The 56,089-nt window shown below is 63.8% G+C and carries 56 protein-coding genes (1 of these 56 running past the window's edge); 31 read left to right on the top strand and 25 right to left on the bottom strand.

Translation table 11 applies throughout. From position 1 onward, the window contains the following. A protein-coding gene (locus U4Y88_RS26495) for a helix-turn-helix transcriptional regulator (RefSeq protein ID WP_321787461.1) crosses the window boundary here: on the top strand, positions 1-623 show its 3' portion. Its footprint begins 202 nt before the window's first position; 623 of the gene's 825 nt are visible here — the last part of the coding sequence; the start codon falls outside the window, past its left edge; it ends in the stop codon at positions 621-623. 178 nt (positions 624-801) lie between these two features. On the opposite strand, the gene U4Y88_RS26490 is transcribed toward U4Y88_RS26495, so the two are convergent. The 8 genes from U4Y88_RS26490 to U4Y88_RS26455 form a co-directional block, all read right to left on the bottom strand. Then, positions 802-1,107 (bottom strand): putative quinol monooxygenase, encoded by a 306-nt coding sequence (locus U4Y88_RS26490; RefSeq protein WP_065057435.1) that lies wholly within the window; start codon positions 1,105-1,107, stop codon positions 802-804. A 41-nt stretch (positions 1,108-1,148) separates the two neighbouring features. After that, the gene (locus U4Y88_RS26485; protein ID WP_321787459.1) at positions 1,149-1,898 is read right to left on the bottom strand and encodes an SDR family NAD(P)-dependent oxidoreductase; all 750 of its coding nucleotides are present in this window, start codon (positions 1,896-1,898) and stop codon (positions 1,149-1,151) included. Between the two features lie 42 nt (positions 1,899-1,940). Further along, entirely contained in the window at positions 1,941-2,624 is a 684-nt protein-coding gene (locus tag U4Y88_RS26480) for a hypothetical protein (protein ID WP_321787458.1), read from the bottom strand. Between the two features lie 81 nt (positions 2,625-2,705). Further along, positions 2,706-4,094, bottom strand: a complete 1,389-nt coding sequence (locus tag U4Y88_RS26475) for a cytochrome c (RefSeq protein ID WP_321787456.1) — start codon at positions 4,092-4,094, stop codon at positions 2,706-2,708. 5 nt (positions 4,095-4,099) lie between these two features. After that, complete coding sequence (locus tag U4Y88_RS26470) at positions 4,100-5,887, bottom strand: GMC family oxidoreductase (protein ID WP_231957393.1); 1,788 nt, start codon at positions 5,885-5,887, stop codon at positions 4,100-4,102. 98 nt (positions 5,888-5,985) lie between these two features. Next, positions 5,986-6,687: a gluconate 2-dehydrogenase subunit 3 family protein gene (locus U4Y88_RS26465; protein WP_224015070.1), complete on the bottom strand. Its 702-nt coding sequence runs from the start codon at positions 6,685-6,687 to the stop codon at positions 5,986-5,988. Between the two features lie 7 nt (positions 6,688-6,694). Next, positions 6,695-7,153: a porin gene (locus tag U4Y88_RS26460; protein WP_321787542.1), complete on the bottom strand. Its 459-nt coding sequence runs from the start codon at positions 7,151-7,153 to the stop codon at positions 6,695-6,697. Then, positions 7,113-7,679 carry a porin gene (locus tag U4Y88_RS26455; RefSeq protein WP_321787454.1) on the bottom strand — a complete coding sequence of 189 codons (567 nt, stop codon included), beginning with the start codon at positions 7,677-7,679 and terminating at the stop codon, positions 7,113-7,115. Before U4Y88_RS26455 ends, U4Y88_RS26460 begins: the two co-directional genes overlap by 41 nt. Before the next feature lie 613 nt (positions 7,680-8,292). Here U4Y88_RS26455 and U4Y88_RS26450 point away from each other — a divergent pair. Then, complete coding sequence (locus U4Y88_RS26450) at positions 8,293-8,814, top strand: heme-binding protein (protein WP_321787452.1); 522 nt, start codon at positions 8,293-8,295, stop codon at positions 8,812-8,814. A gap of 109 nt (positions 8,815-8,923) precedes the next feature. On the opposite strand, the gene U4Y88_RS26445 is transcribed toward U4Y88_RS26450, so the two are convergent. Further along, on the bottom strand, positions 8,924-9,844 hold the full coding sequence (locus U4Y88_RS26445) for a LysR family transcriptional regulator (protein WP_065057441.1): 921 nt from the start codon (positions 9,842-9,844) through the stop codon (positions 8,924-8,926). A 255-nt stretch (positions 9,845-10,099) separates the two neighbouring features. Here U4Y88_RS26445 and U4Y88_RS26440 point away from each other — a divergent pair, with 255 nt between their 5' ends. Further along, positions 10,100-11,416, top strand: coding sequence for an MFS transporter (locus U4Y88_RS26440; protein ID WP_224015076.1), 1,317 nt, complete (start codon positions 10,100-10,102; stop codon positions 11,414-11,416). A gap of 91 nt (positions 11,417-11,507) precedes the next feature. Here the strand turns inward: U4Y88_RS26440 and U4Y88_RS26435 are convergent, their stop codons facing one another. The 3 genes from U4Y88_RS26435 to U4Y88_RS26425 all read right to left on the bottom strand — a co-directional run bounded on the left by U4Y88_RS26435 (position 11,508) and on the right by U4Y88_RS26425 (position 13,349). Continuing rightward, the gene (locus U4Y88_RS26435; protein WP_321787450.1) at positions 11,508-12,281 is read right to left on the bottom strand and encodes an alpha/beta hydrolase; all 774 of its coding nucleotides are present in this window, start codon (positions 12,279-12,281) and stop codon (positions 11,508-11,510) included. Between the two features lie 70 nt (positions 12,282-12,351). Further along, positions 12,352-13,044, bottom strand: a complete 693-nt coding sequence (locus tag U4Y88_RS26430) for a hypothetical protein (RefSeq protein ID WP_321787448.1) — start codon at positions 13,042-13,044, stop codon at positions 12,352-12,354. Then, positions 13,041-13,349, bottom strand: coding sequence for a helix-turn-helix transcriptional regulator (locus tag U4Y88_RS26425; RefSeq protein ID WP_321787446.1), 309 nt, complete (start codon positions 13,347-13,349; stop codon positions 13,041-13,043). Before U4Y88_RS26425 ends, U4Y88_RS26430 begins: the two co-directional genes overlap by 4 nt. A 295-nt stretch (positions 13,350-13,644) precedes the next feature. On the opposite strand from U4Y88_RS26425, the gene U4Y88_RS26420 reads away from it, so the two are divergent. From U4Y88_RS26420 to ttdB, 5 genes are all read left to right on the top strand, one after another. Then, the gene (locus U4Y88_RS26420) at positions 13,645-14,844 is read left to right on the top strand and encodes a cytochrome c (protein ID WP_321787540.1); all 1,200 of its coding nucleotides are present in this window, start codon (positions 13,645-13,647) and stop codon (positions 14,842-14,844) included. Continuing rightward, entirely contained in the window at positions 14,841-15,314 is a 474-nt protein-coding gene (locus U4Y88_RS26415) for a (2Fe-2S)-binding protein (protein WP_321787444.1), read from the top strand. Before U4Y88_RS26420 ends, U4Y88_RS26415 begins: the two co-directional genes overlap by 4 nt. After that, positions 15,315-17,597 carry a xanthine dehydrogenase family protein molybdopterin-binding subunit gene (locus tag U4Y88_RS26410; protein WP_321787442.1) on the top strand — a complete coding sequence of 761 codons (2,283 nt, stop codon included), beginning with the start codon at positions 15,315-15,317 and terminating at the stop codon, positions 17,595-17,597. A gap of 305 nt (positions 17,598-17,902) precedes the next feature. Then, entirely contained in the window at positions 17,903-18,763 is an 861-nt protein-coding gene (gene ttdA, locus U4Y88_RS26405) for a L(+)-tartrate dehydratase subunit alpha (protein ID WP_415774505.1), read from the top strand. Then, the gene (gene ttdB / locus U4Y88_RS26400; RefSeq protein WP_027818402.1) at positions 18,760-19,368 is read left to right on the top strand and encodes a L(+)-tartrate dehydratase subunit beta; all 609 of its coding nucleotides are present in this window, start codon (positions 18,760-18,762) and stop codon (positions 19,366-19,368) included. The genes ttdA and ttdB overlap by 4 nt, the downstream gene beginning before the upstream one ends. Positions 19,369-19,421: 53 nt before the next feature. Here ttdB and U4Y88_RS26395 read toward each other — a convergent pair whose 3' ends face one another. From U4Y88_RS26395 to U4Y88_RS26385, 3 genes are read right to left on the bottom strand one after another with little or no spacing between them, the layout of a single operon-like run. Next, positions 19,422-20,678: a ferritin-like domain-containing protein gene (locus U4Y88_RS26395; RefSeq protein WP_321787439.1), complete on the bottom strand. Its 1,257-nt coding sequence runs from the start codon at positions 20,676-20,678 to the stop codon at positions 19,422-19,424. Beyond that, complete coding sequence (locus tag U4Y88_RS26390) at positions 20,635-21,501, bottom strand: phosphate/phosphite/phosphonate ABC transporter substrate-binding protein (RefSeq protein WP_321787437.1); 867 nt, start codon at positions 21,499-21,501, stop codon at positions 20,635-20,637. The genes U4Y88_RS26395 and U4Y88_RS26390 overlap by 44 nt, the downstream gene beginning before the upstream one ends. A 15-nt stretch (positions 21,502-21,516) precedes the next feature. Further along, the gene (locus tag U4Y88_RS26385) at positions 21,517-22,632 is read right to left on the bottom strand and encodes an acyl-CoA dehydrogenase family protein (protein ID WP_321787435.1); all 1,116 of its coding nucleotides are present in this window, start codon (positions 22,630-22,632) and stop codon (positions 21,517-21,519) included. A gap of 451 nt (positions 22,633-23,083) precedes the next feature. Here U4Y88_RS26385 and U4Y88_RS26380 point away from each other — a divergent pair, with 451 nt between their 5' ends. Then, positions 23,084-23,356 carry a hypothetical protein gene (locus U4Y88_RS26380; protein ID WP_224015092.1) on the top strand — a complete coding sequence of 91 codons (273 nt, stop codon included), beginning with the start codon at positions 23,084-23,086 and terminating at the stop codon, positions 23,354-23,356. A 107-nt stretch (positions 23,357-23,463) separates the two neighbouring features. Here U4Y88_RS26380 and U4Y88_RS26375 read toward each other — a convergent pair whose 3' ends face one another. Continuing rightward, positions 23,464-24,213 (bottom strand): NUDIX hydrolase, encoded by a 750-nt coding sequence (locus U4Y88_RS26375; RefSeq protein ID WP_321787433.1) that lies wholly within the window; start codon positions 24,211-24,213, stop codon positions 23,464-23,466. Between the two features lie 105 nt (positions 24,214-24,318). Here U4Y88_RS26375 and U4Y88_RS26370 point away from each other — a divergent pair, with 105 nt between their 5' ends. The 5 genes from U4Y88_RS26370 to U4Y88_RS26350 all read left to right on the top strand — a co-directional run bounded on the left by U4Y88_RS26370 (position 24,319) and on the right by U4Y88_RS26350 (position 28,094). Next, positions 24,319-25,347 (top strand): SPFH domain-containing protein, encoded by a 1,029-nt coding sequence (locus U4Y88_RS26370; protein WP_224015096.1) that lies wholly within the window; start codon positions 24,319-24,321, stop codon positions 25,345-25,347. Then, positions 25,344-26,276: a sugar kinase gene (locus U4Y88_RS26365; RefSeq protein WP_321787431.1), complete on the top strand. Its 933-nt coding sequence runs from the start codon at positions 25,344-25,346 to the stop codon at positions 26,274-26,276. Before U4Y88_RS26370 ends, U4Y88_RS26365 begins: the two co-directional genes overlap by 4 nt. Positions 26,277-26,351: 75 nt before the next feature. After that, positions 26,352-26,570: a DUF2945 domain-containing protein gene (locus tag U4Y88_RS26360; protein WP_310634102.1), complete on the top strand. Its 219-nt coding sequence runs from the start codon at positions 26,352-26,354 to the stop codon at positions 26,568-26,570. 230 nt (positions 26,571-26,800) lie between these two features. After that, positions 26,801-27,625, top strand: coding sequence for an AraC family transcriptional regulator (locus U4Y88_RS26355; protein WP_321787429.1), 825 nt, complete (start codon positions 26,801-26,803; stop codon positions 27,623-27,625). Positions 27,626-27,710: 85 nt separating this feature from the next. Beyond that, complete coding sequence (locus U4Y88_RS26350) at positions 27,711-28,094, top strand: cupin domain-containing protein (protein ID WP_310634093.1); 384 nt, start codon at positions 27,711-27,713, stop codon at positions 28,092-28,094. An 81-nt stretch (positions 28,095-28,175) separates the two neighbouring features. Here the strand turns inward: U4Y88_RS26350 and U4Y88_RS26345 are convergent, their stop codons facing one another. The 4 genes from U4Y88_RS26345 to U4Y88_RS26330 all read right to left on the bottom strand — a co-directional run bounded on the left by U4Y88_RS26345 (position 28,176) and on the right by U4Y88_RS26330 (position 31,819). Then, on the bottom strand, positions 28,176-28,760 hold the full coding sequence (locus tag U4Y88_RS26345; protein WP_321787538.1) for a hypothetical protein: 585 nt from the start codon (positions 28,758-28,760) through the stop codon (positions 28,176-28,178). Positions 28,761-29,025: 265 nt separating this feature from the next. After that, positions 29,026-30,396: an MFS transporter gene (locus U4Y88_RS26340; RefSeq protein ID WP_321787427.1), complete on the bottom strand. Its 1,371-nt coding sequence runs from the start codon at positions 30,394-30,396 to the stop codon at positions 29,026-29,028. Positions 30,397-30,470: 74 nt separating this feature from the next. Beyond that, positions 30,471-30,950 carry a cupin domain-containing protein gene (locus tag U4Y88_RS26335; protein ID WP_321787425.1) on the bottom strand — a complete coding sequence of 160 codons (480 nt, stop codon included), beginning with the start codon at positions 30,948-30,950 and terminating at the stop codon, positions 30,471-30,473. Between the two features lie 89 nt (positions 30,951-31,039). Then, positions 31,040-31,819, bottom strand: a complete 780-nt coding sequence (locus U4Y88_RS26330) for an SDR family NAD(P)-dependent oxidoreductase (protein WP_310634089.1) — start codon at positions 31,817-31,819, stop codon at positions 31,040-31,042. 509 nt (positions 31,820-32,328) lie between these two features. On the opposite strand from U4Y88_RS26330, the gene U4Y88_RS26325 reads away from it, so the two are divergent. After that, positions 32,329-33,927 (top strand): FAD-binding oxidoreductase, encoded by a 1,599-nt coding sequence (locus U4Y88_RS26325; protein WP_321787423.1) that lies wholly within the window; start codon positions 32,329-32,331, stop codon positions 33,925-33,927. A gap of 145 nt (positions 33,928-34,072) precedes the next feature. Further along, positions 34,073-34,822: a TetR/AcrR family transcriptional regulator gene (locus U4Y88_RS26320; protein WP_321787421.1), complete on the top strand. Its 750-nt coding sequence runs from the start codon at positions 34,073-34,075 to the stop codon at positions 34,820-34,822. Between the two features lie 8 nt (positions 34,823-34,830). Here the strand turns inward: U4Y88_RS26320 and U4Y88_RS26315 are convergent, their stop codons facing one another. Next, entirely contained in the window at positions 34,831-35,499 is a 669-nt protein-coding gene (locus U4Y88_RS26315; protein WP_321787419.1) for a FadR/GntR family transcriptional regulator, read from the bottom strand. 317 nt (positions 35,500-35,816) lie between these two features. Here U4Y88_RS26315 and U4Y88_RS26310 point away from each other — a divergent pair, with 317 nt between their 5' ends. The 4 genes from U4Y88_RS26310 (at position 35,817) to U4Y88_RS26295 (ending at position 40,434) form a co-directional block, all read left to right on the top strand. Further along, on the top strand, positions 35,817-36,848 hold the full coding sequence (locus U4Y88_RS26310; RefSeq protein WP_321787417.1) for an ornithine cyclodeaminase family protein: 1,032 nt from the start codon (positions 35,817-35,819) through the stop codon (positions 36,846-36,848). 15 nt (positions 36,849-36,863) lie between these two features. Next, complete coding sequence (locus tag U4Y88_RS26305; protein ID WP_224015126.1) at positions 36,864-37,874, top strand: dihydrodipicolinate synthase family protein; 1,011 nt, start codon at positions 36,864-36,866, stop codon at positions 37,872-37,874. Between the two features lie 65 nt (positions 37,875-37,939). Next, positions 37,940-39,355, top strand: coding sequence for an NAD-dependent succinate-semialdehyde dehydrogenase (locus tag U4Y88_RS26300; RefSeq protein ID WP_321787415.1), 1,416 nt, complete (start codon positions 37,940-37,942; stop codon positions 39,353-39,355). Positions 39,356-39,441: 86 nt separating this feature from the next. Further along, positions 39,442-40,434 (top strand): zinc-binding alcohol dehydrogenase, encoded by a 993-nt coding sequence (locus tag U4Y88_RS26295; RefSeq protein ID WP_321787413.1) that lies wholly within the window; start codon positions 39,442-39,444, stop codon positions 40,432-40,434. Positions 40,435-40,584: 150 nt separating this feature from the next. On the opposite strand, the gene U4Y88_RS26290 is transcribed toward U4Y88_RS26295, so the two are convergent. Further along, a complete protein-coding gene (locus tag U4Y88_RS26290) occupies positions 40,585-41,811 on the bottom strand; it encodes an MFS transporter (RefSeq protein ID WP_321787411.1) in 1,227 nt (408 codons plus the stop codon). A 177-nt stretch (positions 41,812-41,988) separates the two neighbouring features. Further along, positions 41,989-42,930, bottom strand: a complete 942-nt coding sequence (locus U4Y88_RS26285) for a LysR substrate-binding domain-containing protein (protein ID WP_321787409.1) — start codon at positions 42,928-42,930, stop codon at positions 41,989-41,991. A gap of 156 nt (positions 42,931-43,086) precedes the next feature. On the opposite strand from U4Y88_RS26285, the gene U4Y88_RS26280 reads away from it, so the two are divergent. From U4Y88_RS26280 to U4Y88_RS26230, 11 genes are all read left to right on the top strand, one after another. Continuing rightward, positions 43,087-43,575: a VOC family protein gene (locus U4Y88_RS26280; protein ID WP_310632727.1), complete on the top strand. Its 489-nt coding sequence runs from the start codon at positions 43,087-43,089 to the stop codon at positions 43,573-43,575. A gap of 75 nt (positions 43,576-43,650) precedes the next feature. Next, entirely contained in the window at positions 43,651-44,700 is a 1,050-nt protein-coding gene (locus tag U4Y88_RS26275) for an SMP-30/gluconolactonase/LRE family protein (RefSeq protein ID WP_321787407.1), read from the top strand. Between the two features lie 8 nt (positions 44,701-44,708). Next, positions 44,709-45,479 carry an SDR family NAD(P)-dependent oxidoreductase gene (locus U4Y88_RS26270; RefSeq protein ID WP_224015137.1) on the top strand — a complete coding sequence of 257 codons (771 nt, stop codon included), beginning with the start codon at positions 44,709-44,711 and terminating at the stop codon, positions 45,477-45,479. A 40-nt stretch (positions 45,480-45,519) separates the two neighbouring features. Then, the gene (locus U4Y88_RS26265; RefSeq protein ID WP_321787405.1) at positions 45,520-46,545 is read left to right on the top strand and encodes a fumarylacetoacetate hydrolase family protein; all 1,026 of its coding nucleotides are present in this window, start codon (positions 45,520-45,522) and stop codon (positions 46,543-46,545) included. Beyond that, positions 46,542-48,416, top strand: coding sequence for an NAD(P)/FAD-dependent oxidoreductase (locus U4Y88_RS26260; RefSeq protein WP_321787404.1), 1,875 nt, complete (start codon positions 46,542-46,544; stop codon positions 48,414-48,416). The genes U4Y88_RS26265 and U4Y88_RS26260 overlap by 4 nt, the downstream gene beginning before the upstream one ends. Further along, complete coding sequence (locus U4Y88_RS26255; RefSeq protein WP_321787402.1) at positions 48,413-49,357, top strand: NAD-dependent epimerase/dehydratase family protein; 945 nt, start codon at positions 48,413-48,415, stop codon at positions 49,355-49,357. Before U4Y88_RS26260 ends, U4Y88_RS26255 begins: the two co-directional genes overlap by 4 nt. Before the next feature lie 59 nt (positions 49,358-49,416). Then, positions 49,417-50,349, top strand: coding sequence for a VOC family protein (locus tag U4Y88_RS26250; RefSeq protein ID WP_321787400.1), 933 nt, complete (start codon positions 49,417-49,419; stop codon positions 50,347-50,349). A gap of 24 nt (positions 50,350-50,373) precedes the next feature. Further along, on the top strand, positions 50,374-50,736 hold the full coding sequence (locus U4Y88_RS26245; RefSeq protein WP_321787398.1) for a Rieske (2Fe-2S) protein: 363 nt from the start codon (positions 50,374-50,376) through the stop codon (positions 50,734-50,736). A 37-nt stretch (positions 50,737-50,773) separates the two neighbouring features. After that, positions 50,774-51,937, top strand: a complete 1,164-nt coding sequence (locus U4Y88_RS26240; RefSeq protein ID WP_321787396.1) for an alpha/beta hydrolase family protein — start codon at positions 50,774-50,776, stop codon at positions 51,935-51,937. Between the two features lie 60 nt (positions 51,938-51,997). Further along, positions 51,998-53,131 carry an FAD-dependent oxidoreductase gene (locus U4Y88_RS26235; protein ID WP_321787394.1) on the top strand — a complete coding sequence of 378 codons (1,134 nt, stop codon included), beginning with the start codon at positions 51,998-52,000 and terminating at the stop codon, positions 53,129-53,131. 32 nt (positions 53,132-53,163) lie between these two features. Then, complete coding sequence (locus tag U4Y88_RS26230) at positions 53,164-53,916, top strand: SDR family oxidoreductase (protein ID WP_321787392.1); 753 nt, start codon at positions 53,164-53,166, stop codon at positions 53,914-53,916. A gap of 152 nt (positions 53,917-54,068) precedes the next feature. On the opposite strand, the gene U4Y88_RS26225 is transcribed toward U4Y88_RS26230, so the two are convergent. Together U4Y88_RS26225 and U4Y88_RS26220 are read right to left on the bottom strand one after the other, a co-directional pair. Continuing rightward, entirely contained in the window at positions 54,069-54,809 is a 741-nt protein-coding gene (locus U4Y88_RS26225; RefSeq protein ID WP_321787390.1) for an SDR family NAD(P)-dependent oxidoreductase, read from the bottom strand. Between the two features lie 112 nt (positions 54,810-54,921). Continuing rightward, positions 54,922-55,992, bottom strand: coding sequence for a porin (locus U4Y88_RS26220; RefSeq protein ID WP_224015162.1), 1,071 nt, complete (start codon positions 55,990-55,992; stop codon positions 54,922-54,924). Between the last annotated feature and the right edge of the window lie 97 nt (positions 55,993-56,089).

The following is a 56,089-nucleotide window of genomic DNA, read 5'->3' as shown; positions in this document are numbered from 1 at the left end:
CGCCCGACTGCGAGCACGAGGTGCACTTCAAGACGGCCACCTCGGTCAGAACGTTCTATATCGCGCCCGATGCGATTCCCGCGAATGCGCCCCCCGTGCCCTGCACGATCGAAGTTTCCACGCTGCTGAAGGAACTCATTCTGAGGGCCGTGGAGATGCCCGTGGAGTACAACGTCGACGGCCGCGACGGACAGATCACCGCGCTCGCCCTGGCGGAAATCGAATGGTCGCGCGCGCGGCCGTTGAAAGTCCCCGCGTTCACCGACCAGCGGCTTCAGCCGCTCCATGCCGCGCTCGCGGCCACGCCCGCCGACGCGCGGACGCTCGATCAATGGGCCAGCGCATTGAACATGTCGGCGCGCACGTTGGCGCGGCTATTTCAGGCGCAGGTCGGCATGTCGTTTACGCAATGGCGTCAGCATATGCGCGTGCTCGCGGCGCTGCCGCGCCTCGCCAGCGGCGAGCCGGTCACGTCGATTGCATTCGATCTGGGCTACGATTCCGCGAGCGCGTTTTCAGCGGTCTTTCGACGGATCATGGGCGTGGTGCCCAGCCAATATTATCGGTCACCTACCGTCGGCGCGGAATTCGATCAGGATTCCGATCCATTCGACGTCGAATAAACACGCGACTCATCGACCTGCATGATCGCGGTGTGCGCATTGCGCGCGCGATTCACAATTTGATTGCGAAAAAAAAGAAGCCTTGGCCGGGTTCCGGCGGCCAAGGCCCTTAAAAATACGAGGCTGGTCGTCCTCGCATATTCACACCTGGGTCAGTGTGAAATCCTGTGCTCGCGCGTCAGGCGTGACGCTGAAAGAAGCGCACCGTGCGCTCGCCGTCGAGCAGCGGCGCGGCGGCGGCTTTGAAGGTCGCGAAATGCGGCGTGCGCGTATGCCACTCATAGGCGGAACGATCCGCATAGACTTCGTGGAAAACCACCAGGTTTTCATCGCCTTCGGTCAACAGCACGTCGAACGCACTGCAACCGGATTCGTTCGCCATGGAATCGCGCGCGTCGGCGTGGGCCGCTTCGAGGAACGCCTCGCGCTTGCCCGGCAGCAAGCGGAATTCGGCCATCACCACATACTTTCTGGATTCGCTCACGTTATTGCTCCGTTAAAAAGAGGTTCGTGCCTATCAGGCGCTTAACCGCGCCGCTTGACCGCAAGCGGACCAGGCGCCTGGCAGGTCGGCATCATTTCGATGGCGTTGATATTGACGTGCTCGGGCAGCGAGATCAGCCAGCGAATAGTGTTCGCCAGATCGTCGGCGGTGATCGGATCGGTGCCTTCGTAGACCTTGTCGGCTTGCGCGCTATCGCCCTTGAAACGCGTCGTCGAAAATTCGGTGCCGCCGCACAAGCCCGGTTCGATCGAGCACACGCGCACGTTCTTGCCGACCAGATCCGCACGCAGATTCAGGCTGAATTGATGCACGAATGCTTTCGTCGCGCCGTACACATTGCCGCCCGGATACGGATAGGTGCCCGCCGTCGAGCCGAGATTCACGATCCAGCCGCGATCGCGCGCAACCATGCCCTTGAGCACCGCATGCGTGCAATAGACGAGCCCCTTGATATTCGTGTCGATCATGTCGTCCCAATCGTCGAGCGACGCCTTGTCGGCCGAATCGAGACCCAGCGCGAGACCCGCGTTATTGACGAGCCCATCGATCGGGCCGACCTCTTCCTCGATTTCTGCGAACACGTTTTGCACAGCGCCGCGCTGCGTCACGTCGAGTTCGCGCCCGATGAAACGCGGACCGAGTTCAGCGGCGATCTGCGCGAGACGCTCGGCGCGGCGCCCCGTGCCCGTCACCGTATGTCCATCCGCCACGAGCGCTTTCGCGATCGCGAGGCCGAATCCGGCAGTCGCGCCGGTCACGAGAATATGCATGGCTTACCTCACAATTTGAAATGGAATGACGGCGCGTTTCAATCAAAGCACGCAGGCCTGATTGTCGTAATGCTTGCCGGGCTTCTTCTTGAGCGTGATGATGACGCGCACGTCCGGCGCATCGCCGACCTGGCGCGCCGTGTGGCCGACGGGATCGCCCGCCTTTTCGGCAAACGCACCCTGATCGGAATTAAATTGAATCTGTCCGGGGCCCTGACGCAGCGTCGTGCCGTCGGCGGTTTTGATTTCCCATTCGCCCGACAAATCGATCACCCATTGCGGACCCGGCGCGTGATGCCAATCGCCATACCAGCCGACCGGCAAGACCGAATACACGATGCTTTGAATGTCCTCGGGCGCGACGCCCATGTAATACGGCGCGGCGGGCGGCGCGAAGCCGTGCAGCTTCAAACCTTTGAGCACGCAATGGCTCACGTGCGTGCGGCCGTGATCGTCGGCCCAGACGTTCTGGAACGGAATCAGGTTCTCTGCGATCAGCACGTCATCGGTCGTATTCGGCGGGGCGGGCTCGGTCGAGAGCAGGATCGGGGCCGCATGCGCGGGCTTCACTGCGGTTTGGTTTGCAGCATTTGAAGCTGCGTTGACTGCAGCAACCGGCGCGCTCGCATCGAGTTCAGGCATCGCCGCCTGCGCCGCCGCGCCATTGAGCAGCACAAAGCTGCACACGGCGCTGGCCGCGGCCCATTTCGTCATGAACTGGTTCATGCGATTTCTCCGTTAATTCGATCGCCGGAATCATCGGCGACCGGAGTTCTCAATCTCATTCGACGCGTATCCAAACGTCGCTCAACCGCCGCTCAATCCCGCACTCGCGCCCGATGCCGGCGCGCGCGGCGCAGCGTGATGCAATTGCGGCTGCGCGGGCACGACGCTTTGCGCTTCCACCGGCACTGCGTTTTCACGAATGCGCTTGACGTCGTTCGCCGAAGCAGTGCCGCCTTTATTGCCCCACGCTGTTTCAATGAACGTGACGACCGACGCCACCTGTTCGTCGTTCAGCACGTCGCCGAGCGGCCCCATCGTGAATGCAGAAGGCGCGTTTTGCGTCGAGGGCTGACGCCCGCCTGAGAGCACGATATGAATCGCCGAAGTCGGGTCTTGCGTCTGCAAAACCGGATTGCCCGCGAGCGCCGGAAACGCCACGCCCGCACCCGAGCCATCGGCGCGATGACACGCCGCGCAGCGATCGAGATAGATTTGCGCGCCTTCGTTCGGCACTTGCTGATCGCGCATTTGCAGCGCGACGCGATCGTCCTTCACGTAAGGCGCGCGATTATGCGCGGGCGCTAGCGAACGCAAATACAGCGCGATGCTCTTGAGATCGGTATCGTTCATATGCTGCGTCGAATTCACGATCACGTCGTTCATCGCGCCGAACGACACGGTCTGCGTCGTGCGGCCCGTCTTGAGGAACGCGACGATATCGGCTTCGCTCCATCCGCCGAGACCGCCACGGTTATCGCCGCGCAACGACGGGGCGACCCAACCGTCGATCACTGAACCGCCTTCGAGATAATCGAGGCCGTCCGCATCGGTCAGCGCCTTCTCCTCCAGCGCCACGCCGCGCGCCGTATGGCAACTGCCGCAATGGCCGAGACCTTCCACCAGATAGCGGCCGAGCGAGACCGAAGGGCTATCGAGCGTCGTCGGCGTGAACGGTTGCGGACGCGGCGCGAATGCCCACGCCCAGAGCCTGAGCGGCCAGCGCATCGACAACGGCCACGGAATCTCATTGGCGCGATTGGGCTGATCCACGGGCGCAACGCCTTCGTGGAAATACGCGTAAAGCGCGTGCATATCCGCATCGTTGACGCGCGAATACGAGGGATACGGCATGGCCGGATAAACCGTGTAACCCTCGCGCGTCTGGCCCGTGCGCATCAGGCGCGCGAAATCGTCATAGGTCCAGTCGCCAATACCGGTTTGACGATCCGGCGTGATATTGGTCGCGTAAATGCGGCCCATCGGCGTGGCGAGCGGCAAACCGCCCGCAAAAGGCTTGCCGTTCTTCGCGGTGTGACAGGCCATGCAATCGCCCGCGTGCGCGAGGTATTCGCCGCGCGCAATCAAGGCGGCATCGGCGTCGTTCGACGTCGCGGATGCCGCCGCGTGTGCCGTGCCCATCGCCGCCGCGCCGCACGCGACCAGCATGAGCCAATACTTGATAAGCTTCATCGTCTTCATGCCGTCATCAGGTGGCCGGGATTCTTCAGGTATTGCTCGCGAATCGCGCGCGCCGTCCAGTAGGCGAGCGCGCAAACGAGCCCCGTCGGGTTGTAGCCAATGCCATTTGCAAACACGCCCGAACCCGCCGCGAATACATTCGGCACATCCCAGCTCTGGCAATAGCGATTGAGCGCGCTCGTGCGCGGGTCGGTGCCCATCGGCACGCCGCCCGACCAGTGCGTGGTCTGATACGGACGCAAATCGAACGCCTGCCCGAATTGCATGACATCCGAGTGCATGGCGCGCGGATTCATTTCCCGCGCGATACGCTCCGCCTGCTTCGTCACGTACTGGCTCATGCGGATATCGTTGTCCTGCCAGTTGAACGTGAAGCGCAGCAGCGGCTGACCGAATGCGTCGCGATAGGTCGGATCGAGATCGAGGTAATTCGCGCGATAGACCATATTCGAGCCGTGGCAAATAATCTCGACATAATGGTTGTAGCTGTCCACCACGGCCTGTTTCCAGCGTGCGCCCCACTTCGGCGTGCCCGGTGGCAACGGTACGTTCGCAATCGGCTTCACGCCGGCCGGATTGCACCAGATCGGCGAGCCGCCCACGAAGCCGAGCCCCGCATGATCGAAGTTGTCGGCGTTGTATTCATCGCAGGCCATGGCATTGCCGCCCGAGCCGATAAAGTTATTCGTCTCGGTTTGCTTGTCGAAATAGACCTGCACGGTCGACACGGTTTGATAGGACACGTTGCGCCCCACGACGCCCTCGCCCGTTTGCGGATCGAACGGCTTGCCAATGCCCGAGAGCAGAAACAGATGCGCGTTGTTATAGGCGAATGTGGCCGCGATCACGATATCGGCGGGTTGCTCGATCAGCACGCCCTGTGCATCGACATACGTCACGCCGGTGGCTTTACGCCCGGTGTGATCGAGATTGATCTTCAGGACATTGCTGTTCGCGCGCAATTCGAATAAGGGCGAGCGCACCAGCGCGGGCATGATCGAAACTTGCGGCGAGGCTTTCGAATAATTGAAGCACGCGAAACCCGAACAGAATCCGCAGAAATTGCACGGACCCATCGTGCAGCCGTATTGATTCGTGTACGGCACCGACGCATTCGCGGACGGTTCGCGAAACGGTTGAAAGCCCGCCGCGCGCGCGGCCTGCTCGAAAATATGCGCCGTATACGGGACTTTCTGCGCGGGCGTCGGAAAATCGGCGGAACGATTCGCCTCGAACGGATTGCCATTGCCGACGATCTTGCCATTCACGCGATACGCCTGCCCCGACGTGCCCATCATCTGCTCGGAAAACGTGAAGTGCGGTTCGAGCTCGTCGTAGCTCACGCCATAATCCTGCAACTGCATGCCTTCGGGAATGAATTTCGCGCCGTACTTCTCGCGATAATGGCTCGCCATTTTCAATTCCTCGGGATGCACGCGCCAATGCTGTCCCGACCAGTGCAGCCCCGCGCCGCCCACGCCCGTCCCAGGTTTGAATGCGCCAATCTGCCGATAAGGCAAGGCCGTATCCTTTGTGGAATGCCGGAAGGTGAAGCTCGACTTCGACATATCCTGAAAGAGTTTTCCGCGCTGGATATACGTCAGCTCGTCGATGGTCTTCGGATACGCGCCATCGGGATAGGTGTCGCGAGATTCCCCGCGTTCGAGCGCCACCACGCGCAATCCGGCTTCGGTCAATTCCTTTGCGAGAATGGCGCCGGTCCAGCCGAATCCGACGATCACCACGTCGGTCGGCTTCATTTTCCTGTCGGCCTTCTTGTCCATCATTTGATACTCGATATTGAATGCGCGATCGCGCTAATGGCGGCGCTAATGGCGGGGGCGTAACGATTCGAATTCGGCGGCATGAACACCTGCTTCGCTCAGCCGATGGACACCGGCGGCAAGCGATACGGCTTGCCGTATTGCTCGACCGCGTCCATATAGTCGGCACGCGCGCCGGGGAAATTGATCATCTTCCACGCACCCATGTCCTTGTTGCCGCCGTGAACCGGGTCGCTGAAATAGCCTTCGCGCGTGTTCTTCAGCAATTGGTCGAAGAACACCGGGCCGGGTATTTCACCCATCGGCAATTGGCCGTGTTCGAGCGACGTCAGCACGCGATCTTTCGTGGCGTCGTCGAGTTGCGCGAAGGGTTTGCCGTGTGCCTGCATCACCGCCGCGTCCAATCCTTGCAGCCCCTTGCGATAGAGATCGCGCGGACCATACGGCAATTGATAACCCATCTGCGGCGGCGCATCGGCGACAAACGGACCGTGCATGTACCAGAGCTTGCCGAAGCCATACGGCAGCATCATCTGCTTGTCGATAAAGCCCGGAACGCCGGCTTCGAGTGCGCCGGGGCCGAGCGCATCGGCGGGAATCAGACGGTCCGTGAGCGCGCAGAGCGTGGTCCATTCCGCTTCGTTGAAATAGACGGGCTGCGAAGATGCGGTCGCCGACGCGCCCGCCGCCTTGATCACCGGCGCGAGCACGCCCGCGCTCGCCACGGCGGCGGCGGGCGCTGCTGCCGCGACGCCGCGCAGAAATGCCCGGCGGCCGGGCGTAATACCAGGAGATTTCATGCGATGCTCAAAAGGAATGGTTGATGCCGACCTGCACGCCCGTCTGGCTCATGCCATAGGGTTGCGTCGAATCGAGCGCGTTGAGGCTGACGGTATCCGCGCCGTGGTTGTCGAGCACGCCGACGAACGAATAGAGAAACGTGCGCGCCGACAAGTTGTATTGGCCGCCGAGAATCAGCCACGTCGGTTCGCCGCGACCGTCGAACATGGTGTGATGCATCACTTCGCCAAGCAGATGCGTGTTCGACGACACCGCATAAGTCGCCCCGGCCCAATACAGATTGCCGCGCGGACTCAGGCCGAGATCGCCGGAAATATTTGCGTAGCCGCCCATCAGCGCGAGCCGGTCGAAACGATATTTGGCCGCGACGGTTGCGCGTCGCTCCACGCGATTCGCCTCGGAAATGCCCGTCGTGGTATCGACTTCACCGCGCGTGTCTTCGTAGATCGCGCGAATCGCCGGCAATCTGCTGCCCAAATGAATATTCGGCGCTCGCGCTCATGCCATCGACAACCGGCGAGCGATATTTGACCGCATTGCTCGGCCAGTCCGATTGCGCCGGAAACAGATTCGTCGAGAGCAGCGAATATTGCGCCATGCTCGTCGCGTCGAAATCGAGCAGCGCCTGGAACATCAGATTCCATTGACGGCCAAGTTCAATCGATCCCCACGTGGGATCTTCGATCCCAACGAACGCGTAACGATTGAAGAAAGAACTCGAATCGGCCTGCTGCCCCGTATTGACGACATAACCGCTTTCGAGGTCGAAGTAGGCTTTGCGGCCGCTGCCCAGATCCTCCGATCCCTTGATGCCGAATAGCGAAGGAATGGCATTGCCCGATTGCAGACCAATTTCGGCATGCCCGTTGCTGCTCGAGTGCGTGAGATATTGCAGGCCTTCATCGACCGTACCGTACAGCGTCACGGACGACTGGGCGTGCGCGATCATGGGACCGGCACCGCACAACAAGACGACAAGCCACTTCTTCATCGAAAAACGCCTTCAACATGAATGCCCCCTTCTCCGCCTTCCTGTTGACGATGTTGCTGATCACGCCCGGAGTGACGCAGTCGCCGATTGCGGAGAATGTGCTCGTTCGGGGAAAAATCCGAGCCGGGCGGATTCTATACACGACGCATTCGCGTAGATTGAGGAAAAGTAAAACCAACTTTTCCTGCCATTCATGAATGAAGGAAGTCACCGCGCGCAGATGAATCGCGCTTCATTCACGGCGTAATCGCGCAAAGCGGTGCTGGGCGGACGATTCACCGCAACGCGTGTGGCGGCGTGGCATCGGCGTCTCGTGCCGTGGCGCGACTCGATTGATCGTGACAACTTCACATGAAACTATTTTCATCTGCCGCGCCAGACTTTTATGTTGTTAATATCTCGTGGCTCGAATTTCAAACTCTCTTGCTGCGGCAGCATGCTAGAAAGGCACGGTGCGCGTTTCAGGATTCATTTCGTTGTTTTCGTTTGTCATTGCTGATCGCTGGTGTTGCGCCCGGGTGTCAAATCCGTGTTGTGTCCGGGTTTTCGTCCATTCGCGCGCCGCGTTCAGCCCTTCCGCTGTTCAAGCCAACTCCACTTCCAAGGTACGTTCATGTCCCTTCGTTTCCGGGCCATCGCGCTCGTCGCCGCTTCGCTCACCGCCGCCCTCTCCGCTTCGCTCGCCAGCAGTGCCGCGCTCGCCGCATCGCCGAATGCAGCCGAATTGCCGACGACTCACGTCCTCACGCTGGCCGCCGCTCGCATCATCGCCAACGATGCGACGAGCGACGCCACGCTGCGCGGCACGCCTGGTGCGGTCGCCATCGTGGATGCGGGCGGGCATTTGCTGCTGCTCGAACGCATGGACGGCGCGTCCGCTGCGTTCGCCGATATCGCCACCGGCAAGGCGCGCACCGCCGCGCTGTTCAAGGCGCCCACGAAGAAACTCGAAGCCGCGATCAATGGCGGTCGTCCGGCGGCTATCACGGCAGGCCTCACGATGATGAACGGCGGTGAGCCGATCGTGTTCGACGGTCAGGTGATTGGCGCGATCGGCGTCAGCACGGCGGTGCCGCCCAACGATGCGCCGATCGCCGAGCAGGCGAGCCAGGCGCTGGTCCACGTCGCACCGTAAAACAAGGGCTATTCTCTTCGCCGCGCATCGCCGAGGCGAAAAAAACGGGACGCGGCATCGACACCGCGTCCCGTTTTCGTCTAATTGATCGCCGTACGTGGCGGCGTCTTCACGCGCCGCCCGCGCGCTCCAGTTCCGCACTCAGAAAATCGACGAAGGCCCGTACACGCGTCGATAGCTGATGCCGCTGCGCATACACCGCGTAGATGTCCGCGCCCGGCGTGCGGTAGTCGGGCAGCACCACCACGAGGCGGCCGTCCGCGATGTAATCCTTCACGTCCCATTCCGCGCGCATCAGAATGCCGTGGCCGTCGAGCGCCCACTTCACCGCGATCTCGCCGTCGTTCGTCGTGAGATTGCCATTCACGCGTATCGCCTCGCTTTTCGCGTTGGCCCCGCGCTCCGCCGTGAGCCGCCACACACCATACGCCTCATCGCCCTGACGAATGCCGATGCAGTTGTGACGCGCGAGATCGTGCGGCGACGCAGGCGTGCCGTGCCTCGCCAGATACACCGGCGAAGCGCACAACAGCCTGCGGTTCGGCGCGAGACGACGCGCAATCACGCGCGCGTCGGGCGGTTCGCCGAAACGAATGCAGACGTCGAAGCTGTCGTCGGTAAATGGCGGCGGCGTGACGGACAACTGCAATTGCACCGACACCTGCGGATAACGCGCGACGAAACGCGAAATGGCCGGCGCGATATGGCTGCGCCCAAAACCGAGCGTCGCGTTCACGCGCAGCAAACCGGTTGGGCTGCGCCGCGAACTGCCGAGCAGTTCGCTCAATTCCTCGACCTGATCGAGGATGCGCCGCGCGTGTTCCAGATACACCTCGCCTTCGGGCGTGAGCAACATGCGCCGCGTGGTGCGATTGATCAGCGTGACGCCCGCGCGTTGTTCCATCTGCGTGAGGCGCTTGCTGACGGCGGCGGGCGTGAGTCCTAATTCGCGCGCGGCCGCGCTCAGGCTGCCGCAAATCGCGAGTGTCGAAAAGAAGCCGAGATCGGCGGGAGAAACCACTTCAGTCACGGCGCAGTCTTTGAATTCAGGTTAATGATGGATTAAGTCTAGCACCGGTTACAGCACTTCAGGTTCGGTAAAGTGCCTCTCATCGAGCAATCACTGAGGACGCGGACACGTCGCACGGCACGACCGCTGCACACAGCGTTCGTCAGACGTTTGCCAACATTCAGTCCAACAGATGATCTAGCGAGACCGATATTTGACTCACGGCGCCCAACCATTCGACTAATCAAACCGGCGCTTTCCCCAAGGTGGAGACACATGCAGACTCATCACGACCTCGAAGCGCGCGTGTCGCGCAAACTCATGTGGCGAATCATTCCATTCGTCATGCTGCTGTATTTCGTCAGCTTTCTCGATCGCGTCAATGTCGGCTTTGCGGCGCTGTCGATGAACAAGGACATCGGTTTGTCGCCGAGTGCATTTGGATTGGGCGGCGGTCTGTTCTTCATCGGTTATTTTCTTTGCGAAGTCCCGTCGAATCTGATTCTGCATCGCGTCGGCGCACGCATCTGGATTGCGCGCGTCATGATTACGTGGGGCATCGTGTCGGGCATTTCGGCTTTCGTCGTCGGGCCGACCAGTTTTTACGTGCTGCGTTTTCTTTTGGGCGTGGCCGAAGCGGGATTCTTTCCCGGCATCATTCTCTATTTGAGCCTGTGGTTTCCGTCGCGCCAGCGCGCAGTGGCGGCTGCGTGGTTCATGGCCGCTGCACCGCTCTCCACCGCCATCGGCTCGCCGCTTTCGGGCGCGATCATGCAATTGCCCTCGGTGTTCGGTCTCGCCGACTGGCAAATGCTCTATGTGCTCGAAGCGGTGCCTGCGGTATTGCTGGGCTTCGTGGTGCTGCGCCGTTTGACCGACAGCCCGAAGCAGGCCACGTGGCTCGCCGACGACGAACGCACCTGGCTGATCGCGAAACTTCATCAGGAAGCAAGCGAACGCCAGAACCACGCGGGGCACACGGCGGGCGCGCTGAGCGCACTGCGCGATCCTCGCGTACTCGCACTCGCGCTGATTTATTTCGGCACGTCGGCCGGTTTGTATACGCTCGGTCTGTGGGCGCCGCTCATCATTCGGCAATACGGCTTTACCGCGTTCGAAACCGGCTTGCTCAACGGCGTGCCGAGCCTCGTCGCCGTGCTCGTCATGATTTTCTGGGCACGCAGTTCGGATCGTAGCGGCGAACGCACGTGGCACGTCATCATTCCGTGCGTGCTCGCCTGCGTGGGATTTATTTTCGCGGGCCAGGCCACGACGGCGATGTTCGTCATCGGCGCGCTTGTCATCGTGAACGTGGGGATCAGCGCAGCGAAAGCGCCGCTCTGGGCCATGCCGAGCATGTTTCTTTCGGGCGCAGGGGCTGCAGCGGGCATCGCCATGATCAATTCGCTCGGCAACCTCGGCGGCTTCGTCGGCCCGGCCGTGATCGGCTGGCTCAAGAACGAAACGGGCAGCTACGCAGCGGGGCTTTACGTCGTAGCAGGAACACTCGCGGTGTCGTCCGTCGTCACGTTGCTGCTGAGCCGGCGCACGCCTGCCGACGCCGTCATGACACAAGTTCGCCACGACCATTGATCGCTTGCTGAAGCTGATTCATAGCGGAAAAAAGGTGCGCCCAATGCGGCGCACCTTTTCCATTTCATTCGTTGCTCGTTGTGTGATGCGTTCACTGCGCGTTGAGCCACGCCACGAGATCGCGCATAGCGTCGGGACGGATCTCATGCGACATACCGCGATAAACATGCGCTTCGGGACGCAGTCCGAGCGCCTGCAATCGCGACACCGCCTCGTGTTCATACGCGACCGGAATCACCGTATCCGCGTCGCCATGCGAAATGAAAATACGCAATGGCTTGAGCGACGGCGATGCACTGACATGCGGCGCGAGCGAATCGAAAAACGCGCCGCTCATTACGCCGATGCCGCGAAATGCCTTCGGGTCCGTCAAGGCGACTTCGTACGACATGATCGCGCCCTGGCTGAAGCCGACAAGATAAACACGGCGCCGATCGAAGTGATATTTGTCGATCAACTGCTGGCGCAATTGTTCGATCGACGCCGTGCTTTGGCGCAGCGAAATGGGATCGCCGTCGAGCCGCCCATTCGGCGCGACGCTCTCGAACCACTCGTAACTGTCGTCGCCCAGCACGCCAGGCGCACGCGCCGAAACGATCGCGTACTGCTTCGGCAAGGCGTCGCGCAGCGAAAACAGATCCGCTTCGTTACTGCCCCTGCCGTGCAACAGAATGATCAATGGCGCATGCTCCGCCGCCTTGAGCGAATCATCGGGCAATTGCAGCAAATAAGGCAGCACGAGATCGCGATGAAGCGGTGCGCCGCCGTCCTGGGCGGAATCGAATGGCGCCGATTGCGCGGTGGCGGGCCCGGTGAGCAGCGCGCTCGCGCTCAACGACGCCGCGATCACGAGACGTTTGAACATGAATGAAGGATCACGTAGGTGGATTGCACGAAAACGGCCGTAACGAAACCGGCGGACCATGCCGTGCCGATTACGTCGGTGAAACGCTGCGCCACAACGCGCACATGCGCGCGGTTTGCCGCCGATGCATCGCCCAGCGCAACAGCAACACCACGGCGGCAGCAACATCGAGCGCGATGCACAGCGTGGATCGGCAATGCTCGACCTTCCACGCGGCGCTCGCCAGCAACGCGGCGCCGAGCAGCAGGACCGCTGCGGTCGACGCCATCATCGGCATGCAGAGTTCGGCGTACGCTTGCTGCGAGGGCGTCGTGGTCCGCTTCGCGCGCCACACGACCGGCAAAACAGCGAGCGCGCACACGCACGCCAAGCCCACTCCGATCCACGACATTTCGCCGACGAATAAACCCAGCATATACGCGCCCGCGCTCACGCCGAATACCCAGGCCAGCAACGCCAGCATTTTGCGGAAGACGTAAGTGGACGCGAATTGCGCGGCGAGTGTGCGCGGCGGGCCGAATCGATCGAACAATTTGTCGAGTGCTCCGTCGGCTAAATCGGCTCTATCGGCATTATCGGCTTTGGCCGTTTGCGCCGCGCGACTATCCAACGCCGATTCCCGCAAATCGAATTCATCGCCTGACGCGACGCATTCATAAAGATGATCGGCCATTTCGTCGCAAACATCGCGCGCGTAGTGCGCGTCGAATTGCAGCGCCTCGCCAATTTCATCCAGCCAGGCTTCGACCGCGGGATGCTTCATGCTTTTTTCGACGGCGTGACAGGCCGCAGAAAGCGGTCGATCGCACTCGAAAAGCGGGCCCATTTCGCCGCCTTTCCAGCGAGTTCCGTGCGCCCGGCATCCGTGATGCGATAAGTGCGGCGCTTGCGGCCCGATTCGGACACCGCCCACTCGCTTTCGATCAAGCCTTTCTGTTCGAGGCCATGCAGCACGGGATAAATCGTGCCTTCGGGAAAATCGAACAGGCCTTCGCTGACCTCACGCAGATGCGTGATCAGCGCATAGCCGTGCATCGTGTGTTTGTCGAGCGCGGCAAGAATGGTCAAGTCGATATGACTTGAAAGCGATTTGTCTGTTTTCACCAGAAATAGCAGTAAAGGTGCGGAGCGAATGCGGTCACTTTACCGCACGGCGCGCGCGACGTGCTCTTGACGACGCATCGACATATACCTAGAGTATCTAGGTAATTTGCCGGTCTGTCCATCGCGCGTCGAAACGATCTTGCCTTTGGCTGTTTTCATGTCGTCGCGGCCAGAAAGGCGCAATGCGAACTTCCCTAAGAGGACATGGCCTTTGAGAAAACTTCTTCTCGTCGTTCTGTTGCTGTTGAACGGCGCCGGCATGGCGTACGCCGCGCCGCGCGTAGCGGAGCCAACACTCATCGAGCGCGGCCGCTATCTCGCACAGGCCGCCGACTGCGCGGCGTGTCATTCGGTGGAAAACGCGCCGGCCTTTTCCGGCGGCCTGAAAATGAACGTGCCGATCGGCGCGATCTATTCGACCAATATCACGCCCGATCCGCAAACCGGCATCGGTCAATATACGGAACGCGATTTCGCCCGCGCGCTGCGTGAAGGCGTCGCGCGCGACGGCCACGCGCTCTATCCCGCGATGCCGTATACCTCGTACAGCAAGGTCTCGGATGCCGATGTCGCGGCGCTCTACGCGTATTTCATGCACGGCGTGCCGCCCGTGCATCGCGCCAATCTCACGGCCACGATGCCGTGGCCGCTCACGATGCGCTGGCCGCTCACGCTCTGGAACACGCTATTTCTCGACGATCGTCGCTATACACCCGACACGCGGCAGAGCGTCGAATGGAATCGCGGCGCCTATCTGGTTCAGGGCCTCGGCCATTGCAGCGCGTGCCACACGCCGCGCGGCGCGGCCTTCCAGGAACTCGCGCTCGACGAGCACGGTGCGGCCTTCCTTTCGGGCGCGGCGCTCGATGGCTGGTTCGCGTCCAATCTCACGGCGAACGCCCGAACCGGCATTGGCGCATGGAGCGCGGACGATATCGCCACCTTCCTGAAGACCGGCGCGAACGCGCACGCCACGGCATTCGGACCGATGACCTCGGTGATCAATCACAGCACGCAGTATTTGTCCGATCAGGATCTCGCGTCGATTGCGGTCTATCTGAAGTCGTTGAAAGCGGAGAATCGAAACGCCAGCACGACGAGTGCAATCAATCCCGCCGCCATGGCTCACGGCACGCAAATCTACCGCGACTTTTGCGTGGCCTGTCACCTCGCGAACGGAAGCGGCACCGCGCCCTGGCTCGCGCCGTTGGTCGGGAATCCTAATGTGCTGGAAAACGATCCGCTCTCGCTCATCAACATCACGCTCAACGGCACACCGCATCTCACGATCGACGGCCAGCCCGCGCCCTATCCCATGCCCGCGCACCGCGCGGCGCTCAGCAACGCCGATATCGCGGACGTGCTCACCTACACGCGCAACAGTTGGGGCAATCACGCGCCGGCCGTCGCCGCGCATGAGGTCGACACGCTGCGCAAGCAAACTGGAACGCAACCATGACGGCCACGACGCCCGACGAATTCACCCTGCACGTCAACGGCCAGTCCGTGCGCGTGCAGGCCACGCCCGACACGCCGCTGCTCTACGTGCTGCGCGATCAACTGTCCTTGAAGGGTCCGCGTTTCGGCTGCGGACTCGGTCAGTGCGGCGCCTGCTCGGTGCTCGTCGACGGAAGCGCGCGGCGCTCGTGCGTGATGCCGGTGGCGTCGGCCACGCACGTCAAGATCACGACGCTCGAAGGCATGGGCACGCCCAGCGCGCCCGACCCGCTGCAAACCGCCTTCATCGACGAACAGGCCGTGCAGTGCGGCTACTGCATCAACGGCATGCTGATTGCGGCGCGTTCGCTGCTGAACGCGAATCCGCATCCCGACGAAGCGCAGATCAAGGACGCGCTCGCATCCAATCTGTGCCGCTGCGGAACGCATATGCGTATCGTGCGCGCGATTCTCAAAGCACGAGGTGCGTGAATGTCGATCGCTGAACCGCTTCAATTTTCGCGCCGCGATTTTCTGCGCCAGGGCGCGGCGCTCGTCATCGGCTTTTCGTTTGCGCGTATCGCGCCCGCGCAGAATGCAACACGCTCGCCCCCTGCTATCCCAGACGAAATCATCGATGAAAACGCCTTGCCCATCGCGCGCGCGAAAACGCTCGACGCCGCGCGCGTCGATGCATTTCTCGTGCTCGAAAGCGACGGCGCGCTCACGCTCTACACGGGCAAGGTCAATCTCGGCACCGGCAACACCACGGCGCTCGCGCAGATGGTGGTCGAAGAACTGGAGTTTCCGATCGAGCGTGTGCGCGTCGTGCAAGGCGACACTGCGATGACCGTCGATCAAGGGCCGACCAACGGTTCGATGTCGATTCAGGGCGCGGGCATTCAGTTGCGCCAGGCGGCCGCCACGGCGGCGGCGGCGATTCGCACGGCCGCCGCGCGCGTGTTTCATATCGCGCCCGGCGACGTTCGCCTCGACAGCGGCCAGGTCTTTCGCGATACGCGCGATACGCAAGGCATCGCGTATCACACGCTGCTCGCGAGCCAGCCCGTCGCGCTCGATCTCGACCCGAAGGCGGCGCTCAAGCCGCCGAAGCACTATAAGGTCGTGGGCCAGCCGATCAAGCGCGTCGACGTGCGCGCGAAAGTCTTCGCCGAATTCACGTTCATGCACGACGTCCACGTGGACGGCATGGTGCACGCGCGCATCGTTCATCCTGCTGCGTATGGCGCGCAATTGCTCGACGTCGACGAGCAGCACGCGAAGCAGGTGCCCGGCTTTCTGCGCACCGTGCGCATCGGCAATCTGCTCGCGGCCATCGCCACCGACGAGTGGTCGGCGATATGCAGCGCGCGCGCCTTGCGTGTGAAGTGGTCGGCATGGTCGGGCCTGCCGGAGCAAAGCAAACTGTTCGACGTCGTGCGCGCATTGCCTGTTCACGATCGCGGCCAGTTGCTCGATCGCGGCCAGGCCACCACCACCATCGAGCACGCCGATAAGGTGATTCGCGCGACTTATTGCTGGCCGATGCAAACACACGGTTCGATCGGCCCGTCGTGCGCGATCGGCGACTGGCGCGGCGGCAAGCTCACGGTCTGGTCGTCGACGCAGGCGCCGCATATGACGCGCGACCAGATCGCCGCGATGATGAAGATCCCGAAAGCCGACGTGCGCCTCATCTACGTCGAAGGCGCGGGCTGCTATGGCCGCAACGGCCACGAGGACGCGACCGCCGAAGCCGCGCTGCTTTCGCGCGCCGTGGGCAAGCCTGTGCGCGTGCAGTGGATGCGCGAGGACGAGCACGGCTGGGACCCGAAAGGCGCGCCCGTGGTCTCCGACGTGGCGGGCGTGCTCGACGCGCAGGGCAACATCGCGGCGTGGCAGTACACGACGTGGGTCCCCTGGCGCGTCTCGGGCAACGCGGACGTGCCCTTGCTCGCCGCCGAACTCATGCGCGGCTCGGCGATGGTCGACGAGCCGAACAACGCGGGCGGCATGGAGTTCAACATGGTCGCGCCTTACGACGTGCCGAACATGAGCGTGGCGGTCAACCGCACGACGCGCACGCCGTTGCGTCCTTCGTGGCTGCGCGGACCGGGACGTGTTCAGCATACCTATGCAAATGAGTCGTTCATGGACGAGCTCGCCGTGGCCGCGCATGCCGATCCGCTCGAATTCCGTTTGCGCCATTTCTCCGATCCACGCGCCCAGGCCGTATTGCACGCGGTCGAACAGCGTGCCGCGTGGCAACGCCGTCCGCTGTTTTCGTTGCGCCAGAGCGCGGATATCGTGCGCGGACGCGGCATGGCCTGCGTGCGCTATGAACCGAATCACGCCTACGTGGCCGCTGTCGTCGAAATCGAATTGAATCGCGCGACCGGCGTGATTCAGATCGGCAAGGTGACGGTGGCGCACGATTGCGGTCTCGTCGTGAATCCCGATGGCGTGCGCAATCAGGTCGAAGGCGAAGTCGTGCAGACGCTCAGCCGCACGCTGTACGAACAGGTGGACTTCTCGCGCTCGGCGGTCACGAGCGTCGACTGGCTCACTTACCGCCTGCTGAAATTTCCCGAGCTGCCCTCGCAGGTCGACGTGATGCTGCTCGACCGTCCCGATCAGCCGCCCGTCGGCGCGGGCGAACCCACCTGCGCGGTCATTCCTCCGGCGCTCGCGAGCGCCGTGTACGACGCCATCGGCGTGCGTCCTCGCACCATTCCTTTCACGCCCGCTTCGATACTCGCGCTATTGGCCGCGTAATTCGTTTTACCGCCAGAACACCGGGCGAATTCATCCTTAACCAGAATTCAAAGATGGATTGAATTCCGCCCCGGTTACAGCGTTTTCAGTTGGGTAAAGTACGTACAGATCCCATGCTTCCCCACGGACGGAGACACGTAGCGCGGGCCACGCGAACAAGCCGATCGAAACGGCTCGCGATTCCCGCCCTCTCGCGCCTTCTCACGCCGCGACGCGCATCGGCAATCTGCCTACCTATCCCCACAGTCACAGTATCAGGAGAAATCGTGGACAAGGAATCGAGTATCCAGTCCCTGACCGACACGATGGCGAAGTTCACGGCCTATATCGGCAAGCGCCTGCCGAAAGACGTGAAAGCCAAACTGTCCGAACTTCGCACGATGGAGACGAATCCGCTCGCGAAGTCGGTTTACGACTCCATGCACGGCAATCAGGAAGCCGCCGACAAACTCAATCGTCCGAGCTGCCAGGACACGGGTGTCATTCAGTATTTCGTGGACGCCGGCGCGCATTTTCCGCTGCTCGGCGAACTCGAGGAAATTCTGCGCGGCGCGACCGAAGGCGCGACGAAACTCGGGCCGCTGCGTCACAACGCGGTCGAAACGTTCGACGAAAAGAACACCGGCACGAATACCGGCACGCAGATTCCCTGGCTCGACTGGCGCATCGTGCCGGAAAAGGATAGCTGCACGATCGACGTCTATATGGCGGGCGGCGGCTGCACGCTGCCGGGCGCAGCGAAGGTGCTGATGCCGGGCCAGGGTTACGAAGGCGTGGCCGAATTCGTCATGGACGTGATCACCGAACGCGGCGTGAACGCGTGCCCGCCGCTGCTCGTGGGCGTGGGCGTGTCGACCTCGGTCGAAACGGCGGCGCGTCTGTCGAAGCTCGCGATTCTGCGTCCCGTCGATTCGAAGAGTGACAATCCGCGCGCGGCGCTGATGGAACAACTGCTCGAACAAGGGCTGAACGAAGTCGGCATCGGCCCGCAAGGTCTCACGGGCAACAACAGCGTGATGGGCGTGAATATCGAATCGTCGGCGCGTCATCCGTCGACGATCGGCGTGGCGATCAACACGGGTTGCTGGGCGCACCGGCGCGGCAAGATCCGCATCAACGCGGACCTGTCCTACGAAATTCTTTCCCACGAAGGGGTGGTGCTGTGAAGAAGGTCCTTACGACTCCCATCAAGTCCGAAGATCTCGAGGATCTCAATGTCGGCGACGTCGTCTATCTGACCGGACGGCTCGTCACCTGCCGCGACGTCGCGCATCGCCGCCTGATCGAACAGGGCCGCGAATTGCCCGTGAATCTCGAAGGCGGCGCGATCTTTCACGCGGGCCCCATCGTGCGCAAGAAAGACGACGGCAGCTTTGAAATGGTCTCCATCGGCCCGACGACGAGCATGCGCATGGAGAAGTTCGAGCGAGAGTTCATCGAGCAGACCGGTGTGAAGCTGATCGTCGGCAAGGGCGGCATGGGGCCGGAAACGGCGGCGGGCTGCCAGGAGCACAAGGCTGTGCACGCGATTTTCCCCGGCGGCTGCGCGGTGCTCGCGGCGACGCTCGTCGAGGAAATCGAAGGCGCGGAATGGCAGGATCTCGGCATGCCCGAAACGCTCTGGATCAATCGCGTCAGGGAATTCGGACCCCTTATCATTTCGATCGACACGAAGGGCAATAATCTGATTCAGCAGAACAAGACCGTGTTCAACGAGAAGAAGAAGCCCATTCTCGATCGCATCAGCAAGGAACTCAGCTTTATCAAGTAAGCGATAGCGCTGTGAAAGACCGCGCGGCGCGAGCCGTATTCGAACCGCGCGGTCTACATGAAATTGCGCGTATGCAGCGACGCGAGTTCGCGCGCCTCGGCCGCTTCGAAACCCAGGCGCACGAGCCGCGTGTAACGTCCATCGGCCATCTCGCGCATCAGATCCTGCACCCGCGCATAGCCGCGCGCCACGGCGGCCGGTGTCAGTTCGCCCGCCGCCACGAGTATCAGCGCATCGAAGACTTCTTCGTTGAGGCCCGCCGTGCCCGCCAGCGCACCGTGACGCGCCTCGATCGCGCGTGCCAGCCGCGTGCGCAAATACGGTTCGCTTTTGAGCCGGTAAAGCAGATGCGACATGCCGAGCGCCACGTGCCGCGCTTCGTCGCGCGCGGCGAGACGCGCGATCTGTCGTGTCAGCGGATCGGGGCCGTGCGCTTGCAGGAATTGCAGCAGCGCCACGAACGTGCCCTCGCCCATCACCGAAAGCAGAAAGCTCGCGAGCGAAAAATCCGCTTCGTCGAGCAGCGTCTTCAGCGAGGCTTGTCCGCCCGCCGTCGATAAGGCCGGTTCGTGCCCCTTGTGACGAATGCGCCGCGTAAAGACTTCGATATGCCGCGCTTCGTCGGCGATCTGAATCGCGAGCGCCGCCTGCAATTCCCGATAATGCGGATGCAACTGGCCGAGAAAACGCGCGGGCACGATTAGCGCGGCATTCTCGTTCTCGACCATATAGGTCATGATCTGCACCACCGCCGCTTCGACGGGCGCGGGCAATTCGAATTCCACCGACCAGTCGATGGCCTCATCGGGATTCCATTGCGCCGCGACGGCCTGCGCATAGAGTTCGCCCGCGTTTTCCGCCCAGACTTCCTCTTTGCGATCCAGACGAAATGCATATGGCGGCGAGCCCGCCTCCACCTGCGCCCCGCGCGCCGCCAGTCCCCAACCCGGCGACGCACGCGGCAAGACCGCATCGGGCGCACGCGGATCGCTATGGCCGCTTTGCTGCGCGTCGCGCCAACGTCCGTCACGGCCATAGCGGCTGTCGCGTTCAACGAGCGCGTAGCGCCGTTCATCGCCATCCGCGCCATCCGCGCCATCGTTATTCGTTTTCCACTGCAGAAGATGGCCTTGCGCGCGGCACCAGTGCGCGAGCATCACGTCCCAGCCAGGCGACGCGCCAATCACGCGCAAGCGCTCGCCCGGCCTGAGCGCGTCGAGCGCGTGCCGGACCAGCAGATGCGCGCCCGCGTCGAAACCGAGCGACTCAATATCGATAAGCGGGCTCGATGATCCGGCCTTGATCGTCATAGAACGCCTCCTCCGTGACCGCGCGATCGAGCAAGGCATAGCCGCTCGCGCGGCCGGGCAGCCAGCGCCGGAGCCCTTCCAGTTCGAGCAGCGGACGCACACTCGCGTCGTTCCAGTCCATCGAGCGCAGCAGCGCGCCAAAGCGTTGCGCGTCGTCTTCCGGCACGCCGGGGCTGACCGTCATGTTGCAGTGATCGAACGCGCCCGTCGTCGCGACGATGCGTGTGCCGCCAGCGGGCAGCGTGCCTTCGTCGGCGAACGCCTTGTAATTGCCCGCGATCATCCACGCCGCGTCGATCTCGCCGTTCGCGAGCGCATGGGCCGCATCGCGCTCGCCGCCGATATGATCGCCGTGCTTGCCGCCGAGCACGTCGAAACGGCGCGCGCGAAAATCCTGCTCGGCGACGAGACCGCCCTCGTGACGCAGATGATCGAGCGGAATCAGCGTCGCCTGAGGCGAATCGATCGCGCCGAAACCAATCGTCGCATCGCGCAGATCGTGCAGCGCCTGTATGCGACTATCGCTTCGCACAATTAGTACGGAATGCAGATCGATATCGGTATCGCGCATGACGAGCGATTGAACCGTTTCGCCGCGCGCTTCGGCCATGCGCTGCGCCCGTATCCACGCGAGCGGCGAATTCCAGGCGAAGGCGATATCGCCGGCGAATTGCGCCTCGACCTGAGTTTCGTAATTCGAATACAGCAGATAGTCGATCGCCAGTCCCTGCCCGGCGAACCACGATTTGAAGCCTTCCCAGATCGTGACGACCTTGGGGGCATAGGCGACGGCGCCGAGCATCAGCGGTGCGTGTCGTGACATGGCGTGTTCTCTCCGTCAAGCGAGCGGCATGCCGCAGAGCGCGCGGCCGATGAAGTCGTAGAGGACGTCCGAGGTCGGTCCCATGATGGACGCGGCGCGTGCGTCGCGGAACAGCCGCTCGATGCCCACTTCCTTGCGAAACGCCGCGCCGCCGCAGAGACGCATTGCCGTGTCGGTGACGTCGAGCGCCGCTTCCGCCGCCGCGGCCTTCACTTCGAGCACGCGCAGCATCGCGTCGGCGCGGCCCGCCGACAACGCCGCAAGCGTATCGTCGCGCAGCGTGCGGGCCTGATCGGCGCGAAGTTGGGCGCGCGCGAGATAGGCGCGGATCGTCGGCAGATCGCTCAGTGCCTCGCCGCTCTCCGCGAAGCGGCTCGCGGTGATGTGCTGCGTCGCGCGTTGCAGCGAGCCGTCGGCGAGTCCGATCGACGTCGACGCCACGAGGTTTGCAAACACCGGCAGCGCGTCGCCGTTCATGATGTCGCCGCCGCTGCCGTCCGCGCCGAGCATCGCGCTTGCGGGCACGCGCAGGCCTTCGGCGCGAATGGGCGCCGATGCGTTGCCGCGCAGACCGAGGCCGTCAAATGCGCTCGGTGCTTGCAGCCCTTGAGCGCGGCTGTCGACGAGCCAGAGCGTGCTCGCGCCTGCCGCGCGCGCGGGCCGCGACGACCAGACATAGGAATCCGCTTCCGATGCAGACGTCACCATGCTCTTGCTGCCGTTGAGCACGAAGTCGTCGCCGTCGGGACGCGCCGTGCCGACCGGCGCCCAGAAGTGGCTGCGCGAGCCGGTCTCCGACCACGCGAGCGTGGTGAGGTGCTCGCCGCGCGCGACCGCGCCACGGATTTCGACCGGGCCATACTTTTCGATCAGCGACGCGCCCGCGTAATGCATGGTGACGACCATGGCCGTCGACGGGCAATCGCGCGCGATGCGCTCGACGACCTGACACGCCTGCGCGAGACCGAGTCCCATGCCGCCGACTTCCTCGGCGCTGATGAGACCGAGCAGGCCCGCCTGGCCGAGCGCGTCGACGGCGGCGCGCGGAAAGCGCCCAAGCTGGTCGGTATGCGGGGCTTCAGGGGCGATGATGGTGCAAACAAGCGGTTCCAGCACTTCGATGTAGGACATCGGAACGTCTCCCGGGCAAGGTTCGCATAAACGGTTGTCCGGTCTGTGCTGAAGCCGCGAGCGGCGCGCGGCTAACCATGGCGCGCCCGTGAGGCGCTCCGGTGCATCTGTCGCATGCAGACCTGCAACAACGACTCTCGCACTTGATGAGGCCCGCTGCACGCAAGCGTGGCGGCGGGTCGAGGCATTATTGCACTTGCCGGAAATGTCTGGGCGCTGGATGCGGGGCGTGGATTGAGCGTGCTTTGGCGCGCGATTAAATGTTTAAGATCGATCGTTCGCGACATTCAAACTGGCAGCACGCAAAAGAAATCGAAAGGAGAATGCACGCGAAAGAAACATCAAGGCACGGTCTTTGCTATTAATTTTTCCGGGAGCGGTTCGTTAACCTTCCTGAGAGCGGCTTGAAGCGCTCTCGCGTCGAGGACAATTCATTCAGGAAGCCAAAGGCATGCAACGCAATTACGACTACAAGGGATATGCCATTCGAGTCAGCACCGAATGCATCTCGGAGCCGGCGCTGCGGAAAATGAGAATGACCGATAGTGGCTTTGTGGCCATGGTATCGATTCATAAGTCAGACAATTCGACGCCGTGCTTTCCGCAAATCCGCCTGGCCGATCTTGGCGACCGATGGTTCGTCAACGAAGTCGATGCGCTGATGCGCGGTTATAGCGTCGGGCGCCGCATCGTCGAAGAAGCGCTGGGCCAACGCGCGGCGTAATCCGACGCAGGAAAGCCGCTAGCCGTCGACGCCTTCAAGTCCGCTGATTTCGATGCCGGTGCCGACCACCGTCGTGATCGCGGACGCGAGCGACGCGTTCGCCCAATTCAATCGCCGCCACGCGGACTGAACGTGCGCGGAAACACCGCCGGCGCGCTTCGATCGACGATGGAATAGCCGAGCGCCGGCCGATTCGATTCTCCAGCGACATAACCCGCTTCCTTGAGAAACCCCGCCGCGAGCATCCGCGTGCGAAAGCCGCTTTTATCGACGGGCCGCCCGAGCACGATTTCATACATCCGCTGAAGCTGCGGCAACGTGAACGGCTCCGGCAGCAGGAATGCAGGCAGCGATGTGTATTCGACCTTGCTGCGCAAGCGCTCGACCGCCGCCTGCAGAATGACGTCGTGATCGAAGGCGAGTCCCTGCGCCGCAATCACCGCATCGACCGCGAACCACGCCACCTCGGCCGCATTCGCGCCCTTCGCGAGCGTCACGTCCTGCGCCGCGATCAGCGCGAACCAGACGTGCGTGGCCGACCAGCCGCGCGGGTCGCGCACCGCACTGCCCCAACTCCCCAGTTGCTCCAGATACGGACTCGCCACGCCGGTCTTGTCGAACAGCTTGCGGCGCGCGCACTCCTCGAGCGTCCTGTCGACCACTACGTCGACAAAACCGCCCGGCAGCGCCCAGCGTCCCGGGAACGGCTCGCCGGGCTCGTCCGGGCGCTGGACCAGCAAGACTTGCAACGCGTTGTCGAGCACCGAAAAGATCACGACATCGACGGTCGTATGCGGCTGTGAGAACTCGCGCGGCGCGCGCGCGCGTCGTCCGGCGGAAGACTTCGTGTTGGCCATGTGCACCTCGAAAACTTGACGTCCCTGAATCGAGGTTGTATTGTACAACCCATAGAAGTTGCACTGTACAACTCACATCCCGACACGCCACACAAGGAGCCCATCATGTTCGGTATCCGGTACATCAAGTCGCAGCCAACAGTCCACCTCATGCAGTTCCGCGCAGGCCAGATGGTGCGCGAAGGCGCGGGACTCTCGTTCTTCTATTACGCGCCGGCAACGACGCTGGTTTCGGTGCCCGTCGCCAGCCAGGATCGCCCTTTCATCCTCGAACTGGTGACGGCGGATTTCCAGAGCGTCACCGTGCAGGGACAGGTGACCTACCGCGTGCGCGACCCGCACCGCACGGCCGCGATGATGGACTTCTCGCTCGGCAAGGACGGCCGCAGCTATGTGTCCGACGACCCCAAGCGTCTCGGCGACCGCGTCGCGATGCAGGTCGAAGTCATCGTTCAGCAGACCGTGCAGGCGCTCGATCTGAAGCAGGCCTTGCGTGCTTCGGCGGCGATCGCGCAAACCGTGCAGACGGGCCTCGCCGATCAAACCGAAATCGCGGCGCTCGGCCTGGAAATCCTCGGCGTCTCCGTGATGGCCGTGAAGCCGACGCCGGACATCGCCCGCGCGCTCGAAGCGGAGGCCCGCGAGTCCAACCTCAAGGCCGCCGACGATGCCGTCTATCTGCGCCGCATGTCGGCGGTGGAAAACGAGCGGGCGATCCGGCAAAACGAACTCGATACCGATATCGCCGTCGAGCAGAAGAAGCGGCAAATCCGCGAAACGCAGATGGAAGCGAAGGCCACGCTGATGCGCAAGGAGAACGGGCTGCGCAACGAGCAGATGGCGGCCGATATCGAGCTCGAAGAAAAGCGCAAGGCGTTCGTGTCCGGTCAGGCGCAGAACAGCCGCACGCTCGCGGAAGCCGAGGCGCACCGCGTCGCGGCCGTCATGCAGGCGCTCGAAAAGGCCGACCCGCGCATCGTCAGCGCGCTCGCGGCGGCGGGCATGCAGCCGGGCCAATTGATCGCCCAGGCGTTCGGCGGCATCGCCGAGCGCGCGGAACGCATCGGTCAACTCAATGTGTCGCCCGATCTGCTCCAGGGCTTGCTCGGCAGCACGGAAAGGAAGGCAGCATGAGCGCCGATTCACGCAAGGTCGTGCTGGTGACGCGCCGCACGCGCTATGAAGATCTGATCGCGCGGCACCACACGCTCGCGCAGGCGAAGTTCTACATCGAGCACCTCGGCGCGGACTTCTCCGATTACCTCGCCGAGCACGCCGCCTACGCGCGCGCGCTGGAACTGACGGTTCGCGCGCTGGAAGACTGGGGCCGCTATCAGATTGTCGATCGCAGCTATCTGCCCAATTTCATCTTCGCGCCCGACGATATCGTCGTCGCGCTCGGGCAGGACGGGATCGTGGCGAACTCGATGAAGTACCTCGACGGCCAGCCGCTGATCGGACTCAATCCCGAACCAGGACGATGGGACGGCGTGCTGCTGCCGTTCGAGCCGCCCGAACTCGGCGCGGTGCTCGCGGATGTCGGGCGCGGCCGCCGCCCGACGAAGGCGGTCACCATGGCGGAGGCGCGGCTCTCGGACGGACAGGTGCTGCGCGCGGTGAACGATCTGTTTGTCGGCCCGCGCACGCACGCGTCCGCGCTCTACGAAATCGAACTGGGCGAACGCTGCGAATCGCAATCGTCGTCGGGCGTGATCGTGGCGACGGGTCTGGGCTCGACCGCGTGGATCAAGAGCGTGGTGACGGGGTCGATCGGCGTGAGCATGGCCGTGCAGGGTTCGCGCGAGACCTTCCGCTACGAAGCGCGGTCCTGGGACAGCCCTGAGCTGACCTTCGCGGTGCGCGAGCCGTTTCCGAGCCGGGCGTCGAAAACCGAACTCGTATTCGGCCAGGTGAGCGCGGCGCAGCCTTTGCGGCTGCGTTCGCGCATGCCGGAAAACGGCGTGATTTTTTCCGATGGAATGGAGAGCGATTATCTGCGCTTCACGGCGGGCATGGAAGCGACCGTGACTGTGGCGGATCCGCAGGGTTGTCTCGTGGTTTAGCCGCGTGGTTTAGCCCAGCGCCCAGGAACACGGAATGCGGCGATTAAAGGCTTTCAACCACTGGAGCGCACCATCATGTCCCATCGACTCAAAACAGGCGATCGCGTGACGTGGAATACCCCGCAAGGCATGACAACGGGCACAGTCGTCCGCCGCATCATCCGGGATACGGAACTGGACGGTCACGCTGTCGCCGCGTCGAAGGAAGACCCGCATTATGAGGTCGAAAGCGAAAAGAGCGGCGAACATGCCGTCCATCGCGCCGAGGCGCTGGAAAAGGTGCACAGGCACTAATCTGCGCGCCATTCGCCGTGCAATTCCCCGCTCACAATTCGCCGCGCAATTCCCCGCGCAATTCCCTACTGGGAATACGGTCGCCATTCAACCCATGCCCGATAAATTCGGCTATCGCGTTATCATGAATCGATGCTTGAATCTGTTTAATCGATAGCGGTGAATATGTCGGGTTTTACACAACCGTTCAGCGGGAAAATCTGCGGGGCCTTGAGGCCGCGAGCACGCGCATGAGCCGCGGCCCGCAATCCCGGCGCGCCGATTGGGTTCAGCGCGCGGAGCCGGTTGAAGGCGTCGAGCGCTTCGAAGCCTTCTTCACCGGCAATGCGTACGCGAGTCATCGCCACGACACCTATGCGATCGGCCGCTCGCTCGCGGGCGTGCACGACTTCCAGTACCGCCGCGGCATGCGGCGCAGCCTGCCGGGCCACACCATCGTGCTGCATCCCGACGAAGCCCACGACGGCCAGGCCGGCGCCGAGGGCGGCTTCCGCTACCGCATGATCTACGTCGAGCCAGCGCTGTTCCAGAACGTGCTCGACGGCCGCACGCTGCCCTTCATCGAGCACGGCATTTCGACCGATCCGCGTTTGCTGGCCGCCACCGAAACGCTGCTCCAGCCGATGAACGTCACGCTCGATCCGATGGAGCAGGCCGAAGCGCTCGCCGAACTCGCGACGGCGCTCGCGGCCGTCTCCGGCGCGCGCCCCGCACCCGCCTCGCGCGACTTCGCGAGCGCCCGCCGCGCGCGCGATTTCCTGCACGAGAACGCGCTGCGCGTGGTGACGCTCGATGAACTCGAAGCCGTCACGGGCCGCGACCGCTGGAGCCTCACGCGCGACTTCCACACCTTCTACGGCACGAGTCCGTATCGCTTCCTGACCATGCGCAGGCTCGATGTCGCGCGGCGCATGATGGAAGCGGGCACGCCGCTGGCGAGCGTGGCCGCCGCCACCGGCTTTACGGATCAGAGCCACCTCACCCGCCATTTCGGCAAGACATACGGCATCGCGCCGGCCCGCTGGCTTCAGATGGCGCGCGGCGCGGACGACTGAAAGCCAGTTGCAATATCGTGCAAGACGGTTGTATGCGCGACGGGTAGCCTCTGCGCTATCCATTGCAACCGGGGAAATCGCCGTCATGTCTCGCGACACATCCGATACATCCGACACGCGCGCTACGCGCGGCCAGCGCAGCACCGTCGCCCTTCGCGGCAAGTTCGAACGCATCGAATCGCACTGGGGCCCGCAGGTGATCGCCGAAATGAACGATCACCAGTTCAAGGTCGTGCGTCTGCAGGGCGATTTCCTGTGGCGCAGTCGCGCGCATAGCGACGAGACTTACTTCGTGTTCGACGGCGAATTGCGTCTGGACTTTCGCGATCGTTCGGTGCTGTTGCGGGCGGGCGAGATGGCGGTCGTGCCCAAAGGCGTCGAGCACAAACCGTATGCGGCGGACGAAGTCAAATTGCTGCTGATCGCGCGGCGCGACATCGATCCGTCCGCACAGGAACGCTGGATCTAGTCGTTCGACGCCCGTGTGGAGCGTCGGCCGCATCATCGAAAGCGAACCGGCGGATCGCGCGGGTTCGCTTCTCCGCCGCTCTTATTCCGCCGCGTGTTCAGCCGCTTGTTCAGCGGTCACAGTGCTCGCCGGATCGGTTTGCGCAGCGGGCGCCGAAGCCTCCTTCGGCGGCTCCTCTTCCTTGATCACATAGGACGGGTCGCGCACCCAGCGGCTCAGGTCCTTGCTGATGACGATCGTCGTGCGATCCAGAATCGAGCAGCTTCCCTTGAACGCGCCCCACACGCCGCCGACCGACCAGCGATTGATTTTGGTGTGACGGATCACCTTGCCGTTTTCGATCAGATCCGCGCTCACCGTCGTCGCCTTCGGGCCGCTCCATGCGCCGCCGCCGACGCCCAATACGTGGGTGATCTGCAATCGGAGAATCCTTGCATCGCCCGCATCGCCTTGCGACGAAATCGTGCCGTCGCCGGTCCGGTTGATCTTGCGAAGCACCGCGCCGACATGGCGCGTGAGCATGTCTTCGATGTGGCATTCATCCTTGATCTGCTCGACGACGCTCGCGCCCGGCGCGTAGGTAACCGGTGTTTCCAGTAGAACCTGACTGGCGGCAAATGCCGATGTCGTCGAGAAACACAGTGCAGTCAGGAGGAGTTTCTTCATGGCGTGCAATTTTCTGGTCTTATAGTTGGCTAGGGCGTTCCGGTTGGTGTGCGTGCAACGGGCGCGTCGATACGACGCCGCACGCAACAACTCCAGAACGCACAACGGTGAATTCTTTATTCGCTTCGAGGCGTGTGTCGCTACCGCTTTTCAATTTCGAAGCGGCAGCCCACGCAGAGAGATAACGGCAGCGCGATTTAAATATTGAATTTAAATCGCGCTGCGTTGTGATGATGGCGCGCGAATGCCGCCCAGGCAGTCTGTTTCAGCCCGCAGCGGCTTCGGCGCTCGCCTGGGCGCCATCGGCGGGCTGCGGTCGAATCATCGTCACGGCTTTTTCTGGAATGACGAATAACGCGAGCACACAGGCGATTGCGAAAAGCAGTGCAAAAAGCGCAATGCCGAGCGACACGCTGCCAGTCAAAGTCTTCACAAAGCCGAGAATGGACGGACAGAAGAAGCCCGCGCTGATACCGAGCGTATTGATCACCGCGATTCCGAGCGCCGCCTGTGAACGCGGCAAATAGGTCGACGGCAAGGACCAGAATAGCGCCATGCTGCCGAAAATCCCGACCGCGGCGAACGTGAAGCAGACGAGGAGCGCCGTCGCGCTGCCGGTCCAGAGGAGCGTGCCGACCAGTCCCAGCGCGCCGACTGCGAGACACCCGGCCAGGTGATACCGTCGCTCGAAGCGCACGTCCGAGCTATAGCTCAATGCGAGCGATCCGACGATCCCCGCTATGGCAGGAATCGTGGTCAGCCAGCCGATCGTCGCGTTCGAGGTCACCCCTGTGTCGCGGATCATTGCCGGCAGCCAGAAGTTCATGATGAACCCGCCGCACGATCCGGCGAAGTAAATCACGGTCAGCACATAGATCATCGGATCGCGAATCACCGCAAGGCGCGCGGCGGGCAGGTCATCGCGGGCAGTATCCTGAGCGTGAAGCGCCCGTTGATCGGCACGATGCGCGTGATCGAGTATCGCCTTGTCCTGCGCCGACAGCCAGCGCGCCTCCTCTGGCCGGTCGTCGAGCCAGAAGTAGCAAACGACGCCCAGCACGCAGGCAGGCGCACCCGCGAGCAGGAACACCCATTGCCAGCCTTGCAGCCCGCCTGCGCCATCCAGACCGCTCATGATGCTGCCGAACAGCGGTCCGCTCACCGCCCCGGCCGCCACGCTGCCGACCCAGAATGCGCTCGTCGTGCGCGCGCGATAGCGGCCGGGGAACCAGTACGACAGGTACAGGATGACGCCCGGAAAGAAGCCCGCCTCGAACACGCCGAGCAGCATGCGCAACGCGTAGAACTGGTGGGCCGTCGTCACGAACATCGTCGCCGATGCCGTGAGCCCCCACGGCACCATGATGCGCAACAGCGTCCGGCGCGCACCGGCGCGCTGGAACCAGAGGTTGCTGGGAATTTCGAGCAACGCATATGGCAGAAAGAAGAGTCCCGCCGCCAGCCCGTACTGCGCGGCGCTCAACCCCAGCGCTTGCGTCATCTGCAATTGCGCGATGCCGACGTTGACCCGATCGAGAAACGCGACCAGGTAGCAGACGAACAGCAACGGCACGATGCGCCGCGCGATACGCCGGAACAACAGGTCTTCCTGCTGGACCTGGGATGCGGATGCCATGGCAGGCACTCCTCAGATGAGGGCGAAACGTTACGCGCCTTGTTGCGCGCGCTTTATTCGATACAGGTCCGGGCTCACTCGCCGGTTTTCGCATCGACGAGAATGAAGGCGATCCGCGCGGGACGATCGGTGCGATTGCTCCACGCGTGCCGCGTGCCGCGCTGGACCACCACGTCGCCGGGCAACAGCCGGGTTTCGCTCTCGTCGAGGACCAGCCATAGCTCGCCTTCCAGCAGGATGCCGTAGTCGATCGTGTCGGTCTGATGCATCAGCGCATGAGGTTCGGCGGCACTGCTCCCTTCGGGCCGGACCATGCCGATTTCGGCGAAATGCGCTTCGATGTCGACGTCCGGGCCATCGTGCGCGGCGTCGGGCGGGATGTCACAAATCCTGATGACCGTCCCGCCCGTTTCGGGCGACAGGCGCAGCGGCGCGGCCGCATCGACCGTCGCGCCGAGCGGCGACGGCGCGCACGACGTGCGCCATACCTCGTGGAAAACCAGGCCCGGTAGTCCCTTGACGGGCTTTGCCGGGGTGTCCGTGTTGTCGGCCACGTAGGAGCTTCCGTCTGCACGGCTGCCGGTTACGAAGCGCCTGACATGGCGTGACTCGTGCGCCTCCCTGTCCATATCCGTACTCCTTATCAATTTCCGTCGCTGATCGTTGTGCCACCGTCGACAATCACGTTCTGGCCCGTGATGAAGGCACCGCCCGGTGCAGCCAGCATCAATGCCACGCCCGCGATCTCTTCCGGCGTACCGGGCCGGCGCAGCGGTGTCGCGAGCATGCGGCGTTCGCGCACTTCGGCGTTGTCGAGCAGCGGCCTCGCGAACTCGGTGGCGATCATGCCGGGCGAGATCGCGTTGGCGCGCACGTTGTGCGGCCCCCACTCCACCGCGAGGTTGCGCGCGAGCGCCGCGACCGCTGCCTTGGACACCCCATACACGCCGATCGCCTTGTTGCCGCGCACGCCCGAAATGCTCGACGTCAGAATGATGCTGCCGCCGCCGCGCGCCGCCATGGCCGGCGCGGCCAGGTTCGCGAGCCATACGGCGCTATGCAGGTTGACGTTCATCGTCGTCGTCCACGCGTCGTCGCTGGCGCTGACGAGCGGTCCCAAATGGGGCGCCACGCCCGCATTGCACACGACGATATCGATCGCGCCGCGCGCTCGCACCGCGTACGCCCACATCGCTTCGACGCTGGCTCGTTCGCCCGCGTCGAGAAAGCAGAATTCGGCGTCGATGCCCTCTGCCTCGCGCAACGTCCTGGCGCAAGCCTCACCCTCGGCGGCGTCGTTGCTGGCTATGACGACGCTCGCGCCGGCTTGCCCCAACGCTCGCGCGATGGCAAGCCCGATGCCGCGCGACGCGCCCGTCACGAGAGCGTGCTTGCCACGCAGGTCGTACAACGCATGAATCATGTGACTGGCTCCTGCCGGGGCCGCGCCCCGGTGTTCGAACGGCGTGCTGCGTGCACTTCGAGAAACGCTCGCACGGATTGCGGTTGCGCGCTCATCCAGTGCGGCGAGACCCGTCGCTACGATTCGATCCGTGTGTTTTGCAGGGCACGTCCTTCTGGACGTCGACGAGGATGCCCGTGAACGTGTGACGAGCGTTGTCGCTTCCGCTGGCGTATCGCTGCGATTGGCCGAAAATTTAGCGCAATCGTTTATGCAAATGGTGTGCAAATGATCGGTGCTTTCCCCAAGACCGCGTTTTGATGCGGTCGCCTGGCGGTCACCGGTTGTGGCCGCCAAACCCGGCCACGGGATTGAGACTCGTGGAGCGCACGACCCAAAATAATTAGTCATGCAGATCGATATCGATCGAACGATCGTCGCGCGAAGCGAATTGTGCAGAACCATAGTATACGCTATGGTTTTCCGGGAGCGCCTGTCGAGCGCCATAACCAACAACGGAGACAAGAGCCATGAGCGTCGCAACCCCTGCATTCATTCCTGAACGCGGCACCACTGCCGAGCCTTCCGCCGTCGCGGCGGCTCTGGCGGCGATGACGGTGGCGCTTGGCGCCGAGCGCGTGATCGTCGGCGACGGCGGCGAGTTTCGCGACCCCTTCCAGCCGACCGCCTGGCACGCATTCGCCACGGCCGGCGTCGTTCAGCCCGACTCGGCGGAGGACGTGCAGACCATCGTGAAGATCGCCGCGCAACATGGCGTGCCGGTCTGGGCGCAGGGCCAGGGACGCAACAATGGCTACGGGGGCGCTGCGCCGCGCGTGTCCGGCGGGATCACCATCAACTTCCGCCGGATGAACCGCGTGTTGAAGATCGACGAAGAACTGGGCTATGCGCTCGTCGAGCCGGGCGTGTCGTTCCAGGACATGTACGACGCGATCGAAAGCGCCGGCGCGAATCTCATGGTGTCGGTGCCCGACCTCGGCTGGGGCAGCCTCGGCGGAAACTCGCAGGACAATGGCCTCACCTACCTCCCGTACGGCCGCGACTTCCAGGCCGTGTGCGGCCTCGAAGTGGTCACCGCCGACGGCGGCCTGCTGCGCACGGGCATGGGGGCGATGGACGGCAATGAATCCTGGAATCTCTACAGGCGCAGCCTCGGCCCGACGATCGAGCCGCTCTTTATGCAAGGCAACTTCGGCGTGGTCACGAAACTCGGCATATGGCTCATGCCGAAGCCGGAAGTCATCACGCACGTGCACGTCGACGTCAAGCGCGACGAAGACCTGATTCCCCTCGTCGACATCCTGCGGCGCCTGCGGCTGGACGGCACGATCGACGGCGTGCCCTGCATCCTGAACACCTTGCTGATCGCCTCCACCATCGCGAAGCGCGATCACTGGTACGACGGCGACCCCGCGCTGCCGATCCCCGACGCGGCCATCGACGCGATTGCCGCGCGCATCGGCATCGGCCGATGGCACCTCCGGTTCGCGCTCTATGGTGACGAGGCGGTAAACGCCCTGCAACTCAAGAAAGTGGAGAAGGCATTCGGCGCCATTCCCGATTGCAGCATCCGGGCGACGACGAGCGGTCCGCAAGAATGGGCGAACCTGCCGGACCCGTCCGATCGCGTCTACGCCGGGGTGCCGAACCTGGACTGGAAGGACATGGGCGGCTGGTACGGCGGCGACCACGGCGGCCATATGAGCTTTGCCCCCGTGGCGCCGCTGACCGGCGAAAAGGTCTACGAGTTGCAGCGCTGGATGCGCGGCGAGTTCGAGCGGCACGGCATCGACCACACCGCCGACCTCATCGTCGTCAACGCTCGCTCACTCGTGAGCGTCGCCGGTGTCCAGTTCGATATCAACGACGAAGCGTCGACCGCCGCGAGCTATCAGGCGATGCAGGATCTGGTCCGGGAAGCGGGCAAGATCGGCTACGGCGAATACCGTGCGCACCTGCACTTCATGGATCTCGCGCAGGAGCAATATGGTTTCGGCGATCACGCGTACCGCCGGTTCGTCGAGCGGATCAAGGACGCCGTCGATCCGCAAGGCCTGATCAACCCCGGCCGACACGGCATCTGGCCGGCCGGGCTGCGGCACGCCTGAGGCGCTTTCGTCGTTGCGTGAGGCGGCTGGACACGCCGCCTCACGCTCTGCTCTCGCGCGAGAATCAGACCGGTAAAAACCCGGCAAAAACACAGTTGCAAAACCCGCCGAATCGCCGCATTCTTGCCACGATTCGAATCTGGCCATGCTGGCCGTGGCTTCCGCCCGCACTTCCGAACAACGCTCCGTGACAAACGCCCCCGAAGAACTTCAAGTCCATCCCCCGCAGCAAGAGCGCACCCATGCGGCCTGGGAGCGGATCCTGGATGCGGGCGTCGCGATCCTCGAAGAAGCCGGCTACGAGGGCTTCACGATTGCCGCCATCTGCGAACGGGCGGGCGTCAATCCGCCCGCCATCTACGCGCGCGTGCGCACCAAGCAGGCGCTCTTTCTCGCCGTGTTCGAACATGGCTTTCGCCAGGTCCGCGAAGAAACCGAGGCAACGCGCGCCCGGCTCACGGCGGGCTCGCCAGAGGCGATCGTGCGCAACGCCGTTGCGGCGATCGTGCTGACGACCTTCGCGCACGAGCGTTTCCAACGCCCCGTGATCCTTCGCGCCGAAGCCGATGCGGAGGTCGCCGCGCGAACGCAACAGGCACGCATGGATACCGCCGCCTGGTTCCGCGACCTCGTCCTGCAACATCCAACGGCGCTTCGAGACCCCGAGCGGATCGACGCCTGCTTCCGCGTGATTTTCGCCGCGCTCGTGGCCCGCATCGCGACCCCGAGCGCGCTCGACATCGGCGTGCCTTACCCGGACGACGCGTTCATGAGGGATCTCCAGGACACCGCGGAGCGATGGCTGCTGCCTGACGCTGCGGCAGCGGCATCTCCCGGGCACCCGGACCGCTCGCACTCACACTCGCGCTCGCGCGCTCGGCCAAAGCGCGCCTGAAGCGTCGCCTATTGCAGGCCGAAAAGGCTGTCTCGCACCGAATTCAAATGCGCGCGCATGGCCTGTTGCGCCTTGACCGGATTGTGCGTCCTGATGGCGTCGATAAACGAACGATGCTCGTCTCCCGTCGCCTCCAACGGCCCGGCAGCGTCGCCATACACCTCTTCGAACCGGACATCGAGCGTCAGCTTCACCTGGGACCGGAGCGCGTCGTAAAGAATCAGCAACACGGCGTTGTGGGTTGCCGCGGCGATCAGCCGATGGAGCTTGTCGTCCAGCCGCTTCCATTGCAGAAACGATGTCGCCGATGACATTTCGTCGATGCACTGATCCATCGCGGCCAGGTCCGCGGGCGTGGCATGGATGGCCGCCTGCGCGGCGAGCTGCGGTTCGAGCAGCAAGCGCGCGTCCATGATGTGATCCACGCTGATCGTCGCGGCCAGCGCCTGGTCGTCGACGCTCGTCTGACGCGGCCCGGCAAAGGTGCCCTTGCCAACGTGACGCCAGATCAAGCCCTCATCTTCCAGCCGCTTGAGCAGCGTCCTCAATCGACCGCGCGAAACCCCGAGCATCTCCCCGAGCTTGGGCTCGGGCGGCAGGCGCGGATTGTCGCTCACCGACGCTTTCTCGACGTACTCCCGCAGCCGGAGCACGTCGTCATCAATTGTCCGTTCCATGATTCTTCTGGCCGATTGCCTGATGTCAATCCGCCGATTTTAACGAATCAATTCAGCGGCAGCAAATGAACCCTTCCGCCTGCGGGCGCCTTGACGGGCCGCCCGGCCCGGCCTCGCGCAGGGACAGAGCGCAATCCCGGCGCACGCCACCCAAACGAATCAAACGCACGATTGACACGCATCAATATCGTTATTAGCATGTCACAAACTTCGCATGATCCAGTCGACGACCTGCCCGCAGGAGATGTTCCGGGGCGCATGCGGAGTTTCGAGCCCTAGCCCGCGATCGTCGCAATCCGGCGTGCCCGCGCGCTGCCGTGACCGCCTACCAAGGAACCTGCCGAATGACTCAAGCCCTTCCATCTCCGGTGTTTGTTTCCGGCGATGCCGCCCGCGCCGTCTTCCGATGGGAAGACGCCATCCGCGCAATCCAGCGGACCTACAGCCAGCCCCTCGCAACCGGCGCCACGCCGCCGCGCACCATCGCCCGCGCAGACGGCACATGGCTGCGCACGCTCCCCGCCATTCCGCCGGGCGGCCGTTACTACGGCGCGAAGCTCATGGGCATGGCCACGCGCTCGCCGTCTTCTGGCGTCGAATATGTCGTTGTCCTCTACGATCAGGAAACCAGCCGTCTCGCGGCTTTCGTCGACGCCAACCAGATCACGGGATTCCGTACGGCGGCGACCTCCGCCGCCGCGCTGGACCGCCTCGCGCCGCAACGCCCATTGCGTCTCGCCGTGCTCGGCAGCGGGCTGGAGGCGTCCATGCACACGCGCGCGTTCGCCGCCGTGCGGCAACTCGCCGAAGTCACCGTATTCAGCCCGTCCGCCGACCGGCGCGAGGCCTTCGCGCAGGCCATGACGCAGGATCTCGGCGTGCCCTGCCGGAGCGCCGCGAGCGCGCAGGAAGCCGTCGAGGGCGCCGATCTCGTCCTCGCCGCGGCACGTTCGCGCGACGAGCAGCCGATCCTGTACGGCAACTGGCTTCAACCCGGCAGCGTGGTCGTCTCGATCGGATCGACCGTTCCCGAACAGCGCGAAATCGACGTGTCGGTCGTCGAGCGCAGCGACCTGATCGTCGGCGACATGCTCGAAGAAGTGCTCGAACAAACGGGCGACATGATCGCCGCGCGCCACGCGGGCATCGCGTTCCACGACAAAGCCCTCAGCCTCACGGACCTCATGAGCGGCGCACACGACGAACGGGTGAAAGCGGCCAGGGCGCCCCTCTTCAAGTCGGTCGGCGGCGGCCTTCAGGACATCGTCGTTGCCGAACTCATTCTGAGCAAGGCGCTTGAAGCGGGACTCGCTACGCCGCTGCCGATTGCCTTCGAAACCAAACACTGAAAGAGGAAAATTCTCATGGCTCGCTATCATCGCCACGAAGCCCGTGAATGGGCGCGCGAACATCTGCGCGGCGTCGCCAACGTCGTGATCCCGACGATGACGTCCGACTTCAAGCGCCTGAACGAAAAGGCCATCCGGCACGACGTGGAAACCACCATCGGTCACGGCTTTGCGGGCGCGCTGGCCTGCTCGGAAGTGGCGGTCACGCCCGACGAATACGAGCAATTCACCCGCGTCATGGTCGAGCAGGCGAACGGGCGCATCTTCGTGGTCCATCAGGCCGTCTTCAACACGCTCGAAGACAATATCGAGGCCGTGAAGCGCGCCGAAGCCGCGGGTGCGGAACTCGTGCTGCTCGGCTATCCGCCGTTCTTTTATCCGCAGTCGTACGAAGACGTGTACAACTACACGCGCGCGCTGTGCGATGCGACGAATCTCGCGGTCATGCTGTTCCCCATTCCGACCTGGGGCTTCTCGCGCCTGCATCCGTCCGACCTGCCGATCCCGTTGCTGCGCCGGCTCATCGACGACTGCCCGAATGTCGTCGCGATCAAGGCCGAAGGCGGCATGCCCCACATCATGTCGGCGATCGAAGTGCACCGGGCGTTTCACAAGGAAGTCGTGATTTCCCTGCCGATCGAGTGGGAGTACATCCCGCTTTCGCAGATCATCCCCATCCAGTTTTGCGGCACGAATTTTTCGGCGTACTACGGATCTGCGCTGCCCAAAATTTTCAACCTCGTGCAGGAAGGCAAGTTCGACGAAGCGACGCAGTGGTTCTATCGCCTCGATGCGGCGCGCAAGGCGTTCAGCAGCGTGCCGCAGGGCGGCAACGGCCTGATCAACCGGGTGATGTGGAAATACGAAAGCTGGCTCCAGGGCTATAACGGCGGCCCGCTGCGCCATCCCACCGCCCGCCTCTATTCGCGCGACATGGCGGCCTTGCGGCGCGGTCAGGAAGCGTCGGGACTGAATCCCACGAGCGATCCCGACGAGGCGTTCTTCGTCGGCCGTCATCCCGAATGACGGAGCACGCCATGACCCAAGCTGCTCTGCTGCCCCTGAAAGACAGGGACCTTCTACGCCAGGCCATGCTGATCGACGGCGCCTGGGTGCAGGCCGACAACGGCCAGACGCTGGACGTGCGCAACCCGGCAACGGGCGAGCTGGTGGCGCGCGTACCCAACGGAGGCGCCGCGGAAACCCGGCGCGCCATCGCGGCGGCAGAGGCCGCCATGCGCGGCTGGCGCGCGGCGCTCCCCAGGCACCGCGCGCAGGTGCTGCGCACGCTCTTCGATCTCATGCACGCACACATCGACGATCTCGCGCTCATCATGACCGCGGAGCAAGGCAAGCCGATTGCCGAGGCCCGCGCCGAAATCCTGTATGCGGCGGGATTCATCGAATGGTTCGCCGAAGAGGCCAAGCGGGTGTACGGCGACATCATTCCGCACAACGCCGAAGGCCGCCGCATTCTCGTCCAGAAGGCGCCGATCGGCGTCTTCGCGGCCATCACGCCGTGGAACTTCCCCTCGGCGATGATCACCCGCAAGGCAGGCCCCGGCTGGGCGGCCGGCTGCGCGGGCGTCATCAAGCCGGCCAGCCAGACGCCGCTATCGGCGCTGGCGCTCGGCGTGCTGGCCGAGCGCGCGGGTCTTCCAAAGGGTGTCTGCAATATCGTCACGGGTTCCGCGCGCGCCATCGGCGCGGAAATCACGTCGAGCGCCACGGTACGCAAACTGTCCTTCACCGGTTCGACGGAAGTCGGCGCGCAACTGCTCGCGCAGTGCGCGCCCACGATCAAGAAAACCAGCATGGAACTGGGTGGCAACGCGCCGTTTATCGTGTTCGACGACGCCGACCTCGAAGCCGCCGTCAAGGGCGCACTCGCCGCGAAGTACCGCAATACCGGCCAGGCCTGCATCGCAGCCAACCGTCTTTTCGTGCAGTCCGGCATCTACGACCGGTTCGCGCAGCGACTCGCGGAGGAAACCGCCCGCCTCAAGGTCGGCAACGGACTCGAAGCCGGTGTCGTGCAAGGCCCGCTCATCAACGAGGAGGCCGTTCGCAAGGTCGAAGATCACATTGCCGATGCCGTCGCGAAAGGCGCAAGGATCGCGACCGGGGGCCAACGCCACTCACTCGGCGGCACGTTCTTCGAACCGACCGTGCTCACCGATGTGCCGCGCAATGCGGAGATTTTCAGTGACGAAACCTTCGGCCCCGTGGCGCCGCTGTTCCGTTTCGAGAGCGAAGAGGAAGTCATCGCGCTTGCCAACGACACGCCGTTCGGCCTCGCCAGCTATGTCTATACGCGTGACATCGGCCGCGTCTTCCGCGTCACCGAAGCGCTGGAGTTCGGCATGGTCGGCGTCAACGAAGGCCTGATCTCGACGGAAGTCGCGCCTTTCGGCGGGGTCAAGACATCGGGACTCGGCCGCGAAGGCTCGAAATACGGAATCGATGACTACATCGAAATGAAATACGTGGCCCTCGGAGGCCTCTAGCCCCATTGCGCGGGGACGCTCGTCAAGCCCGCTTCACCTGCGTCCCGCGCCCGGACTTTTTGTCGATGCCAGGAGACGCAGGAAAAGTGAAATCAAAAGCCATCGTCTGGACGAGCCCTCGCGCCGTCGAACTGCAGGAAGTGGAAATCGGACAGCCGGGCCCCGGTGAAGTGCTGGTGGAGAATGTCCTCAGCGCGGTGAGCCCCGGAACCGAAGCCGAATGGCTGTCGAGCGACGAATCGCATCATGTGCTGGAAACGACTTTCCCCTTTGTTCCCGGTTATTCCCGCGTGGGGCGCATCGTAGCCGTTGGAGAAGGCGTCGAGCATTTCAGGCCCGGGGACCGCATCGTCTCGGGCTTCGACCATCTCGGCCGCCCGATCGGCGCGCACGCCGCGCATACCCTCACACGCGCTTCGGACGTCGATCGGATTCCCGATGGCGTGTCCTTCGAACAAGCCGCCTTCTTCATCCTCGGTCAGACCGCAGCGATGATGGTCAAGCTCGCGCACGTCGAACTATCGGACTCCATAGGAATCGTGGGCCAGGGGCCAATCGGCAATCTCGCGGTCCAGTTCGCGCGCGCTTCCGGGGCTTCGCCTATCGTCGCCTTCGACCTCGTGCCGTCGCGCCTCGCCTCGGCCCTGGCCGCCGGTGCCACGGAAGCCCTCGATCCGGCCGACGAGCCCGCGTTACAGGCATGGCTCGAACGCACCGGCGGCCTCTCCCGCATGATCGACCTCTCCGGCCACGTCTCCGGGACGAACACCGCGCTACGCGCCGCCGCGCCCGGGGCCACCGTCATACTCTCCACGGGCTACGCCGGTTCCATGTGCCTCGATTACGGGGCCATCTTCGGCAAAGGCCTGCACCTGATCGGCGGCTATGTGAACAGTCAGCCGACGCTCGCGCGCCAGAGCACCCGCACTTACCTGCGGCTGGTGGAAGCCGGAGTCGTCGACATCGGCGATCTCCTCGATACGCCCTTCGCTCCCGACGACGCGCCGGAGGTTTACCGCCGGGTGCTCGATCGCGATCGCACGCTCATCGCGCCGCTGTTTCGTTGGCGCGAAGACTGAGCGACCTTCCATCCCACGGCACCGGAACGCCGTCGAGTTCCGGTTGCCTTAAATGCCTAGGGGCCCGTCGCGCTTTCGCGCTCCGGGCCCCTTTTCAGTGAGTTCTCAGTGAGCTATGAGTCTGGCGGGTCCAAGCCAACCCGCTCTCGCTCAGCCGAGTTTCAGGCGACGTACGCGCAGCAGCGGCACCGCCAGGCACACAGCCGCGAGCACGAACAGCGCGATCCCCCAGGTCTGCACGACCGCAAAGCGCGAACCCGAGTGCATGACCATGCCCATGACGATGATCGGGCTGCAAAAGTAGCCGATGAACTGCGCGGCCGTGAAGGCGCCCGTACCGAACCCGCGCCGCGAGAACGGCAGCGAGCGCAGTCCCCAGCTGACCAGTGCGGGCAGCACGATACCGCAGCCGACGCCATTGATCGCACCACCCACCGTGAGCATCGTCTCGTCGTGCGCCGTGCCCATGCAGACGAACCCGAGCCCGCACACCAGCGTGCCCAGCACGAACTGCTGCAGCACCGTGCAGCGGCTGGCGAGCACCCAGCCGAAGCAGAGCGTACCGACGATGATGGCCGCGCTGTTCACCGCATAGGCGAAGCCGATCGCGCTCGTCGAATGCACCCCGAGCTGGACCAGCATGAACGAGAGATGCACCGGCACGATCATGAACACGAGCCCCACGCCGAATGCCGCGAGGCAGATCAGCGCGAGGAGCCAGGGCCGGAACACGGGCTCGTCGGCAGCGGCGCGCGCATGGGCTTCGGTGAGTGCCGCGCGCGTGTCCCAGATAAAGATCTGCACGAGCGGCGCGAGCAGCAGCGGCAGCGCGTACGCAACGAACGGCGCGCGCCACCCATAGGCGCCCAGCATGCCGCCCATCAGGTTGAACACGAAGGCCGAGGTCGAGGCGACCGTGATCTGCAAGGCCGCATAGCGGTCGCGTCGCGACCCCGTGAACAGGTCGCCGATGAACGACGTGCTCACCGTCATCGCCGCGGCCTCGGCGAGACCGACCAGCGCGCGGCTCGCGAGAATCGCGTGGATCGAGTCGAGATAAAGCGGCGCGGTGCCCGCGATGGCATACAGCACCAGCGAGCCGACCAGCACGCGCTTGCGCCCCACCTTGTCGCTGATGGCGCCGATCACCATCGCCAGCGCGCCGAGCACGAGCATCGGCATCGTCACCACCACGGGCACCAGCGTTTCGATACCCGGCACATCGGCGAAATGCCGCTGCATCTCGGGCAGCACCGGGCCGATCACGGTCGGCGCGAGCGTGCCGCAAATCACCGTACTCAGCAGGATGAACGCATGAAAAACGTTCGCTTCCCGGTTGGCCGGCGCACCCGTGCGCCGTTCTGTCTGGACATGCATGAAATCGTCTCCGTTTTATCTGAAGTGGGGCACGCTACGCTGCACGGGCGACGCGCGAACTTCCCGTTTGTGTGAGACGAATGATTCCGGCCGCGACGTTACGACACAATCAGATTGCGTCGACAAGACCATTTGATGTCGTCGAATCAACGCAGCCGAATCAATGTCGAGCGCACGTCAGCCGCGTTGCCCGAGCGCCGCGCCGGGCGATTGCGCACTGGCCTGCGCCTGCTCCAGCAGCACGCGCCGCAGCCATACGTGCGCGGGGTCGCCGTCGTTGATCGCATGCCACTGCATCATCTCAACGAGCGGCGGCAACTCCATCGGCAGCGGCAAGACACGCAGCGGCAAAAAGTGGGCGTAGATTTTCGCCAGCCGCGTGAGCACCGTCGCGATGCGCGTCGTGCCGAGGACCAGTTGCGGCAACGTGCTGAAATTGGTGGTCGTCACTTCGATCCTGCGGGTGATGCCGCGGCTCGCGAGCAGGAAGCCTTCGACGCTCGCGCTGCGGCTGTCGCCGAACGTCGCGGCGACGTGGCCCAGCTCGCTATATTGCTGCTGCGTGAGCGATTCGCCCACGAGCGGATTCCCCTCCCATACCACGCAGCTATACGTCTCTTCGAACAGCGCCTGCGAGGGATGGTCGGGATCGACCGACACGCTCGGATAAATGACGAGATCGAGTTCTCCGCGATCCAGCCGCTCGGGCACGTCGTCGGTCATGTTGGCGATGTGCAGCGTGATGCCGGGCGCCTCGCGTTGCAGCCGCTGAACCACATCGATGAGCAATACCGTCGTCAGATAATCGGACGCCCGAATGACAAAGTTGCGCTGCGCCTGCGCGGGGTCGAACTCCAGCCGCGCGACCACGGTCGATTGCACGCTCAGCAGAATCTCCCGCACCGGCTGGGCGAGGCTGCGCCCAAGCGACGTGAGTTCCATGCGCCGCCCCACTTGCATCAGCAGCGGATCGTTGAAATATTCGCGCAAACGTCCCAGCGCGCTGCTCGTTGCCGACGCGCCGATGTGGAGCCGCTCGCTTGCGCGCGTGACGCTGCGCGTGTCGAGCAGCGCATCGAGCGCAACCAGCAGATTCATGTCGAAGTGACCCAGTCTCATGGGCGCACTATCCCGCGAGCATCCGATCGCATCAATGCGTGTTTCCACTAGGAATTGATGGTTTCGACAATTGAATCGCCCTACAGTAAGGGCATTCAAACGAATGCCGGACGTCGCCACGCGCAGCGGCCCGGCACACAGCCGGAGACACCCATTATGCAGACACTGTCTGGCATGGAGCATCACGAGTCGAGCCTGCCTTCGCAACACACGCAGCCGCTGCTGCCTGCGTTGCGACCCCATCATTTCGGCATCAGCGTGCCCGATCTCGACGCCGCAGTGGACTGGTATGGCCGCATGCTCGGCTTCACGCTGGAACAACAGCTCCACATCGAAAAGATTCCTGCACGGATCGCCTTCGCGCGCCGCGATCACTATCGCATCGAGCTGTTCGAAGTGCCGGGCGCCGCGCCGCTGCCGGACGATCGCCGCGAGCCGAACCTCGATCTGCGCACGCACGGCAACAAGCATATGTGCTTCGAAGTCCCCGACGTGCGCGCCGCCGTGGCTGCGCTGCGTGGCGCGGGCGCCGATATCGCGTACGAGTTGAACGTGGACGGCAATCCCACGGCCTTCATTCGCGACGTGGCCGGCAATCTGATCGAGTTGCTCGAACCGTTCGCCGCCGATCGCGCCGCGCGCTGATTTCATTCGCCGAAGTCCTTGCCCGCCGGCTTATTACTCAATCTTTCCTTCACTGGCTGACGCACACACGTTCTCATGACGACTTCGCATAATCCGCTTCACGGCTGGCAGGTCAGCCGCAACGACATCCAGTGGATGGGAAAGGACCTGCTGCGCCCCGAATGCATTCTCGCCGAACCGGACGGCACGCTGTGGACCGCCGACGCGCGCGGCGGCGTCATGAAAATCGCGCCCGATGGCACGCAGACGCTGATTGCGCAACGCGGCGAACATGAGCGGGCCGGTCAGCCTTCTTCGCAGAACGCGGCGCAACTCATGATGGGCGGCACGCTGCCCAACGGCCTCGCCTTCGACCGCGACGGCAATATCGTGATCGCGAACTTCGGCACCGACGCCATCGAACTGATGACGCGCGACGGCGCCTCGCGCACGCTCTACGACCGCATCGACGGCGAGCCGCTCGGCAAGACCAATTTCGTGCTCACCGATACGCGCGGGCGCATCTGGTTCACCGTGACCACGCGCCAGGTGCCGTGGACGCGCTCGATCAACGAGAAGACCGCCGACGGCTACGTGGGCTTGATCGACGAACATGGCATCCGCATCGTCGCGGACGGCTTTGTCGGCACCAACGAGATCCGGCTCGACGCGAACGAGGAATGGCTCTACGTCGTGGAAACCAACGCGCGCCGCATTTCGCGCCTGCGTGTGCAGGACGACGGCTCGCTCACCGATCGCGAGATCTACGGCCCGTCCGATCTCGGCGGCTTTCCCGATGGCTTCGCGTTCGACGCTTACGGCAATCTCTGGATCACGCTCATCCTCAACGAAAAACTCATCGCGCTCACGCCCGACGGCGAGGTGCTCACGCTGCTCGACGACGGCAATCCCGAGGCGATCGCGCGCTACGAAACCCACTACCGCGACGGCACGACCACGCCCGAACTGATGGGCGCATGCCGAGGCTCGCTCGCACCGATGATGGCGAGCATCACGTTCGGCGGCGCGGACCTGCGCACGGTGTATCTCGGCAGCCTCGGCGGCACCACGCTCGCGACGTTCCGCTCGCCCGTGCCCGGCCTGCCGCTCGCACACTGGCAACCCACGCGCGCCACCCCGGCTTGAGAACCCGCATGACGAATTTCACCACCCTTTCAGGCGAGCGCCCGGTCGCGCTCGTGACCGGCGCGACGGGCGGCCTGGGCGAGCAGATCTGCCGCACGCTCGCGCAGGCCGGCTGCGCCGTCGTCGCCGGATATCGCAGCTCGGCCGAAGCCGCGCAAGCGCTCGTCGCGCAGCTCGACGGCGCGGGTCATCGCGCGCTCGCCGCGCCCGTGACGGACAGCGCCGCGCTCGCCCGTCTCGCCGATGCCGTCGCCACGCACTACGGCCGCTGCGACGTGCTCGTGAACTGCGCCGGCACGACGCGCTTCGTCGCGCACGACGACCTCGACGGCATGAACGACGCCCTCATCGACGACGTGCTCGCGACCAACGTGCGCGGCCCCTTCGCGATGGTGCGCGCGCTGCGTCCGCTGCTGGACAAAAGCGGGCTTGCGGGCGGCGCGGTCGTCGTCAACATCTCGTCGATCGCGGCGCAAACGGCCATGGGCAGCAATGTGATTTATTGCGCGTCGAAGGCGGCGCTGGACAACCTCACGAAATCGCTGGCGCGCGCGCTCGCCCCGCAAATTCGCGTGGTTTCGGTTTCGCCGGGACTCGTCGACACCGAGTTCGTCAAGTCGATGGACACCGCATGGCGCGACGAGCAGGCGGCGCGCACCCCGCTCGGACGCCTGGCCGATCCGCAGGAAATCGCGCAAGCCGTGCTGGCCGCCGCGCGCGACCTGCGCTTCACCACCGGCTGTGTGCTGCCTGTCGACGGCGGCCGGCCGCTGCGTTAAAAAAGACAACACTCAAGAGACAACGAAGGAGACAGCCCACATGAAACTCGCGTCGCTCAACACCGGTCATCCCGATGGCAGCCTGATCGTCGTCTCGCGCGATCTTCTCCGTGCGGTTCGCGCAAGCGCGATTGCCCCGACGCTGCGCGCCGCGCTCGACGACTGGACGCGCGCAGAACCGGCCTTGCAGGCGCTTTACGACGCGCTCAACAACGGCGAGGCTGCCCAGGCATTCGACTTCGACGCGCACGCCTGCACCGCGCCGCTGCCGCGCACGCATCAGTTCATCGACGCTTCGGCCTTCCTCAATCACGGCCGCATCATGACGCAGGCGTATCACCCGGAGAAGAAATCGGACCCGTCGATTCCCGTGCTGATCCAGCGCCAGGCCGACGACTTCGCGGGCCCGCACGACGATTACGCCTTCCCCGACGAAGCCGACAACTGCGACTTCGAAGGCGAAGTGGGCGTGATTCTCGGCGACGTGCCGATGGGCACGCGCGCCGACGACGCGCTCGCACACGTGCGCCTCGTCACGCTGTTCAACGACGTGAGCATGCGCAAGCACCTCTTCCGCGAACTCGGCATGGGCTTCGGCTTCATTCTCGCGAAACCCGCAACGGCGTTCGCACCCGTGGCCGTCACGCCCGACGAACTCGGCGAAGCATGGCGCGACGGCCGCGTGCAGCTCGACCTGGAAGTCGCGCGCAACGGCGTGCGTTTCGGCGCGCCGAACGGCCGCGAAATGAGTTTCGGTTTTCATGAGCTGATCGCCTACATCGCTTACAACCGCAATCTGCGCGCGGGCATGCTGCTCGGCTCGGGCACGTTTTCCAACGTCGATTATCAGGCGACGGGTTCCGCGTGCCTCGCCGAGCAACGCGCCATCGAAACACTCGACCACGGCGATTCGCGCACGCCGTGGCTGCGCTTCGGCGAACGCCTGCGCTTCGAAATGAAGGGCCCGGACCAGCAGTCGATCTTCGGCGCCATCGATCATCGCTTCGTGCAAGCGACTTACGTGAATCAGCAAACATCGGCAGAACAGGCAGGGAGCAAGGCATGAGCGAGCAATACGATATCGTCGCGATGGGCGCGGGTCACAACGGCCTCGTCGCCGCCGCGTATCTCGCGAAGGCGGGCAAGAAAGTGATCGTGCTCGAACGCAAGGCATGGGCGGGCGGCGGCGTGAGCACGCGCGAACTGAACACGCCGGGTTACTGGCATGACGAGCATTCGAGCGTGCACATCATGATTCAGGGCAATCCGATGCTGCGCCAGGACGAGCTTGGCCTGCTTTCGGAACACGGCCTGAAGTACCACTATTCGCCGGTGCCGCACGCGACCGTGTTTCCCGATCAGTCGGTGCTGTTCACCTACAAGGACATCGACAAGACCTGCGAATGCTTCGCGAAGATTTCGCAGAAAGACGCGGACACGTACCGCGAATTCGTGAAGATGAGCCAGCAGGTTCTGCAGATGTTCATGCCGGGCCTTTACTCACCGCCGCCGCCGCTCGGTGAACTCGTCGCGATGCTCGACCGCAGCGACGAAGGCCGCCTCATGCTCGACTACATGAATCGCGACTGCCTCGATCTCGTGAATCAACTCTACGAGAGCGACAAGATCAAGATTCATTTGCTGCGCCTCGTGAGCGAGAACCTGCAGGCGCCCAACGAACTCGGCACCGGCATGGGTGTGCTGTTGATGCCGGGCATCATTCACACGTATGGGGTTTCGCAGCCCATTGGCGGCAGCGGCAAGCTCACGGAATCGCTCGTGCGCTGCATCGAATCGTATGGCGGCGAAGTGCGCTGCAACGCGGAAGTCTCGAAGATTCTCACGAGCGCCGGGCGCGCCAGCGGCGTGCAGCTCGCGAGCGGCGAAACGATACTCGCGAAGGACGCGGTGATCGGCGCGCTTCATCCGCACGTGATCCGCCGCTTCGTGGAAGGCGTTCCCGAGCCGGTGCTCAAGCGCGCGGAGCGCGCCACGCTCGCGCCCTTCTCGATCATGGTGAGCCACTACGATCTCAAGGAAAACGCGCGCTATTACGCGGGCGAGGAAGTCGGCTACGCCACCATGCTCGAATTCATGGCGACCGACAAGCTCGACGACATGCTCGCCGACTTCGACGACCTCAAGCGCGGCCTCATCACCGAGCGCCGGCTGTGCGCGGGCGGCGACGAAAGCATCGGCGACAAGACGCGCGTGCCCGCGGGCAAGGGCATGTTCCATGGCATCACGTTCGCGCCGTACAGCGTGAAGGACCCGCGCTGGGCCGGCCGTCACTGGGACGAATTCAAGGAAGAGATCGGCGACCTCTCGCTTGAGCACTATCGCAAGTTCGTGTCGAACCTCACGAGCGAGAACATCGTCGCGCGCAGCATCGTGAGTCCCGTCGATCTCGAACGTTCGAGCCCGAACAGCATGATGCGCGGCGACCTGCACGGCGTGGCGCCCTACTTCTATCAAAGCGCGGGCCATCGCCCGACGCCCGATCTCGGCCAGTTCACTGTGCCCGGCGTCGAGCGCCTCTATCTCGCGGGGCCGTTCCAGCATCCGGGCGGCGGCGTGTACGGCGCGGGACGCGCCACGGCGATCAGGATGTTCGAACAACTCGGCATGGACTTCGGCAGCGTCGCGAAGGGCGCGCGCCAGGACAGCGGCGTGCCCGCCACGGCCAACGGCGCGGGCAGCCACGCGCCGAAGAAAGAAGGCATGGTGCTGCGCGGTCCCGCCGACGAAGAACTGATGCACGTGGAGTCGCTCGAACGCGTGGGCAACGAACTCGTCATCAAGGGCAAGAGCTTCGGCACCATGCCGATGGAAGCCCGTCTCGACGCCGCTTCGGCGCGTGCCGGATTGAAGATGCTCGGCGCTTCGCGTCTCGCCTTCCTCGCCACGCTGCCGTTTCGCAAGGGAGCCGAAGAATGAGCCATGTCGTCGTCACCGGCGCGCAAGGGTTCGTGGGGCGCGCGCTCGTCAAGCGGCTGCTTGCTGATGGCCTCGGCGGGCGCGCAGTTTCGAAGCTCACGCTGCTCGATATCGGCTTCGACGCCGCGCCCACGGATTCACGCGTCAATCAGATCGCCGGCAGCATCGCCGATGCGCAGATTCGCGCGCAGGCGTATGCCTCGCCCGTCGACGCCGTGTTCCATCTTGCGAGCATTCCTGGCGGCGCCGCGGAGCGCGACTACGCACTCGGCCGCGCGATCAATCTGGATGCCACGCTCGGCCTGCTCGAAGATCTGCGCGGCCAGCCGCGTGCGCCGCGTTTCGTGTTCGCCAGCACGGTGGCCGTGTATGGCGAGAAGCTGCCCGAGTTCGTCGACGAACACACCCTGCCCGCACCGGCGCTGAGCTACGGCGCGCACAAGCTGATGGGCGAAGCGCTGGTCGCCGACGCCACGCGCCTCGGCTGGGTCCAGGGCTGCTCGCTGCGGCTGCCGGGCGTGGTCGCGCGGCCGGGCGACGGTGCGGGGATGATGTCGGCGTTCATGAGCCAACTCTTCTGGAAGCTGGCCGCGAACGAAGCGCTCACCGTGCCCGTCTCGCCCGAGGGCGTGGCGTGGTGGATTTCGGTGGGCGCGTGCGTCGACAACCTGCTGCACGCGGCGACCGTCGACGCGGAACGCTTCAACGCGCGGCGCAGCTATCAGATGCCGGTGCTGCGCCTGACCATCGCCGAAGTCGTCGACGCCCTGGCCGCGCGCTTCGGCAGTGAACGCAAGGCGCTCGTGACCTATGCGCCCGATCCGTTCATCGAGCGGCTGTTCGCGGCCTATCCGCCGCTTTACACGCCGCAAGCCGAGCAGCTCGGCCTGCGTCACGACGGCAACGTCGAACAACTGATCGAACGCGCCATCGCCCATTGAACACCCGGCTTCGCCGCGCCCCGGTCGCGCGGCGCAACCAACAAAAAGGATTCCTTATCATGCAGATCGTTGGACTCGAATACCTCGTCTTCGGCATCGACGACATGGCGGGAGCACGCCAGTACCTGCTCGACTACGGCCTCGACGAAGTCGAATACGACCCCGTGCGCGGCGGCGTCTTCGCTGCGCTCGACGGCACGGGCCTCGTGATGCGCGCCGCCGACGATCCGGGCCTGCCGCCGCTGCCGCCCAAAGCGGCCACGCCCTGCCTGCGCGAAACGGTCTATGGCGTCGATAACGCCGACACGCTCGCCACGATCCGCGCGCATCTGGAAGCGGAACGCGAGGTGCGCGTGGACGAAGACGGCACCGTGCACTGCATGGACGACGCGGGCTTCGGCGTCGCGTTCATGGTCACGCGGCGGCGTCCCTACGAAGCGCGCTACCTGGGCTTCAACGTGCCCGGCCAGCCGCCGGGCCGCGCGCCCAACGACTGTGCCGCGAACCCCGACGAAATCATCAAGCCGCGCACGCTTTCGCACGTCGTGTATTTCGTCGACGACGTGAAGAAAGCCGAAGCGTTCTACGCGCGTCTCGGCTTCACCGTGACCGACCGCTTCAATCACCTCGGTCCGTTCATGCGCCCCGCGGGCACGAACGACCATCACACCCTCTTCATGATCGAAAGCCAGAACGATCACATGATCGGCTGCAATCACTTCACCTTCCACCTCGGCTCGTCGGGCGAAGTACTGCAGCACGGCTGGAACTTCGTGAAGAAGGGCTACAAGAGCTTCTGGGGCCCCGGACGCCACGCACTCGGCAGCAACTACTTCTGGTATTTCAACAGCCCGTTCGGCGCGACGATCGAGTTCGACGCCGACATGGATCTGCACGACGACAACTGGACCCCGCGCGCCGTCGACCCCGGCGCCGACAACTCGCAAATCTTCCTGTTCGAGGCCCGCAACAAATGGGCGCCGGGCGAATAAATGCGCGAACGAGGCAACGCAAGCATGACTGCGCACGCTGAAGAACGCTTCCTTTGCGCGCTCGACGACATCCCCGACGGCGGCTCGCGCGGTTTGCTGCGCGAAGGCCTCGACGATCGTTTGTGCGTGGTGCGCCAGGGCGACGAGGTATTCGTGTGGCTCAACGACTGCCCGCACGAACATCGCCCCATGGAATATCGCCAGAACCGCTTTCTTTCGGGTGACGGCACGCACATCGTCTGCTACGCGCATTCGGCGCATTTCGACATCCGCACGGGCCATTGTTTCGCGGGGCCGTGCGCCGGCCAGTCGCTCGTGAAAGTGCCCGCGCGCGTCGAGAACGGCGAAGTGTGGATCGCCGCCGAGCTGCCTTCGATCTTCGACTGAAACAGAATCACCGATTCACTACCGGACGAATACCACCATGTTCCAGTACTTTCCCACCAATTACGTGTGGAGCCTCTCGACGATGATCGCCCTCACGCATGGCGGCAACATCGGCGAGGTCGATGCCATGTGCGCCCCGCTGCGCGACGCCGCGCTGGGCGGCGACGATCCCGGCACGGTCGCGTTCTACGAGGCATGGAAGGCGGGCGCCGACAAACTCTCGGCACTCGCCGACGAGGATGTCACGCGTGGCCACGCCCTTTCCGCCGGAGAAAAATACGCACGCGCAGGACTCTATTACGGAGTGGCCGAACGCATGCAGGCACACGGCTTCGAGGCCCGGCTCGCCATCTATCGGCGCTCGCTCGAACAATTCGAACGCGGCCGCACGCTGGGTCGCGAGAATTGCACGCGCGTGGAAATCCCGTACGGCAACACGCATCTCGCCGCACTTTACGTGCGTGCCGAAGGCCTGCAACCCGGCCAGCGCGCACCCGTAGTCGTGGTGATGAACGGACTCGATTCGACCAAGGAGATGCTGCAAAAAAGCGTGATGGGGACGATGTTCGCGCGACGCGGCCTCTCCGCGCTATTCGTTGACCAGCCCGGCACCGGCGAGGCCCTGCGCCTGCAGGAACTCCCAGCCGTGCACAACACCGAGATCTGGGCCGCGCCGATCGTCGACTGGCTCGAACGGCGCGAGGAAGTCGATGCGAGCCGTATCGGCGCACTCGGTGTATCACTGGGCGGCTATTACTGCCCGCGCGCGGTCGCGTTCGAGCCGCGCTTCGCCTGCGGTGCCGTGTGGGGCGCCAACCACGACTGGCGCGCGGTGCAGCAGGCACGCCTGAAGCGCGAAGGCGAAAATCCCGTGCCGCATTACTGGAAGCACGTGCAATGGGTATTCGGCGCGAAGGATCAGGAAGACTTCTTCGCCAAGGCCGAACACATGCATCTGAACGGCGTGCTCGATCGCATCCGCGTGCCGTTTCTCGTGACGCACGGTGAGAACGATCGCCAGATTCCGCTCAAGTACGCGCACGAAACCTTCGATCAATTGATCAATAGTCCGAAGAAAGATCTTTTCATCTTCACCGAACGCGAAGGCGGCGTCGAACATAGCTCGCTCGACAATCCGCTGAACGCCGGTAATCGCATTGCGGACTGGCTGGCCGAACAGCTCGGCGGAACGCTCGCCTGAGCGTACCGACCACTGGCACACAAACAAACATAGAAGCAACGATAAATCCCGGGAGACACCATGGCACTCGTCGAGAAGGTTCTGATCGTCGGAGGCGGAATTGGCGGTATGTGCGCAGCGATCCTGCTGCGCCGGCAAGGTATTGACGTCGATCTCGTCGAACTCAATCCCCAGTGGGCACCCGACGGCGCGGGCATCACCATCAGCGGGCCAACGCTGCGCGCACTGCGCGAAGTTGGCGTGGTCGATGACGTGCTGCGCGTGGGCGGTTCGTGGCGCGCGGTCGACTTCTGCGACACCAGCGGGCAACTCACGGCCACTGTGCCGATCGCGTCGGCTCACGGCGCCGACGATCTGCCCGGTGCCGCCGGCATCATGCGCAGCGCCCTCGCCGCCATCCTCGCCGACGCCACGCGCAGCGCAGGCACGGACGTGCGTCTTGGCGTGAGCTTCGAGAAACTGGCGCAGGACGCCCAGGGCGTAGACGTCACGTTCACCGACGGCAGCCGCAAGCGCTACGATCTCGTGATCGGCGCGGACGGCGTGAACTCCACCGTTCGCCCCTACGTGAAGCCGGATTTCGCGGGGCCGCAGTTCACGGGTCAGGGTTCGTGGCGCGCGGTGGTTCCGCGGCTGCGCGAGAACTCGTCGATCTACATGGGCAAGACCACCAAGGCGGGGCTGAATCCGATCAGCGCGACGCAGAGCTATCTGTTCGTGCTCGACAAGCGCGAGGGCATGGATTTCATCACGCAGGATAAGTGGCCGCAAATGCTCGCCGAGTTGCTCGAAGAGTTCCAAGGGCCGCTCGGCGCACTGCGCGAGGGCTTGCTCGACGGCACGCTGAAGGACCATCGCGTTTTGTACCGGCCGCTCATGGGGCATATGATCGAAGGTCCGTGGCATCGCGGACGCATCGTGCTGCTCGGCGACGCCGTGCATGCCACGACGCCGCATCTGGCTTCGGGCGCGGGCATCGCCGTCGAGGGCGCGCTCGTGCTCGCCTCCGAACTGGGCCGCAAACGCTCGCTCGAAGGCGCGCTGCTCGCCTACGCGGGCCGCCACTACGATCGCGCGCGGCTCGTCGTGTCCGCTTCGGGCCGTTTGGGCGAGATCGAACGTGCAGGCGGCTCGCGCGACGAGCACACGCAAACCATGTTCAACGCGATCCAGGCGCTGCGCGAGCCGATCTGAAACGGCACACACTTGAATCTACGGAATTCGACATGACAGCTTTCACTGCGAACAACGACCGCGTCGCGGTCGTCACCGGGGCCGCCGGGGGCCTGGGCACGGCCTTCGCGCTGCGCCTCGCCGCTGCCGGGCACACGCTCGTGCTGACCGACGTCGCGGCATGCGACGCGCTCGCCGCGCGCATCGAAGCCGAGGGTCGCCGCGCCATCGCCCTGCCCTGCGACCTGAGCGACCCGGCGGACGTCGCCCGCTTCGCGGCATCGGTGCTCGAGCGAGTCGGCAAGGTCGACGTGCTCGTCAACAACGCGGCGTTCATGCCGATGGCACCGCTCAGCGCCATCAGCGCATCGCTGTGGCGGCAGATCATGACCGTCAATGTGGATGCGCCGTTCCTGCTCGCTCAGGCGTTTTCCACCGGCATGATCGAGCGCGGCTGGGGGCGCATTGTCAATCTCGCTTCGAGCACCGTGTGGGGACCGCCGCCCGGCATGAGCGCCTATGCCAGCAGCAAGATGGCGGTGATCGGGCTCACGCGCGCATTGGCTTCCGAGCTGGGTTCGCATGGCATCACCGTCAACGCCATCTCACCGGGATTGACGCGTCATCCGGGCAGCGCGGCGAATCTGCCGCCCGAAGCGTTCGAGGCCGTGCGTGCACGTCAATTCATTCCGCGCACCGAAGAACCCGACGACCTGACCGGCGCGCTTGCGTTTCTCGTTTCCGACGATGCACGCTTCGTCACCGGCCAGGTGATGAATGTGGACGGCGGCGGTTTCGGATTCTGATCGGCATGCATCGAGGGGCGGCGACGCCCCTCGATTTTTTTATCGACGACTTCGCGCACAACTTCGCGCACAACTTCGCGCACAACTTCGCGCACAACTTCGCGCACAACTTCGCGCACAACTTCGCGCACGACTTCGTGCGCGCCACCACATCACCACGCCGTAGCGCCGCCATCGACTGCGAAATCCGCGCCCGTCACGTAACGTGCCGCGTTGGAGGACAACCAGAGCGCGCACTCCGCAATATCGACCGGCTCCCCAAGACGCTTCAGCATGTTCTTTTCGAGCACCTTCGCTTCGATCGCAGGATCGCGCGCGAGGTGAGCCCGCGTGGCGGCGGTCAGAATGAAACCCGGCGAAATCGTATTCGCGCGGATGCCGTGAGGTGCGCCTTCCATCGCAAGCTGCCGCGTCATCGCGAGCACGCCGCCTTTACCCGCACAATGCGCGAGCGCCGGCGATCCATCGAGCGCGTGCCGCGCATTGGCCGACGCAAAATTCACTATTGAAGCCGCGCCGCTTTTCTTCAGAAGCGGCCAGGCCGCGCGGCACATCAGAAACACGATATCGAGTTCGCCCGTCAACGTGCGCCGCCACGCTTCGAAACTCATGTCCTCGATCCAGGCGAAGTCCGCGAATGCGGCGGCGTTCACGACGATATCGAGCGTCTCCAAACCGCCCACGAGCCGGCCGACTTCGTCTTCGTTCACGAGATTGACGCCGCCATGCAACTCGATGGAAGGATCGAGTCCCGACAACGCCTCGCGATTCAAGTCCACGGCGATCACGCGCGCGCCTTCGCTCGCGAACAGTTCCGCGCAACCGCGGCCAATGCCGTTGCCCGCGCCGGTGATCAATGCCGTCTTGCCGGCGAGTCTGCCTGTGTGGTTCATAGTATCGTGCTCGCTAAAAGAAACAGGCGGCGCGCATGCTCCATGCCGCCGCCATTAAACAGTTTATCGTCTCGATCGGGGGCTTGTGCGGCCCCTTCTCCGGGAGGCCCGCTTAGAACATGTGGGTGATCCCGATAGAGCCGCCCGTCGTTGTCCCGGTTGTGCCGAACATGGTGGAGCTACCCAGCCCCATCGAAAGACCGATATCCTGTGTACCGTGGTTGTTCACCATGCCGAACTGGGCGTAGACCGACGTGCGCTTCGAAAGGTAGTAATACGCGCCAATCGATCCCAGCCAGGTATGACTGCCGGATTCATTGGCGTTGTTCGCGTACCAGACTCCCGTATTCACGTCGATATCCGGCCGGACCCAGTAATCGAGGCCGCCGCCATAGACATCTTCGTTTTTCCCGCCTGCCACCTTGATCTTCGTGTACGAGGCCTTCGCGGTGAACGAACCGATCGTATAGGTTGCGCCGATCAGCTCGCCAGTCAGGCCCTCCGTCGTTGACGGCGTCGTGGACACCGTGCCGCCCGCGCTGCCGTTGAAATAGGCCGCATTAATGCCGAGCCCTGCGCCGTGATAGCTCAGACTGGCCGAATACTGGCGACCGGACTGGAAATTCCCCGCCACGCCGCCAAAGCTGAACAACGCGCTGCCTTGAAAGCCGCCGACCACCGGGCTGGTGTACGTGATGGCATTCGGGGTGAAAATACTCGTTGCGCCCGCGGTGGTCGCGAGAAACAGCATCGAACTGCCGAAGTTGGAGAGGTTGCGCGGGTCCTGGAAAATAAGCGACATGAAGAACGGCGATTGCTGCAGGCCGGCGTGAACCTCACCAAACGAGCCTTTCATCCCGACCCATGCGTCGCGACCGAAGAGGTTGCCGTTGGAGTTGTTGAAGCTGCCATTCGCGGCGGAGAAACCGCCTTCGAGCTTGAACACCGCCGAGACGCCGCCGCCCAGGTCCTCAGTGCCTGTCAGGCCGAAAATCGACGGCATGTTGCCACTGTCGTTGAAGGCAGCCAGCTTTCCGCTGTTCCCGTTGGTTTTGTTCATGTAAATCAAACCCGCATCCACAATGCCGTACAGCGTGACGCTGCTTTGCGCATGGGCTGCGCCGGCAAAGATCAGACCACAGGTGGCTGCGACTGCAGACCTGGCAACGTGCAGCTTCTTCATCAACGTCTCCTTACCTTATGAATATATAGTTTTATCTTTCATCGCATTACTAATCATTTCATGCTGATGAGTTTCCAACGCTACTGCTGGAAGCCCC

This window comes from Paraburkholderia sp. J94 (assembly GCF_905220285.1).
GTDB lineage: Bacteria > Pseudomonadota > Gammaproteobacteria > Burkholderiales > Burkholderiaceae > Paraburkholderia > Paraburkholderia tropica_A.
This window is presented reverse-complemented; position numbering and strand designations above follow the sequence as displayed.

Bases quoted from the DNA above. Each gene is read 5' to 3' on its own strand.
- U4Y88_RS26385 (WP_321787435.1), bottom strand. From the start codon at position 22,632: ATGTCCTACATCGAAGTGCTGGAACCGCTTGTTTGCACCATCATCGCC.
- U4Y88_RS26245 (WP_321787398.1), top strand. From the start codon at position 50,374: ATGACTGCGCACGCTGAAGAACGCTTCCTTTGCGCGCTCGACGACATC.
- U4Y88_RS26470 (WP_231957393.1), bottom strand. From the start codon at position 5,887: ATGGACAAGAAGGCCGACAGGAAAATGAAGCCGACCGACGTGGTGATC.
- U4Y88_RS26265 (WP_321787405.1), top strand. From the start codon at position 45,520: ATGAAACTCGCGTCGCTCAACACCGGTCATCCCGATGGCAGCCTGATC.
- U4Y88_RS26345 (WP_321787538.1), bottom strand. From the start codon at position 28,760: ATGAAGAAACTCCTCCTGACTGCACTGTGTTTCTCGACGACATCGGCA.
- U4Y88_RS26230 (WP_321787392.1), top strand. From the start codon at position 53,164: ATGACAGCTTTCACTGCGAACAACGACCGCGTCGCGGTCGTCACCGGG.
- U4Y88_RS26260 (WP_321787404.1), top strand. From the start codon at position 46,542: ATGAGCGAGCAATACGATATCGTCGCGATGGGCGCGGGTCACAACGGC.
- U4Y88_RS26340 (WP_321787427.1), bottom strand. From the start codon at position 30,396: ATGGCATCCGCATCCCAGGTCCAGCAGGAAGACCTGTTGTTCCGGCGT.
- U4Y88_RS26410 (WP_321787442.1), top strand. From the start codon at position 15,315: ATGTCGATCGCTGAACCGCTTCAATTTTCGCGCCGCGATTTTCTGCGC.
- U4Y88_RS26475 (WP_321787456.1), bottom strand. From the start codon at position 4,094: ATGAAGCTTATCAAGTATTGGCTCATGCTGGTCGCGTGCGGCGCGGCG.
- U4Y88_RS26395 (WP_321787439.1), bottom strand. From the start codon at position 20,678: ATGACGATCAAGGCCGGATCATCGAGCCCGCTTATCGATATTGAGTCG.
- U4Y88_RS26415 (WP_321787444.1), top strand. From the start codon at position 14,841: ATGACGGCCACGACGCCCGACGAATTCACCCTGCACGTCAACGGCCAG.
- U4Y88_RS26250 (WP_321787400.1), top strand. From the start codon at position 49,417: ATGCAGATCGTTGGACTCGAATACCTCGTCTTCGGCATCGACGACATG.
- U4Y88_RS26380 (WP_224015092.1), top strand. From the start codon at position 23,084: ATGCAACGCAATTACGACTACAAGGGATATGCCATTCGAGTCAGCACC.
- U4Y88_RS26325 (WP_321787423.1), top strand. From the start codon at position 32,329: ATGAGCGTCGCAACCCCTGCATTCATTCCTGAACGCGGCACCACTGCC.
- ttdA (WP_415774505.1), top strand. From the start codon at position 17,903: ATGGCGAAGTTCACGGCCTATATCGGCAAGCGCCTGCCGAAAGACGTG.
- U4Y88_RS26355 (WP_321787429.1), top strand. From the start codon at position 26,801: ATGAGCCGCGGCCCGCAATCCCGGCGCGCCGATTGGGTTCAGCGCGCG.
- U4Y88_RS26285 (WP_321787409.1), bottom strand. From the start codon at position 42,930: ATGAGACTGGGTCACTTCGACATGAATCTGCTGGTTGCGCTCGATGCG.
- U4Y88_RS26435 (WP_321787450.1), bottom strand. From the start codon at position 12,281: ATGTTCAAACGTCTCGTGATCGCGGCGTCGTTGAGCGCGAGCGCGCTG.
- U4Y88_RS26255 (WP_321787402.1), top strand. From the start codon at position 48,413: ATGAGCCATGTCGTCGTCACCGGCGCGCAAGGGTTCGTGGGGCGCGCG.
- U4Y88_RS26300 (WP_321787415.1), top strand. From the start codon at position 37,940: ATGCTGATCGACGGCGCCTGGGTGCAGGCCGACAACGGCCAGACGCTG.
- U4Y88_RS26290 (WP_321787411.1), bottom strand. From the start codon at position 41,811: ATGCATGTCCAGACAGAACGGCGCACGGGTGCGCCGGCCAACCGGGAA.
- U4Y88_RS26225 (WP_321787390.1), bottom strand. From the start codon at position 54,809: ATGAACCACACAGGCAGACTCGCCGGCAAGACGGCATTGATCACCGGC.
- U4Y88_RS26455 (WP_321787454.1), bottom strand. From the start codon at position 7,679: ATGAAGAAGTGGCTTGTCGTCTTGTTGTGCGGTGCCGGTCCCATGATC.
- U4Y88_RS26220 (WP_224015162.1), bottom strand. From the start codon at position 55,992: ATGAAGAAGCTGCACGTTGCCAGGTCTGCAGTCGCAGCCACCTGTGGT.
- U4Y88_RS26235 (WP_321787394.1), top strand. From the start codon at position 51,998: ATGGCACTCGTCGAGAAGGTTCTGATCGTCGGAGGCGGAATTGGCGGT.
- U4Y88_RS26275 (WP_321787407.1), top strand. From the start codon at position 43,651: ATGACGACTTCGCATAATCCGCTTCACGGCTGGCAGGTCAGCCGCAAC.
- U4Y88_RS26240 (WP_321787396.1), top strand. From the start codon at position 50,774: ATGTTCCAGTACTTTCCCACCAATTACGTGTGGAGCCTCTCGACGATG.
- U4Y88_RS26420 (WP_321787540.1), top strand. From the start codon at position 13,645: ATGGCGTACGCCGCGCCGCGCGTAGCGGAGCCAACACTCATCGAGCGC.
- U4Y88_RS26465 (WP_224015070.1), bottom strand. From the start codon at position 6,687: ATGAAATCTCCTGGTATTACGCCCGGCCGCCGGGCATTTCTGCGCGGC.
- U4Y88_RS26390 (WP_321787437.1), bottom strand. From the start codon at position 21,501: ATGTCACGACACGCACCGCTGATGCTCGGCGCCGTCGCCTATGCCCCC.
- U4Y88_RS26450 (WP_321787452.1), top strand. From the start codon at position 8,293: ATGTCCCTTCGTTTCCGGGCCATCGCGCTCGTCGCCGCTTCGCTCACC.
- U4Y88_RS26270 (WP_224015137.1), top strand. From the start codon at position 44,709: ATGACGAATTTCACCACCCTTTCAGGCGAGCGCCCGGTCGCGCTCGTG.
- U4Y88_RS26375 (WP_321787433.1), bottom strand. From the start codon at position 24,213: ATGGCCAACACGAAGTCTTCCGCCGGACGACGCGCGCGCGCGCCGCGC.
- U4Y88_RS26330 (WP_310634089.1), bottom strand. From the start codon at position 31,819: ATGATTCATGCGTTGTACGACCTGCGTGGCAAGCACGCTCTCGTGACG.
- U4Y88_RS26320 (WP_321787421.1), top strand. From the start codon at position 34,073: ATGCTGGCCGTGGCTTCCGCCCGCACTTCCGAACAACGCTCCGTGACA.
- U4Y88_RS26485 (WP_321787459.1), bottom strand. From the start codon at position 1,898: ATGCATATTCTCGTGACCGGCGCGACTGCCGGATTCGGCCTCGCGATC.
- U4Y88_RS26360 (WP_310634102.1), top strand. From the start codon at position 26,352: ATGTCCCATCGACTCAAAACAGGCGATCGCGTGACGTGGAATACCCCG.
- U4Y88_RS26315 (WP_321787419.1), bottom strand. From the start codon at position 35,499: ATGGAACGGACAATTGATGACGACGTGCTCCGGCTGCGGGAGTACGTC.
- U4Y88_RS26440 (WP_224015076.1), top strand. From the start codon at position 10,100: ATGCAGACTCATCACGACCTCGAAGCGCGCGTGTCGCGCAAACTCATG.
- U4Y88_RS26480 (WP_321787458.1), bottom strand. From the start codon at position 2,624: ATGAACCAGTTCATGACGAAATGGGCCGCGGCCAGCGCCGTGTGCAGC.
- U4Y88_RS26430 (WP_321787448.1), bottom strand. From the start codon at position 13,044: ATGAAGCATCCCGCGGTCGAAGCCTGGCTGGATGAAATTGGCGAGGCG.
- U4Y88_RS26305 (WP_224015126.1), top strand. From the start codon at position 36,864: ATGGCTCGCTATCATCGCCACGAAGCCCGTGAATGGGCGCGCGAACAT.
- U4Y88_RS26280 (WP_310632727.1), top strand. From the start codon at position 43,087: ATGCAGACACTGTCTGGCATGGAGCATCACGAGTCGAGCCTGCCTTCG.
- U4Y88_RS26365 (WP_321787431.1), top strand. From the start codon at position 25,344: ATGAGCGCCGATTCACGCAAGGTCGTGCTGGTGACGCGCCGCACGCGC.
- U4Y88_RS26350 (WP_310634093.1), top strand. From the start codon at position 27,711: ATGTCTCGCGACACATCCGATACATCCGACACGCGCGCTACGCGCGGC.
- U4Y88_RS26370 (WP_224015096.1), top strand. From the start codon at position 24,319: ATGTTCGGTATCCGGTACATCAAGTCGCAGCCAACAGTCCACCTCATG.